This is a genomic window from Streptomyces sp. KL116D (genome assembly GCF_030766975.1).
Lineage (GTDB): Bacteria > Actinomycetota > Actinomycetes > Streptomycetales > Streptomycetaceae > Streptomyces > Streptomyces longispororuber_A.
The window spans coordinates 1-44,128 of record NZ_JASERH010000012.1; the positions used below are offsets into that span (position 1 = coordinate 1).

43 protein-coding genes are annotated in these 44,128 nt (G+C 71.3%); 30 read left to right on the forward strand and 13 right to left on the reverse strand.

What is annotated here, in order from left to right:
- From RBJ77_RS03845 to RBJ77_RS03860, 4 genes are all read left to right on the forward strand, one after another.
- Positions 1-847: S1C family serine protease (locus RBJ77_RS03845; RefSeq protein ID WP_372343693.1), on the forward strand; the 847-nt coding region annotated here is incomplete at its 5' end.
- Between the two features lie 29 nt (positions 848-876).
- Entirely contained in the window at positions 877-1,044 is a 168-nt protein-coding gene (locus tag RBJ77_RS03850; RefSeq protein ID WP_372343694.1) for a hypothetical protein, read from the forward strand.
- 41 nt (positions 1,045-1,085) lie between these two features.
- Positions 1,086-1,823, forward strand: a complete 738-nt coding sequence (locus RBJ77_RS03855) for a response regulator transcription factor (protein ID WP_372343695.1) — start codon at positions 1,086-1,088, stop codon at positions 1,821-1,823.
- Complete coding sequence (locus RBJ77_RS03860; RefSeq protein ID WP_372343696.1) at positions 1,820-3,265, forward strand: ATP-binding protein; 1,446 nt, start codon at positions 1,820-1,822, stop codon at positions 3,263-3,265. Before RBJ77_RS03855 ends, RBJ77_RS03860 begins: the two co-directional genes overlap by 4 nt.
- A 31-nt stretch (positions 3,266-3,296) precedes the next feature.
- Here RBJ77_RS03860 and RBJ77_RS03865 read toward each other — a convergent pair whose 3' ends face one another.
- Both RBJ77_RS03865 and RBJ77_RS03870 read right to left on the reverse strand, forming a co-directional pair.
- Entirely contained in the window at positions 3,297-4,523 is a 1,227-nt protein-coding gene (locus RBJ77_RS03865; RefSeq protein ID WP_372343697.1) for a DUF2993 domain-containing protein, read from the reverse strand.
- A 156-nt stretch (positions 4,524-4,679) separates the two neighbouring features.
- Positions 4,680-6,497 carry a bifunctional UDP-sugar hydrolase/5'-nucleotidase gene (locus RBJ77_RS03870; RefSeq protein ID WP_372343698.1) on the reverse strand — a complete coding sequence of 606 codons (1,818 nt, stop codon included), beginning with the start codon at positions 6,495-6,497 and terminating at the stop codon, positions 4,680-4,682.
- A gap of 135 nt (positions 6,498-6,632) precedes the next feature.
- On the opposite strand from RBJ77_RS03870, the gene mshD reads away from it, so the two are divergent.
- From mshD to RBJ77_RS03900, 6 genes are all read left to right on the forward strand, one after another.
- Positions 6,633-7,568 (forward strand): mycothiol synthase, encoded by a 936-nt coding sequence (gene mshD, locus RBJ77_RS03875; RefSeq protein ID WP_372343699.1) that lies wholly within the window; start codon positions 6,633-6,635, stop codon positions 7,566-7,568.
- Between the two features lie 141 nt (positions 7,569-7,709).
- Complete coding sequence (locus RBJ77_RS03880; protein WP_372343700.1) at positions 7,710-8,192, forward strand: GntR family transcriptional regulator; 483 nt, start codon at positions 7,710-7,712, stop codon at positions 8,190-8,192.
- Entirely contained in the window at positions 8,189-9,085 is an 897-nt protein-coding gene (locus tag RBJ77_RS03885; protein WP_372343701.1) for an ABC transporter ATP-binding protein, read from the forward strand. The genes RBJ77_RS03880 and RBJ77_RS03885 overlap by 4 nt, the downstream gene beginning before the upstream one ends.
- Positions 9,082-10,104, forward strand: coding sequence for a hypothetical protein (locus RBJ77_RS03890; RefSeq protein ID WP_372343702.1), 1,023 nt, complete (start codon positions 9,082-9,084; stop codon positions 10,102-10,104). The genes RBJ77_RS03885 and RBJ77_RS03890 overlap by 4 nt, the downstream gene beginning before the upstream one ends.
- Positions 10,101-11,045: an ABC transporter permease gene (locus RBJ77_RS03895; RefSeq protein WP_372343703.1), complete on the forward strand. Its 945-nt coding sequence runs from the start codon at positions 10,101-10,103 to the stop codon at positions 11,043-11,045. The genes RBJ77_RS03890 and RBJ77_RS03895 overlap by 4 nt, the downstream gene beginning before the upstream one ends.
- Before the next feature lie 178 nt (positions 11,046-11,223).
- Positions 11,224-12,192 (forward strand): hypothetical protein, encoded by a 969-nt coding sequence (locus tag RBJ77_RS03900; protein ID WP_372343704.1) that lies wholly within the window; start codon positions 11,224-11,226, stop codon positions 12,190-12,192.
- Between the two features lies 1 nt (position 12,193).
- On the opposite strand, the gene RBJ77_RS03905 is transcribed toward RBJ77_RS03900, so the two are convergent.
- The 3 genes from RBJ77_RS03905 to RBJ77_RS03915 all read right to left on the reverse strand — a co-directional run bounded on the left by RBJ77_RS03905 (position 12,194) and on the right by RBJ77_RS03915 (position 16,124).
- Positions 12,194-13,150 carry a CHAD domain-containing protein gene (locus RBJ77_RS03905; RefSeq protein ID WP_372343705.1) on the reverse strand — a complete coding sequence of 319 codons (957 nt, stop codon included), beginning with the start codon at positions 13,148-13,150 and terminating at the stop codon, positions 12,194-12,196.
- A complete protein-coding gene (locus RBJ77_RS03910) occupies positions 13,131-15,560 on the reverse strand; it encodes an RNA degradosome polyphosphate kinase (protein WP_372343706.1) in 2,430 nt (809 codons plus the stop codon). The genes RBJ77_RS03905 and RBJ77_RS03910 overlap by 20 nt, the downstream gene beginning before the upstream one ends.
- 126 nt (positions 15,561-15,686) lie before the next feature.
- Positions 15,687-16,124 carry an NUDIX hydrolase gene (locus RBJ77_RS03915; protein WP_372343707.1) on the reverse strand — a complete coding sequence of 146 codons (438 nt, stop codon included), beginning with the start codon at positions 16,122-16,124 and terminating at the stop codon, positions 15,687-15,689.
- A gap of 252 nt (positions 16,125-16,376) precedes the next feature.
- Here RBJ77_RS03915 and pstS point away from each other — a divergent pair, with 252 nt between their 5' ends.
- From pstS to pstB, 4 genes are all read left to right on the forward strand, one after another.
- Positions 16,377-17,510 carry a phosphate ABC transporter substrate-binding protein PstS gene (gene pstS, locus RBJ77_RS03920; protein ID WP_372343708.1) on the forward strand — a complete coding sequence of 378 codons (1,134 nt, stop codon included), beginning with the start codon at positions 16,377-16,379 and terminating at the stop codon, positions 17,508-17,510.
- 123 nt (positions 17,511-17,633) lie between these two features.
- A complete protein-coding gene (pstC, locus tag RBJ77_RS03925) occupies positions 17,634-18,641 on the forward strand; it encodes a phosphate ABC transporter permease subunit PstC (protein ID WP_255976717.1) in 1,008 nt (335 codons plus the stop codon).
- Complete coding sequence (pstA, locus tag RBJ77_RS03930) at positions 18,638-19,702, forward strand: phosphate ABC transporter permease PstA (protein ID WP_372343709.1); 1,065 nt, start codon at positions 18,638-18,640, stop codon at positions 19,700-19,702. The genes pstC and pstA overlap by 4 nt, the downstream gene beginning before the upstream one ends.
- A 67-nt stretch (positions 19,703-19,769) precedes the next feature.
- The gene (pstB, locus tag RBJ77_RS03935) at positions 19,770-20,546 is read left to right on the forward strand and encodes a phosphate ABC transporter ATP-binding protein PstB (protein ID WP_255976720.1); all 777 of its coding nucleotides are present in this window, start codon (positions 19,770-19,772) and stop codon (positions 20,544-20,546) included.
- A gap of 238 nt (positions 20,547-20,784) precedes the next feature.
- Here pstB and RBJ77_RS03940 read toward each other — a convergent pair whose 3' ends face one another.
- Positions 20,785-21,783: an inorganic phosphate transporter gene (locus RBJ77_RS03940; protein WP_255976722.1), complete on the reverse strand. Its 999-nt coding sequence runs from the start codon at positions 21,781-21,783 to the stop codon at positions 20,785-20,787.
- A gap of 9 nt (positions 21,784-21,792) precedes the next feature.
- The gene (locus RBJ77_RS03945) at positions 21,793-22,413 is read right to left on the reverse strand and encodes a DUF47 domain-containing protein (protein WP_111665497.1); all 621 of its coding nucleotides are present in this window, start codon (positions 22,411-22,413) and stop codon (positions 21,793-21,795) included.
- 205 nt (positions 22,414-22,618) lie between these two features.
- On the opposite strand from RBJ77_RS03945, the gene RBJ77_RS03950 reads away from it, so the two are divergent.
- Complete coding sequence (locus RBJ77_RS03950) at positions 22,619-22,957, forward strand: metal-sensitive transcriptional regulator (RefSeq protein WP_372343710.1); 339 nt, start codon at positions 22,619-22,621, stop codon at positions 22,955-22,957.
- Between the two features lie 12 nt (positions 22,958-22,969).
- On the opposite strand, the gene RBJ77_RS03955 is transcribed toward RBJ77_RS03950, so the two are convergent.
- Together RBJ77_RS03955 and RBJ77_RS03960 are read right to left on the reverse strand one after the other, a co-directional pair.
- Positions 22,970-23,152: a hypothetical protein gene (locus tag RBJ77_RS03955; RefSeq protein ID WP_255976729.1), complete on the reverse strand. Its 183-nt coding sequence runs from the start codon at positions 23,150-23,152 to the stop codon at positions 22,970-22,972.
- A 97-nt stretch (positions 23,153-23,249) separates the two neighbouring features.
- The gene (locus RBJ77_RS03960; protein WP_372343711.1) at positions 23,250-24,086 is read right to left on the reverse strand and encodes a hypothetical protein; all 837 of its coding nucleotides are present in this window, start codon (positions 24,084-24,086) and stop codon (positions 23,250-23,252) included.
- 103 nt (positions 24,087-24,189) lie between these two features.
- Here RBJ77_RS03960 and RBJ77_RS03965 point away from each other — a divergent pair, with 103 nt between their 5' ends.
- Positions 24,190-24,339: a hypothetical protein gene (locus RBJ77_RS03965; protein ID WP_255976733.1), complete on the forward strand. Its 150-nt coding sequence runs from the start codon at positions 24,190-24,192 to the stop codon at positions 24,337-24,339.
- A gap of 92 nt (positions 24,340-24,431) precedes the next feature.
- The gene (locus RBJ77_RS03970; protein ID WP_372343712.1) at positions 24,432-26,000 is read left to right on the forward strand and encodes an FAD-binding oxidoreductase; all 1,569 of its coding nucleotides are present in this window, start codon (positions 24,432-24,434) and stop codon (positions 25,998-26,000) included.
- A gap of 287 nt (positions 26,001-26,287) precedes the next feature.
- Here the strand turns inward: RBJ77_RS03970 and RBJ77_RS03975 are convergent, their stop codons facing one another.
- Together RBJ77_RS03975 and RBJ77_RS03980 are read right to left on the reverse strand one after the other, a co-directional pair.
- Complete coding sequence (locus RBJ77_RS03975) at positions 26,288-27,010, reverse strand: phosphatase PAP2 family protein (protein ID WP_372343713.1); 723 nt, start codon at positions 27,008-27,010, stop codon at positions 26,288-26,290.
- 177 nt (positions 27,011-27,187) lie between these two features.
- Complete coding sequence (locus RBJ77_RS03980) at positions 27,188-28,198, reverse strand: NlpC/P60 family protein (protein WP_372343714.1); 1,011 nt, start codon at positions 28,196-28,198, stop codon at positions 27,188-27,190.
- 299 nt (positions 28,199-28,497) lie between these two features.
- Between RBJ77_RS03980 and RBJ77_RS03985 the strand changes: the two genes are divergently transcribed.
- The 7 genes from RBJ77_RS03985 (at position 28,498) to RBJ77_RS04015 (ending at position 36,583) form a co-directional block, all read left to right on the forward strand.
- Positions 28,498-29,115 (forward strand): DUF4232 domain-containing protein, encoded by a 618-nt coding sequence (locus tag RBJ77_RS03985; protein WP_372343715.1) that lies wholly within the window; start codon positions 28,498-28,500, stop codon positions 29,113-29,115.
- A 260-nt stretch (positions 29,116-29,375) separates the two neighbouring features.
- A complete protein-coding gene (locus tag RBJ77_RS03990) occupies positions 29,376-29,684 on the forward strand; it encodes a hypothetical protein (RefSeq protein ID WP_255976741.1) in 309 nt (102 codons plus the stop codon).
- A 245-nt stretch (positions 29,685-29,929) separates the two neighbouring features.
- The gene (locus RBJ77_RS03995) at positions 29,930-30,742 is read left to right on the forward strand and encodes a hypothetical protein (RefSeq protein WP_372343726.1); all 813 of its coding nucleotides are present in this window, start codon (positions 29,930-29,932) and stop codon (positions 30,740-30,742) included.
- On the forward strand, positions 30,732-32,066 hold the full coding sequence (locus RBJ77_RS04000; RefSeq protein WP_372343716.1) for a hypothetical protein: 1,335 nt from the start codon (positions 30,732-30,734) through the stop codon (positions 32,064-32,066). The genes RBJ77_RS03995 and RBJ77_RS04000 overlap by 11 nt, the downstream gene beginning before the upstream one ends.
- Positions 32,063-33,622, forward strand: coding sequence for an SCO6880 family protein (locus RBJ77_RS04005; RefSeq protein ID WP_372343717.1), 1,560 nt, complete (start codon positions 32,063-32,065; stop codon positions 33,620-33,622). The genes RBJ77_RS04000 and RBJ77_RS04005 overlap by 4 nt, the downstream gene beginning before the upstream one ends.
- 16 nt (positions 33,623-33,638) lie before the next feature.
- The gene (locus RBJ77_RS04010; protein WP_255983439.1) at positions 33,639-35,054 is read left to right on the forward strand and encodes an ATP-binding protein; all 1,416 of its coding nucleotides are present in this window, start codon (positions 33,639-33,641) and stop codon (positions 35,052-35,054) included.
- Positions 35,054-36,583, forward strand: coding sequence for a type IV secretory system conjugative DNA transfer family protein (locus RBJ77_RS04015; RefSeq protein ID WP_372343718.1), 1,530 nt, complete (start codon positions 35,054-35,056; stop codon positions 36,581-36,583). The genes RBJ77_RS04010 and RBJ77_RS04015 overlap by 1 nt, the downstream gene beginning before the upstream one ends.
- Here RBJ77_RS04015 and RBJ77_RS04020 read toward each other — a convergent pair.
- Complete coding sequence (locus RBJ77_RS04020) at positions 36,580-37,245, reverse strand: TetR/AcrR family transcriptional regulator (RefSeq protein ID WP_372343719.1); 666 nt, start codon at positions 37,243-37,245, stop codon at positions 36,580-36,582. The genes RBJ77_RS04015 and RBJ77_RS04020 overlap by 4 nt on opposite strands.
- 93 nt (positions 37,246-37,338) lie before the next feature.
- Between RBJ77_RS04020 and RBJ77_RS04025 the strand changes: the two genes are divergently transcribed.
- Together RBJ77_RS04025 and RBJ77_RS04030 are read left to right on the forward strand one after the other, a co-directional pair.
- A complete protein-coding gene (locus tag RBJ77_RS04025; RefSeq protein WP_372343720.1) occupies positions 37,339-38,895 on the forward strand; it encodes an MFS transporter in 1,557 nt (518 codons plus the stop codon).
- A gap of 55 nt (positions 38,896-38,950) precedes the next feature.
- Entirely contained in the window at positions 38,951-39,538 is a 588-nt protein-coding gene (locus RBJ77_RS04030; RefSeq protein ID WP_372343721.1) for an NADPH-dependent FMN reductase, read from the forward strand.
- Positions 39,539-39,575: 37 nt separating this feature from the next.
- On the opposite strand, the gene RBJ77_RS04035 is transcribed toward RBJ77_RS04030, so the two are convergent.
- The gene (locus RBJ77_RS04035) at positions 39,576-40,133 is read right to left on the reverse strand and encodes an N-acetyltransferase family protein (protein ID WP_372343727.1); all 558 of its coding nucleotides are present in this window, start codon (positions 40,131-40,133) and stop codon (positions 39,576-39,578) included.
- 275 nt (positions 40,134-40,408) lie between these two features.
- Between RBJ77_RS04035 and RBJ77_RS04040 the strand changes: the two genes are divergently transcribed.
- The 4 genes from RBJ77_RS04040 to RBJ77_RS04055 are packed head-to-tail and all read left to right on the forward strand — an operon-like array spanning position 40,409 to position 44,052.
- Positions 40,409-41,350: an ATP-binding cassette domain-containing protein gene (locus RBJ77_RS04040; protein ID WP_372343722.1), complete on the forward strand. Its 942-nt coding sequence runs from the start codon at positions 40,409-40,411 to the stop codon at positions 41,348-41,350.
- The gene (locus RBJ77_RS04045; RefSeq protein WP_372343723.1) at positions 41,347-42,123 is read left to right on the forward strand and encodes an ABC transporter permease; all 777 of its coding nucleotides are present in this window, start codon (positions 41,347-41,349) and stop codon (positions 42,121-42,123) included. Before RBJ77_RS04040 ends, RBJ77_RS04045 begins: the two co-directional genes overlap by 4 nt.
- 13 nt (positions 42,124-42,136) lie before the next feature.
- Positions 42,137-43,387 (forward strand): sensor histidine kinase, encoded by a 1,251-nt coding sequence (locus RBJ77_RS04050; protein WP_372343724.1) that lies wholly within the window; start codon positions 42,137-42,139, stop codon positions 43,385-43,387.
- Complete coding sequence (locus tag RBJ77_RS04055; RefSeq protein WP_372343725.1) at positions 43,384-44,052, forward strand: response regulator; 669 nt, start codon at positions 43,384-43,386, stop codon at positions 44,050-44,052. Before RBJ77_RS04050 ends, RBJ77_RS04055 begins: the two co-directional genes overlap by 4 nt.
- Positions 44,053-44,128 lie beyond the last annotated feature (76 nt).

Here is a 44,128-nt window from a genome sequence, read left to right on the forward strand (position 1 = left end):
CGTCGCGGCGGCGGCCGTCGGCGGCGCCACCGCGTACGGCTTCCAGGAGCTGACCGGATCCGACACCGTGTCCGCCTCCTCCACCAGCACCAACGTCGTGCCCAGCAGCAAGAAGGGCACGGTCTCCGGGGTCGCCGAGGCGGTCAGCCCGTCGATCGTCGAGATCAACGCGACGCTCAGCTCGGGCTCCTCGACCGGCTCCGGCGTGATCCTCACCGCCGACGGCGAGATCCTCACCAACAACCACGTGATCTCCGGCGCCTCCTCGGTGAAGGTGCGGACGAGCGACGGCAAGTCCTACACCGCCGAGGTCGTCGGCACCGACGCCAAGAAGGACCTCGCGCTCATCAAGCTGAAGAACGCCTCGGGCCTCAAGGCCGCCACGCTCGGCGACTCCGACGGCGTCAAGGTCGGCGACGAGGTCGTCGCCATCGGCTCCCCCGAGGGCCTGACCGGCACCGTCACCAGCGGCATCGTCTCCGCGCTCGACCGCGACGTCACCGTCTCCACCGACGAGGGCAACCAGCAGGAGCAGCAGCAGGGCGGCGGCAACGGCCAGTGGCCGTTCGAGTTCGGCGGCCAGGAGTTCAACGGCGACACCGGCTCCTCCACCACCACGTACAAGGCGCTGCAGACCGACGCGTCGCTCAACCCCGGCAACTCCGGCGGCGCCCTCATCGACATGAACGGCAACATCATCGGCATCAACTCAGCGATGTACTCCGCCAGTTCGGACTCCTCGACGTCGTCGTCGAGCGCCGGCAGCGTCGGCCTCGGCTTCGCCATCCCGATCAACACCGTCAAGGCGGACCTCGACTCGCTGCGGGCCGGAGGCTCCGACAGCTGACCCGCCGCCCCGCCCCGGGAGGACCCCTCATGATCCGCACCGTGCACCACCCCGACGCCTCGGCGGCCCCCGCCGCCCTCGGCCTCGCCCTCGCCGTGGCCTCGGCGCTGCACGCGCCGGCCACCCGGGCGCCGGAACTCGCGCCCCCGGCACGACGCCGGGCGCCACGCGGCCGCCGCGCGGCCGTGCGAGGCTGAAGACGGCCCCGCCCGTACCCACTCGTAAGGAAGCGCAGCCCATGAGCCCCGCCGAAGGCGACCGCGACGCCCAGCACCGCATCCTGATCGTGGACGACGAGCCCGCGGTGCGCGAGGCCCTCCAGCGTTCCCTCGCCTTCGAGGGGTACGCCACGGAGGTCGCCGTCGACGGCGCCGACGCGCTGGAGAAGGCCGCCGCGTACCGGCCCGACCTCGTCGTCCTCGACATCCAGATGCCGCGCATGGACGGCCTGACCGCCGCGCGCCGGCTCCGCGCCACCGGCTCCACCACGCCGATCCTCATGCTCACCGCCCGCGACACCGTCGGCGACCGGGTCACCGGGCTCGACGCGGGCGCCGACGACTACCTGGTCAAGCCGTTCGAGCTCGACGAACTCTTCGCGCGGGTGCGGGCGTTGCTGCGGCGCAGCTCCTACGCCGCCGCGGCGGGCGGCGACGCCGACGACGCGGACGTCCTCTCCTTCGCCGACCTGCGCATGGACCTGGCCACCCGTGAGGTGACGCGCGGCGAGCGCACGGTCGAGCTGACCCGCACCGAGTTCACGCTCCTGGAGATGTTCCTCGCGCACCCGCGCCAGGTCCTCACCCGCGAGCAGATCCTCAAGGCCGTCTGGGGCTTCGACTTCGAACCGTCGTCCAACTCGCTGGACGTGTACGTGATGTACCTGCGGCGCAAGACCGAGGCCGGGGGCGAGCCGCGGCTCGTGCACACCGTGCGGGGCGTGGGGTACGTGCTGCGATCGGGCGCGGCCGAGTGAGCGGGGTGCTCCGCAGGCTGCGCGGACTCCCGTTGCGGTCGCGGCTGGCCCTGCTCGTGGCGGTGGCCGTGGCGGCGGCGGTGGCGGCGGTGGCGGTGACGTGCTGGTTCATCGTGCGCGGAAAGCTGTACGGCGAGGTCGACGACGACCTCCACTCGCTCGACAAGTCGCTGACCCTGAGCGACGTCCAGTCGGTGCTGAACGAGTGCACCGACTCCCCCGGGCAGCAGAACTCCCCCGGCCCGCGGTCCTCGTACTACTTCCAGCTGGTGAAGTCGGACGGCACGCCCTGCGTCTTCCCCGGCTCCCGCGGCACGGTCGAGGTCGCCGACAGCGACACGGCCGTGGCCGAGCACCCGGACCCGGAGGTGGAGACGTACCGCAACGGCAAGGCGACCGACGGCACGCCCGTCCGCGTCCTGACCGTGCCGGTCATCTCCAAGGGCCCCGGCCGCGTGGTGCTCGCGAACAGCTCCCTCCTCGTCGCCTACCCGCTGGAGGACACCCAGTCCACGCTCAACGAGCTGGCCCTGGTCCTCCTCCTCGTCTCGGGAATCGGGGTGATCGGCGCCGGCGCCGCCGGCCTGTGGATCGCCCGGTCCGGGCTGCGCCCGGTCGACAAGCTCACCGAGACCGTCGAACACGTCGCCCGTACCGAAGACCTCACCGTGCGCATCCCCGTGGAGGGCGACGACGAGATCGCCCGGCTGTCGGCCTCCTTCAACTCGATGACGGCCGCCCTCGCGGCCTCCCGCGAGCTCCAGCAGCAGCTCATCGCCGACGCCGGTCACGAGCTGCGCACGCCCCTCACCTCGATGCGCACCAACATCGAACTGCTCACCCGCAGCGAGGAGACCGGCCGCGCCATCCCGCCGGACGACCGCAAGGCGCTGATGGCGTCGGTCAAGGCGCAGATGACGGAGCTGGCGGCGCTCATCGGCGACCTCCAGGAACTGTCCCGCACCGGACTGAGCGGCAGCGACGGCCCGCTGAAGGTCGTGTCGCTGCACGAGACGGTCCGCGCGGCGCTGGATCGTGCCCGGCTGCGCGGTCCCGAGCTCAAGATCGTGTCGGAGCTGGCCCCCTGGTACGTCAGGGCGGAACCGGCGGCGCTGGAGCGCGCCATCGTCAACCTGCTCGACAACGCCGTGAAGTTCAGCCCGCAGCACGGCACCGTCGAGGTCCGGCTGATGCGCGGGACGCTGACCGTACGGGACCACGGTCCGGGCATCCCGGCCGACGAACTCCCGTACGTCTTCGACCGGTTCTGGCGCTCCCCGTCCGCCCGCGCCCTGCCGGGCTCGGGCCTCGGCCTGTCGATCGTGGCCCGCACCGTGGAGAGCTACGGCGGCGAGGTCGGGCTGGCCGCGGCGGACGGCGGCGGCACCGTGGCGACGATGCGGCTGCCGGGAGCGCCGACGCCGCCGCCGGAACTCCCCTGACGCCCCGGCTCCCAGCGGCTCACCGCGGGTCTCAGTGGCCGACGGCGAGTCCCGCGCCGGACAGGTCGACCCGGATCCCGTCCTGCTCCACGGTCACGTCGCGCAGCCGTACGTAGCCGTGGTCGCCAGGCAGCTTCGGCAGCCGGAAGGCGAGGGAGAGGCGGTCGGCCAGTTCGGGGCGGGTCAGCCGGGTGAGGCCGTCGAGCAGCGCCGGGTCGAGGCCGATCTTCTCCAGGAGCCAGGGGTGGTCGATCGCGATGTCGATCAGGTTCATCCCCATCAGCTGCTTCACGAAGCGGGGCGACCCGGTCAGCTCGCTGAGCTTCGCGTCGCTGTGCAGCGCCTCGCGGACCGCTCCGTCGGGGACGCCGGCGCGCCGCACGATCGCCGGGACGGACAGCAGCCGCCTGGCCTTGTCGGTCTCCTCGGTGATCCGGTCGACGGACTTGGCGGTCAGGTGCAGGCCCTCCGTGGCCCCGGTGCCCGGCCGGTAGCTCGCCAGGTCGCCGATGTCGAGGCGCATCCCGTCGATGTCGGTGGCGATGCCGGTACCGCCCAGGCGCCGGATCGTGGCGTCGGCGCGCACCTTCACCTGGTGCCCGGCGACCGGCAGCGTGCCGCGCGCCAGGACCCGGTCGCGGCCGTGCCCGGTGAACGTGACCTGGGACGCGCCCAGTTCACGGTTCATGTCGGCGAAGCTGAGCAGCACCTCGCCGTGCATGGCGTCGACGTGGGCCCCGCTGATGTCGGTGAGTCCCGAGCCCTCGATGCGGACGTCGCGGGCGGTCGCCTGGACCTTGGCGAGGGTGACGCGGTCGGCGGCGACGTCGGGGACGGTGACCTTCATCTCGTCGATCCGGCGGTCCGCGAGCTGGGTGAGGAACGGGAAGCCCTGGATCTCGACCTCGGGGGCCGCGGTCAGCTTCAGTTCCTTCTTGAGCTGCTGGGCCGCGCGGTGCTCGGCGTACAGGACGGCCCAGCGGTCGGCGAGGGCGAGGAACGAGACGAGGACGACCACCGCGACGACGCCCTTCGTGACGGTCGACAGTCCGGCGAAGCGGTTGCGCCGGCGGCTGCCGCGCCGGTGGTTGGGCGGGGCCCACTCCTCGCCGCCGGGATCGTCGGGGTCGTCGGGATCCTCGTGCAGGAAGTCGTCGAGCGGGTTGCCGGCGAGGGCGGCCAGCTCGTCGTAGGGACTGCTCGCTGCCCGCAGGGGCTCCGATGGAACCGATTCCTCCGGCCAACCATCAGAAGGCATGCGGGCGTTGGATATGCGGTGGGGGGTACGCATCGGGTGATTCCACCACACACCCCCACCCTTTAGGCAAACAACCTTCACAACAGGCGGCACGTACGACGGGTGGCCCACGGTCGGTTCAACCGTAGGCCACCCGGAATCAAGAACGCGTTACGGCTACTTGATGATCGTGATGCGGTCCGCCTTCGGGGGCGCGATCGGGTTCGCGGCCGAGGAGTTGGCAGTCAGGTAGTCGTTGAGCGCCTTCAGGTCGTCGGCGCCGACCAGCGGGTTCTTGCCCGCGCCGAGCGCCGCGAAGCCGTCGCCGCCGCCCGCGAGGAAGGAGTTCATCGCGACGCGGTAGGTGGCGGCCGGGTCGATGGCCGCCCCGTTCAGCCTGATCGAGTCGACGACCACGCGGGCCGCGCCCGACTTCGTCATGTCGAGCGTGTACGTGAGCCCCGCCGACGGCTGGAGGATCTTCGGCGACGCCTCGTTCCCGCCGCTGACCTGCTGCTGGAGCGCCTCGATGACCTGCGCGCCGGTGAGGTCGGCCAGATTGACCGTGTTGCTGAACGGCTGGACCGTGAACGCCTCGCCGTACGTCACCACGCCGTCGCCCTCACTGCCGGTCGCCTTGTAGACCAGGTCGGCGCGGACGCCGCCCGGGTTCATCAGGGCCAGGCTCGTCTTCGGGTCGAGGGACTTGGCGTGGGCGAGCTGCGCGTCCGCGATGAGGTCGCCGAGCGGCTCCTCGGGCGTGCCGGCGCCGCGGCCCAGGATGTCCGCGGAGATGTGGCCCACGGACTGGTTCGCGACGGGCGCGGCCAGCTTGTTCCACCGGCCGATCAGCGCCGTCATGTCGGCGGCCTTGTCCTGGGTCCGCGTCACCACGTGGTTGGCCGACTTCACCGAGGTACGGACGATGTCCTCGGTGCGGCGGTCGTAGGTGAGCGTCGTGTCCGTGTACAGCCTCCCGAACGAGGACGCGGACGTGACCATGCGCGGCCGGCCCGCCGGGTCGGGGATGGTGCACGCGTACGCGTTGTGCGTGTGGCCCGTGACGAGCGCGTCGACCTTCGGCGTGATGCCCTTGGCGATGTCGACGATCGGTCCGGAGACGCCGGAGCCCGCGCCCGGCGCGTCGCAGTCGTAGTTGTAGGACTGCGAGGCGGGCACGCCGCCCTCGTGGATCAGCGTGACGATGGACTTCACGCCCTGCTTGTCGAGGATCTTCGCGTACTTGTTGACGGTCTCGATCTCGTCGTGGAACTTCAGGCCCTTGACGCCGTCGGCGGAGACGATGTTCGGCGTGCCTTCGAGCGTGACGCCGATGAAGCCGATCTTCACGCCGTTGTGCTTCCACACCCAGTAGGGCTTCAGGATCGGCTTGCCGGTCTTCTCGTCGGTCACGTTCGCGGCGAGGTAGGGGTAGTCGGCGCCCTCGAAGGTGCGGCCGTCCTCGAAGCAGCCGTCCTTCGCGTGACAGCCGCCGTTCTGCATGCGCGCCAGCTCGGCCGCGCCCTCGTCGAACTCGTGGTTGCCGACGGACGTGACGTCCAGGTCGAGCTTGTTCATGGCCTCGACGGTGGGCTCGTCGTGGAAGAGGCCGGAGAGCAGCGGGCTGGCCCCGATGAGGTCGCCGGCGGCCGCCGTGACGCTGTACGGGTGGCCCTTGCGGGCGGTGCGCAGGGAGGTCGCCAGGTACTCGACGCCGCCCGCGTCGATCTTCTTCGTCGTGCCGTCCGCCTGGTCCTCGGTGACCTGCCCGGACGATCCGGCCGGCGGCTCCAGGTTGCCGTGGAAGTCGTTGAACGACAGCAGCTGCACGTCCTGGTAGCGGCCCTTGCCCGCGGGGTGGCCGCTGCCTGCGTGGTGGCCGTCGGCCGCGCCCGCGGGCAGCGCGGCGATCAGCGCCCCCGCGGTGGTGAGGGTGGCGGCCGCGGCGAGCACGGCTCTCAGCCGGCGCCCGGGCCGGTTCGTCTGTACGGGCATCTGTCCCCCTGGGGATCACTGCGACTGCGGGATTGCGGGGGCAGCCTAGGGTCAACGCGCGTAGCGCAACAGGGGGTTGCGGGTTACGAGCTGGTTGCCGCCGCCTTGCGCGGACCGCGCCGTACCCTCGTAGCCATGACCACGGACCCCGCAACCACCGCCGATCCCGCTCTCCCGGGCCGCCGGATCGACACCCTGTCCGCCCTGACCGCCGAGCAGTCCACCGCCGTGCTCGCGCTGCTCACCGACGCCGCCCGGGCCGACGGTCAGCAGGCCGTCTCGGAGCAGGGGCGGCTGCAGCTGCGGGGCGGGGAGCGGGAGGGGGTGCGCCATCTGCTGCTTTCCGTCGACGAGAACCTGGTCGGGTACGCGCAGCTGGAGGACACCGACCCCATCGAGGCCCCGGCCGCCGAGCTCGTCGTGCATCCGGCACACCGCGGGCACGGGCACGGGCGGGCGCTCGGCACGGCGCTGCTCGCGGCGTCCGGCAAGCGGCTGCGGGTGTGGGCGCACGGCGGGCACAGCGCGGCCCGGCACCTCGCGCAGGTGCTCGGTCTGACCCTGTTCCGCGAACTGCGGCAGATGCGGCGGTCGTTGACCGATCTGGAGCTGCCCGACCCCGAGCTGCCCGCGGGCGTGCGCATCCGTACGTTCGTGCCGGGGCAGGACGACGCGGCCTGGCTCGCGGTGAACGCGGCGGCGTTCGCCCACCACCCCGAGCAGGGCTCGCTCACCCAGCGCGACCTGGACGACCGCAAGGCCGAGCCGTGGTTCGACCCGGCGGGCTTCTTCCTGGCGTTCGAGAAGGACGAGCTGGTCGGCTTCCACTGGACGAAGGTGCACGCGCAGGAGCGGCTCGGCGAGGTGTACGTCGTCGGCGTCGCGCCCGGGAACCAGGGCGGCGGCCTCGGCAAGGCGCTCACCACGACGGGGCTGCGCCACCTCGCGGCGGCGGGTCTGCCGACGGCGATGCTGTACGTCGACGCCGACAACAAGGCGGCGGTGCGGGTCTACGAGCGGCTCGGGTTCGCCACGTACGAGACGGATCTGATGTATCGCACAGAGTCCTGACTCACTCCTCCCGCGGTCCTGACCTGCGGTTTTTCACGAGGGGGCGGCGCCTTGGGGCGCCGCCCCCTCTTTCGTGGCTTGACGCGGCGGGCACCCTTGCATCACCCTTTCACTACTTGATTAGTGAAAGGGGGTACGCCAGTGGGGGAGCAAGAGCGCGTCATCGAGTTCCGCATCGACCGCCACAGCGGCGTCTCCACCTACCTGCAGATCGTCCACCAGACCGAGCAGGCTCTGCGGCTCGGCATGCTGGAGCCGGGCGACAAGCTGCCCACGGCCCGCGAGGTCGTGGAGGCCACGGCCATCAATCCGAACACGGTGCTCAAGGCCTACCGCGAGCTGGAGCGCTCCGGCCTCGTCGAGGCCCGTCGTGGCCTGGGCACGTTCGTCCGCAGATCGCTCGGGTCCGCGCCCGCCGACTCCCCGCTGAAGGCGGAGCTCGACGACTGGGCGCGCCGGGCGAGGGAGGCGGGCCTGGACCGCGGCGACGTGGCGGCCCTGTTCGGCAACGCGCTGGAGGAACACTTCGGCACCGCCTCCGGTACCGCCTCCCGTACCGGCTCCGGCACGACCACCGGCAAGACCACCAGCACGACCACCAGCACGACCAAGGGGAACGCATGAACACGGCCCTCGAGGCGACGGGCCTCGTGAAGCGGTACGGACGGCACGCCACCGCGGCCCTCGACGACTGCTCCTTCCGGCTGCCCGAAGGCCGGATCAGCGCGCTCGTCGGCCCGAACGGCGCGGGGAAGTCCACGCTGCTCGCGATAGCTGCCGGGCTGCTGCGCCAGACCTCCGGGCAGCTGCGCGTGCTCGGCGCCGGGCCCGGCGAGGCCCGCGCCAGGGTCGGTTACCTGTCCCAGGACAAGCCGCTGCACCCCCAGCTGTCCATCGCGGACACGCTGCGGATGGGCGCCGAGCTGAACCCGGACCGCTGGGACGCGGCCTACGCGGCGGGGATCGTCGAGCAGGGCTCCCTCGACCCGAGGACGAAGGTCCGCGCGCTCAGCGGCGGCCAGCGCACCCGCGTCGCGCTCGCCATCACCCTGGGCAAGCGGCCCGAGCTGATGCTCCTGGACGAGCCGATGGCCGACCTGGACCCGCTGGCCCGGCACGAGCTGATGGGCACGCTGATGGCGGACGCGGCCGAGCACGGCACGACCGTCCTGATGTCCTCGCACATCGTCGCCGAGCTGGCCGACGCCTGCGACCACCTGCTGCTCCTGGGCGGCGGCCGGATCCGGCTCGGTGGCGGCATCGACGATCTGATCGGCGCGCACAGCCTGGTCACCGGCCGCGGTGACCTCTCGAAGCACACGGTCGTCGAGTCCCGCGCCTCCGGCCGCGGTGTCACGGCCCTGATCCGCAGGGACGGTCCGGTCGGCGAGGGCTGGCAGGTCCAGGAGCCCTCCCTGGAGGAGCTGCTCCTGGCGCACCTGCGCTCGCCGCAGGCCCCGGCCCTGATCACCCCGAGCACGGCCTCGACGGCGGACCGCACGGCGGTGACCGCATGAGCGCCCCGTCCTTGGAAAAGCCGGAAGGGCCGGCGAAGCCGACGGTGCGGCGCACGCTCCCCGGCCCGGACGGCCTGGTGTGGACGATGCTGCGGCTGCACCGCACCGCCCTGTGGGTGTGGACCGGGTACGCCGTGATCAGCCTCGGCCTGCTGCTGTGGCTGTGGGGCCCGGGCGCGTCGGCGGCACAGAAGGCGTTCGACACCTTCGGATACTCGGGAGCGCAGGAGAACGGCTGGGAGGGCAAGTCCTTCCCCTTCTCCGCCTGGCTGCCCGAGTTCCTGTCGCCCCTCGGCTCGTTCGACACCATCTTCTACGAGCCGGCGTCCCTCACCCGGCTCCTGGCGATCGGCATCGCCGTGTTCGCGGCGGGCCCGCTGATCGCCCGCGAGCTGGAGCTGGGCACGGCCCGATGGGCGTGGACCCAGTCGGTGACCCCGACCCGCTGGCTCGTCGCCAAGCTGACCGTGCCGGCGCTCCTCATCACGGTCTGCACGAGCCTGCTGGTGATCGTGTACCGGCTGGTGTGGAACGCCCACGGGCATCTCCTCATCGCCGGCATCGGCCCACGCTCCTTCTACTTCAACATCGGCCCGGCGACCGTCGCGAACGCCCTGTTCGCCCTGGCCTTCGGCGTGCTCGCCGCGCTGGTCCTGCGCCGCGCCCTGCCCGCGCTCGCCGTCTCCGGCGTCGTCACGTACCTGGTGGGTGCGCTGCGCGGCAACTCCTGGCCGTTCCAGGGCCGTTACCAGCAGCCCGAGATCCCCGTGCACAGCAAGGCGATCACGTCGGGCGGCGCCGAGATCCGCGACCCCGGCTGCTATCTGGACAAGGCGTGCCTCGCCCGCCACGACGTCACCGGCTTCACCCGCCAGTACCTCCCCTCGTCCGACTACTGGCCGCGCCAGCTCACCGAGACGGGCATCCTGCTCGGCCTCACCGTGCTCTGCGTCGTCGCCGCGTTCCTGGTGCTGCGCCGGTACCAGCCCAAGAAGACCCGGCAGGGGGCCCGCGGATGAGTGCCACGACCTTCTCGCCGCGCTCGGGTCTGACCTGGACGGTGCTGCGGCTGCACCGCGGCAGCATCTGGCTGTGGGCGCTGTACGTCGCGGTGACCGCGGGCCTGCTGCTGTGGGCGTGGGGGCCCGGCACGAGCGGGCTCGGCATCATCGGCGTCTGCTCGCCGAAGGTGGCGACCGGGTGCGTCGCCGAGGGCGACACCGCGGGCGCGTACCACTACGTCCTCCAGTTCACCGACGTCCTGGTGTCCTTCCTGCCGGCGGCCGCCGCGGTGTACGCGGGCGGCACCCTGATCGGTCAGGAACTGGAGCGGGGCACCGCCCAGTTGATGTGGACGCAGTCCGTGTCGCCGGTCCGTTGGCTCACCACGAAGCTGGTGCTGCCGGCGCTGCTGCTCGTCGCGGGGACGGGCGTGCTGGTCCTGCTGCGCAGGGCGGTCGCGGCGCAGACCCCCCATCTCACCGACAACCAGTGGTTCACGGGTTCCCCCGGGGCACTGAGCCCGGTCGTCATGGCGATGCCCCTGCTGGGTCTGGCCTGCGGCGCGCTGGCCGCCCTGCTCAAGCGGCGCGCGCTGACCTCGGCCGTCATCGGCCTGGTGCTCACGGTCGCGCTGGGGACGCTCGTCGGTCTGGTGCGGTCGCGGCTGTGGCCCACCGAGACGGTGTTCGGATCGGTCGAGCACGGCTACCCCGGCTTCGTCGGTGAAGTGGTCTCCGAAGGGGCCGTCACCGGGTCCGGCGCCCACGTCGCCGACCCGATGTGCGGCGGCGACCGCGCCTGCCTCGTCGATCACAACGTCACGGGCTTCTACACCGAGGGCCACCCGCCCTCGCACTTCTGGCCGCTCCAGCTGGTCGAGACCGGCCTGGTGCTGGCGCTGACCGCCGCCGTCGTGGCCCTCACGTACCGCACTCTGAGGAAGCGAGTCGCCGTATGAACCGCTCACCGGCCCCGGCCCTCTCGGCCCGGCCGCTCGCCCGGCCGGCCCTGTGGCTGACATCGGCGGCCCGCTCGGCCGCCACGGCACTCCAGTTCTGGAACACGGGGTCGGCCGAGCCCACCCCGGCGCCCCGCCCGAAGGGCGTCCGACGGGCCCGAGAGGAGAGATCCGGCTCATGACCCAGGTGCTCCCGGTCTCCCGGCGGCTGCGGCCGACCGGGGCGGTGTGGACGGTCCTGCGTCTGCACCGCCTTGCCCTCTGGATATGGACGACGGCGGTCCTGGCCGCTGTGGTGGTCCTCCTGTGGCTGTACGGGCCGGGCGCGGACGCCGCGGCGCGGCAGCTGGCCGGTTGCACGGCTCAGGGGTGCGAGCCGGCCGGTGGCCCGTACGCCCGGTACCGGTTCCTGTTCGAGCTGACCGGCGCTCTGGTCACGGTGGCGCCGTACGTCGCGGCGGTCTTCATGGGCAGCATCTGCGTCGGGCGCGAACTGGAGCGCGGTACGGCCCCGTTGCTCTGGGCACAGTCGCTCACCCCGGCCCGCTGGCTGGCCACGACGCTCGCCGTCCCGGCGGCCTGGTTCGTGGCCGGCACGATCCCCGTGGTGCTGCTGCGGACCGTCGTCCTGGATTCAGGACCGCTGCCCCGGCACGGCCTGCCCTGGCACGACGAGGACGTCTTCACCACGACGGGCACCCTCCCGGTCGCCCTGGTCGTCCTGGGCCTGGCGGTGGGCGCGCTCGCCGGGGTACTCCTGCGCACGACGGTGACCAGCGGGATCGTCGGCACCGTCGTGCTCCTGGCGACCGGCCTGCTGAGCGCGCGCTACCGCGCGAGCCTGTGGCCGACCGTCACCGACACCGGCCTCAAGGCGCTGCGCCCGCCGTCCGACGCCCAGGTCCTGGAGCACGGCGCCGTCGTGCGCGGCTCCGGCGAGCGGATCGGGAACGACTGGGCGTGCGTCGACGCCGACAGCGCGGCCGATCTGCGCCACTGCACGGCACACTTCAAGGACTTCTGGGTGACGTACCACCCGTCCAGCCACTACTGGCCGAGCCAACTGACGGAATCCGCCCTGACGTTGGCCTTGGCCGCGGCGGCGGCCGTGGTGGCCTTCCGCGTCCTGCGGCGGCAGGTGCCCTGAGTCAGGGCGTCCCCACCGCCTGCCGCTGCCACGCCGCTCTGAACGCGTCGCGCGCGGCCTCCACCTGGTGCCGCTGGTCGGCGTGGAGCACGCCCAGGGCGTACGCCGTCGCGGGGGCGATGCGCGGGGTGCGGGCCGCGTGGGCCGCCGCCGCGGCGGCCTCGGCGGCGTCCCGGTGCGTGTTCAGGGCGTGCGCCGCCTCGGTGAGTCTGACGTCGGTCGGCGGCCGCTCGGGGGCGACCTCCTGGGCGTACCGGTGCAGACGCAGCAGCAGCCGGACGTGGTGCCAGGGCGTGTCCGCGTCCGCGTTGTACGGGTGGCCGGTGTGGTGCAGGGAGGAGACCGCCTCCCCGAGCCGGGACTCGGCCTCCGCCGCCAGCTTCTTCAGCTCGGTGTCCGCGCCGGACAGCGGCACCTCGCTGGCCAGCACGGCGACGTTGTCCGCGACCGCGTGGAACCGGGACGAGCCGAGTGCCTGCAGCGCCGTGCTGTGCGCGCGGGTGCGGGCCAGCGTGAGCTGCCGGTCGAGCAGCGCGGCGGCCTTGGCCGCGCCGACCGTCAACGCGTTGGCCGCGGGCGCCTGTTGGGGCAGTCGCGCGCCGGTCTGCGGTCCGGTCGTCGTCAGCCGCTGGAGCGCCTCGCTCAGCCGCGCGAGCCGGTCCCCGTACGCGTGCTCCTGCGCCAGCGTGCCCGACAGCCAGGCCAGTTCGGGCCGCAGCGCGTCCGACCACTCCGCGTCGAGCAGCGGGCGGAAGGTGTGCAGGGTGCCGCTGACCCGGCGGGCGGCGCGGCGCAGGGCGCGCGCCGCGTCGGCCGTGCCGTCGGCCGCGCCGCTCTCGCGGTGCTGCCGCAGTGAGCGCAGGAATTCGGTCGCCTGGGCCCGCAGGTAGGACCCGAGGACGTCGTTACCGTCGTTCCCTTCCAACGGCCCACTGGACTCAAGGTGTTGCTGTGCCACGCCGGCGCCTCCGGGCGTCTATGAGCATCTCCTGTACGTTCCGCAGGGGTCGCCCGTCTGCATCGGTGGCATGCCGGGTCCAGTTGCCGTCCGGACCCAGGTGCCAGGAGGCGGTGGTGTCGGACATCCCCGTTTCGAGCAGCCGGTTGAGGGCCGCCCGGTGGGCCGGGTCCTCGACGCGGACCAGGGCCTCGATGCGGCGGTCGAGGTTGCGGTGCATCATGTCGGCGCTGCCGATCCACACCTCCGGCTCGCCGCCGTTGCCGAAGGCGAAGACGCGGGAGTGCTCCAGGAACCGGCCGAGCACCGACCTGACCCGGATGTTCTCGGACAGCCCCGCGACCCCGGGCCGTACCGCGCAGATCCCGCGGACCCACACGTCGACCGGCACGCCGGCCTGCGACGCCCGGTAGAGGGCGTCGATGACGGCCTCGTCGACCATCGAGTTGACCTTGATGCGGACGTAGGCGGGACGGCCCGCACGGTGGTGCTGGACCTCCTTCTCGATCCGCGTGACCAGGCCCGTGCGCAGCGACTTGGGCGCGACGAGCAGCCGGCGGTAGGTCTCCCGGCGCGAGTAGCCGGACAGCCGGTTGAAGAGGTCGGAGAGGTCGGCCCCCACCTCCTGGTTGGCCGTCAGCAGTCCCAGGTCCTCGTACAGCCGGGCGGTCTTGGGGTGGTAGTTGCCCGTGCCGACGTGGCTGTAGCGGACGAGGGCGTCGCCTTCCTGCCGGACGACGAGGGACAGCTTGCAGTGCGTCTTCAGGCCGACGAGCCCGTAGACGACGTGGCAGCCGGCCTCCTCCAGCTTGCGGGCCCACTTGATGTTGGCCTGCTCGTCGAAGCGCGCCTTGATCTCCACCAGGACGAGGACCTGCTTGCCGGACTCCGCCGCGTCTATCAGCGCGTCCACGATCGGCGAGTCGCCCGACGTCCGGTACAGCGTCTGCTTGATGGCGAGCACGTCCGGGTCGTTGGCCGCCTGCTCCAGGAAGGCCTGCACGGACGTGGAGAAGCTGTCGTACGGGTGGTGGAGCAGCACGTCGTGCTGGCGCAGCGCGGCGAAGACGTCCGGCGCGGAGGCGGACTCCACCTCGGCGAGGTCGCGGTGGGTGCCCGCCACGAACTTCGGGTACTTGAGCTCGGGCCGGTCCAGGCCCGCTATGGAGAACAGGCCGGTGAGGTCGAGCGGACCCGGCAGCGGGTACACCTCCGCCTCACTGATCTTCAGCTCCCGCACCAGCAGGCTCAGTACCTCGGAGTCGATGGTCTCCTCGACCTCCAGGCGCACCGGCGGCCCGAAGCGGCGCCGCATGAGCTCCTTCTCCAGGGCCTTGAGGAGGTTCTCGGCGTCGTCCTCCTCGACCTCCAGGTCCTCGTTCCGCGTGACGCGGAACATGTGGTGCTCCTCGATCGACATGCCGGGGAACAGCTCGCCCAGGTGCCGGGGCGCGGAGATGACGTCCTCGATCGGCACGTAGCGCTGCGGCGACGCCTCCAGGAAGCGGGAGAGCAGCGGCGGCACCTTGACGCGGGCGAAGTGCCGGTGGCCCGAGACCGGGTTCGAGACGACGACCGCGAGGTTGAGCGAGAGCCCCGAGATGTACGGGAAGGGGTGGGCGGGGTCGACCGCGAGCGGGGTGAGGACCGGGAAGATCTGCTGCATGAACAGCGTGTAGAGCCGGGACTGCTCCTTGTCGGTGAGCTCGTTCCAGCGCACGACGTGGATGCCCTCGTCGGCCAGGGACGGGGCGACCTCGTCCTGGTAGCAGGCGGCGTGCCGGGCCATGAGCTCGCGGGAGCGGTTCCAGATCAGCTCCAGGACCTCACGGGGCTGGAGCCCTGAGGCCGAACGGGTGGCGACGCCGGTCGCGATGCGCCGCTTGAGGCCCGCCACCCGGACCATGAAGAACTCGTCCAGGTTCGAGGCGAAGATCGCCAGGAAGTTCGCGCGCTCCAGGAGCGGCGTGTTCGGGTCCTCGGCCAGCTCCAGGACGCGCTCGTTGAACGCCAGCCAGCTGCGCTCGCGATCAAGGAAACGTCCCTGCGGCAGCTCGGCCCCGTCCTGGCCCGCGTAATCGTCCTCGTAGTCGTCCGGATCCGCGTCGATGTCCGCCACGATCCCGGTGAGCTTCCCGTCGAAGTCGCCACCGGCCACCGTGTGCGGGCGGTGCGCGGCGAGGGAACCCACGGAGGGCTGCGGCTGCGGCGTCGCGGCGTCCTGAGCGGCTGACGAAGGGGATTCAGTCTGGTCCTGTGCGGCGTTCGGCTGGCTCATGGCCCCATTCTTCCGCGCGGAGCCGCTCCCGGGCGCGTCGAAGCGGTCGGAGAGCGCGGGCGCGAGACGGAGCCTGCCCGGCGCGGAGGACTCCGGCGGGTGCTGCGACGGTTCGGACGCGGGGGGCTGCATTCCGTGAGCGTCGCAAGCCCGTCTGAATGGTTGGTTACGGAGACATGACGTGCGGGACATGGTGGGGCGTCCCCCGTACGTCTGCGCCAGCGGCGATTCTTCCCAGGGGGACGCCAAGTCCGCCCGTCACACGCCCTGTTGGGCCCGGCCGAGCGCGTCGAGGAAGGCGGGGAGCAGCCCTCTGTCCCGCTCGTGGGTGAGCCGGTCCGCCGCCTCGCGCGGGGCGAGCCAGACCACCTCGGTGACCTCGTCATTGGGCACGAACGCGCCACCCGTCGCCCGCGCCGCCCAGTAGCGGACGGTCTTGGGCCGCCCCTGCGCGTCCACGTACTGCAGGGAGGGGAGCTCCTCGCCGAGCCGGCACTCCATGCCGGTCTCCTCCCGCACCTCGCGCAGGGCGGCCTCCCTACTGCTCTCGCCCCGCTTCAGCTTGCCCTTGGGCCAGGACCAGTCCGCCCACTTGGGCCGGTACACCAGTGCCAGCTCGACACCACCACGGGCCGCGGCCCGCCACAGCACACACCCGGCCGCCCGGACGACGGGCGGCCCTTCCACGGATCCCATGGCACCCCATGTTCCCGTGCCCGGGGGCCACCTAACGTGACCCCTCCGTGACCTAACCGCACCGCCCGCTTAGGTTCACCCTCCGTTCACTCATGCCCATCGGCCGCTTCACCTGATCTGCCTAATTTCGGCCTTACGCGGTGAGCCCCGGACCTCCGGGAGCACCCCGCCGTTCGACTGAAAATCCGCAGACTTTCGCACGCCGCCACACACATACAAGAGGCCGGCGGCTCCTGGAAGGAACATCCGAAGGTGAAGCTTCAGCGCAAGAACCGGCTCCGCGCCCTCTCCCTCGGCGCTATCGCCGTCTCCGGCGCCCTGGCCCTCACGGCGTGCGGCTCCGACGACACCGGCGACACCACGGGCGGCGGCGGCGCCAGCTCCTCCGCCAAGGCCGGCAACATCAAGTGCGACGACGCCAAGGGCCAGCTCCTCGGCAGCGGCTCGTCGGCCCAGGCCAACGCGATCGAGGCGTGGCGCAAGACCTTCTCGCAGGCCTGTTCCGGCGTGCAGGTCAACTACAAGCCCGACGGATCGGGCGCCGGCATCGAGGCCTTCAACCAGGGCCAGGTCGCCTTCGCCGGTTCCGACTCGGCGCTGAAGCCCGAAGAGGTCACCGCCTCGAAGAAGGTCTGCAAGACCGGCCAGGGCATCGACCTGCCGATGGTCGGCGGCCCGATCGCCGTCGCGTACAACCTGGACGGCGTCGACAACCTCGTCCTGGACGCGCCGACCCTCGCCAAGATCTTCGACTCGAAGATCACGAAGTGGGACGACAAGGCGATCAAGGCGCTCAACCCCGACGCCAAGCTGCCGTCCACCAAGATCCAGGCGTTCCACCGCTCGGACGAGTCCGGCACCACGGACAACTTCACCAAGTACCTCGGTGAGGCCGCCAAGAGCGACTGGAAGTACGAGCACGAGAAGGCCTGGAAGGCCTCCGGCGGCCAGTCCGCGCAGGGTTCCTCCGGTGTCGCGCAGCAGGTCAAGCAGACCGCCGGCGCCATCGGCTACATGGAGCTCTCGTACGCCAAGGACGGCGTGAAGACCGTGGACATCGACACGGGCGCCTCGGCCCCGGTCAAGGCCACCACGGAGAACGCCTCCAAGGCCATCGCCGACGCCAAGATCATCGGCTCCGGCAAGGACCTCGCCCTGGAGCTCAACTACACGACCAAGGCCGACGGCGCCTACCCGATCGTCCTGGTCACGTACGAGATCGCCTGCGACAAGGGCAACAAGGCGGAGACCCTGCCCGCCACCAAGGCCTTCCTGACCTACATGGCCAGTGACGAGGGCCAGGCCTCCCTCGCGGACCTGGGCTACGCCCCGATCCCGACCGAGATCAACGCCAAGGTCCGCGAGACCATCGCGTCCCTCAGCTGACCCAGCGTGCGGGCCGGCCGGACCCCCGGGTCCGGCCGGCCCGCACCGTCCGGTGCACCGCCGCCAGAAGCCCGTACGACTCCCCGCAGGGACCGGACGGACTTCGCAGACCGGAGAATCCCCATGGACATAGCAACGCAACCACCCGCGCCACCGGCGCCCGCCGATCGCCCGACCCCAGCAGAGCAGAAGCGCGCCGCCCGCGGCGCCACCCGCCCCGGTGACCGTGTCTTCCTCGGTCTCTCGCGCGGCTCGGGCATCCTGCTGCTGGCGATCATGGCCGCGATCGCGATCTTCCTGACCTACCGCGCCTCGCTGGTCCTCTCGAAGAACGAGGGCAACTTCCTCACCACCTTCGAGTGGAACGCGACCGCGACCCCGCCCGTCTTCGGCATCGCCGTCCTCGCCTTCGGCACCATCGTCACCTCGATCATCGCCATGCTGATCGCGGTCCCGGTCTCCGTCGGCATCGCGCTGTTCATCACGCACTACGCGCCGAAGAAGCTGGGCGGCCCCATCGCCTACGTCATCGACCTGCTGGCCGCCGTGCCGTCCATCGTGTACGGCCTGTGGGGCGCCCTGTTCCTGGTGCCGCACCTGGAGGGCCTGTTCGGCTGGCTCGACGACTACTTCGGCTGGACCGGCATCTTCGCCTGGCAGGGCGGCGCCCCGCGCACCCTGCTCACCGTCGGCATCCTGCTCGCGATCATGATCCTGCCGATCATCACGAACGTCTCCCGCGAGGTGTTCCGGCAGGCCCCGCAGATGCACCAGGAAGCGGCCCTCGCGCTCGGCGCGACCCGCTGGGAGGTCATCCGCATGTCGGTGATCCCCTTCGGCCGCTCCGGTGTGATCTCCGCGTCGATGCTCGGCCTCGGCCGCGCGCTCGGCGAGACGATGGCCGTCGCCACGGTCCTCTCCCCCGACTTCCTGATCCACGCCAGCCTGCTCGACCCGGGCGGCGGCACGTTCGCGCAGAACATCGCCGCGAAGTTCTCCGAGGCCAACGACCAGGGCCGCGACGCCCTGATCGCCTCGGGTCTGGTCCTCTTCGTCATCACCCTGCTGGTCAACGGCGCAGCCCGGCTGATCATCGCCCGCCGCAAGGAGTACTCGGGGGCCAACGCATGAGCCACGCGACCGTACCTGTGAAGCGCCCCGACTCCCTGAGCGCCGCGCGCCTGCCCCGCTGGTCCCCCTGGGCCATCGCGGTCGGCTCGGTCGCCGCGGGCTGCGCGATCGGCCTCGGCGCCGGACTCGACAGCCGCATCCAGTGGGGCCTGATCGCCGCGCTGCTCTTCGTCGGCGTCACCTACGCCCTCGGCGCCAAGGTCGAGGGCCGGCGCCAGGCCAAGGACCGGGTCGCGACCAGCCTCGTCTGGGTCGCGTTCATCCTGGCCGTGATCCCGCTCGCCTCCCTGGTCTACGAGACCGTCGCCCGCGGCATCAAGGTGCTCGACGTCTACTTCCTGACCCACTCGATGGGCTTCGTCACCAGCTACGAGCCGGGCGGCGGCATCTACCACGCCATCCTCGGCACCCTGGAGCAGGTCGGCCTCGCCACCCTCATCTCGGTCCCGATCGGCCTGCTGACGGCGATCTACCTGGTGGAGTACGGCCGCGGCAAGCTCGCGAAGGCAGTGACCTTCTTCGTCGACGTCATGACGGGCATCCCGTCGATCGTCGCGGGCCTGTTCATCCTGTCCTTCTGGATCCTGATCCTCGGCTTCGGCTACTCCGGCTTCGCCGGCTCGATGGCCCTGTCGATCCTGATGATCCCGGTCGTCGTCCGCTCCACCGAGGAGATGCTCAAGCTCGTCCCGAACGAGCTGCGCGAGGCATCGCTCGCCCTCGGCGTACCGAAGTGGCGCACCATCCTCAAGGTGGTCCTGCCGACGTCGATCGGCGGCATCACCACCGGCGTGATGCTGGCGGTCGCCCGTATCGCGGGCGAGACGGCCCCGGTCCTGCTGCTGGTCTTCGGCAACCCGCTGATCAACGGCAACCCGTTCTCGGGCCCGCAGGCCTCGCTCCCGCTCTACATCTACGACCAGTACGCGAAGAGCGGCGGCAGCCAGGCGGCGTACGACCGCGCATGGGCCGCGGCCCTCGTGCTGATCGCCTTCATCATGATCCTCAATCTCGTGGCCCGCGGCATCGCCCGTTGGAAGGCCCCGAAGTCCGGTCGCTGAGGCGCCCGATATCCGGCTCCGCCGGGCGGGGCCATACGTAGCGACGCAATCGGAAGTGAACTGACTCATGGCCAAGCGAATCGATGTAAGCGGCCTGACCGCCTACTACAGCTCCCACAAGGCGATCGAAGACATCTCGATGACGGTCGAGCCCCGCTCGGTGACCGCCTTCATCGGCCCCTCCGGGTGCGGCAAGTCGACGTTCCTGCGCACCCTCAACCGGATGCACGAGGTCACCCCCGGTGGCCGCGTCGAGGGCAAGGTGCTCCTCGACGACGAGGACCTGTACGGCAGCCACGTCGACCCGGTCGCCGTGCGCCGCACGGTCGGCATGGTCTTCCAGCGCCCCAACCCCTTCCCCACCATGTCGATCTTCGACAACGTGGCGGCGGGTCTGCGTCTGAACGGCAGCTACAAGAAGTCCGAGCTGAACGACGTCGTCGAGAAGTCCCTCAAGGGCGCCAACCTCTGGAACGAGGTCAAGGACCGGCTGAACAAGCCCGGCTCGGGCCTGTCCGGCGGCCAGCAGCAGCGCCTGTGCATCGCCCGCGCCATCGCGGTCGAGCCGCAGGTCCTCCTGATGGACGAGCCGTGCTCGGCGCTCGACCCGATCTCGACCCTCGCCATCGAGGACCTGATCGGCGAGCTCAAGGAGCGCTTCACGATCGTCATCGTGACGCACAACATGCAGCAGGCGGCCCGGGTCTCGGACCGCACCGCGTTCTTCAACCTCGCGGCCGTCGGCCAGCCCGGCAAGCTCATCGAGATCGACGAGACGGAGCGCATCTTCTCCAACCCGTCGGTCCAGGCCACGGAGGACTACATCTCGGGCCGCTTCGGCTAGACCCGACTCCCCCCGACCCCTCGTGGTGCTGCATGGCGGTGCCACCACGAGGACACAGAGGGCCCGCCCCGGCCGGGGCGGGCCCTCTCCATGTACGGGTGGGCGCCCCGTGAGGGGCGCGGGGAACTGCGCGACCAGCCACAGAAAAGCCGCAGACGCCTCTGCTCGGTACATGAGCGGACGCGTCTGCGGCTCGTCGAGGGTTGCTCGCGCACCCGCGCCCCTTACGGGGCGAACCTCAGCCGAACGCCAGCCAGACGATCCCGTACGACGCGGCAGCGACCAGCGCCGCGGCCGGCATCGTGATGAACCACCCGATGACGATGTTCTTGGCGACACCCCAGCGGACCGCGTTCACCCGCTTCGTGGCGCCCACACCCATGATCGCCGAGGTGATGACGTGCGTCGTCGAGATCGGCGCGTGGAACAGGAACGCCGAACCGAACATGATCGACGCACCGGTCGTCTCGGCCGCGAAGCCCTGCGGCGGGTCCAGCTCGATGATCTTGCGGCCCAGCGTGCGCATGATCCGCCAGCCACCCGCGTACGTACCGAGCGACAGCATCACGGCACAGACGATCTTGACCCAGACCGGGATGGGGTCGCTGTAGGTCTCGTGACCGCCGATGACCAGCGCCATGACCACGATGCCCATGGTCTTCTGCGCGTCCTGGAGACCGTGGCCGAGGGCCATGCCGGCCGCCGAGACGGTCTGCGCGATACGGAAACCGCGCTTGGCCTTGTGCGGGTTGGACCGCCGGAAGAGCCACATGATGAGCGTCATCACCAGGTAACCGACGACGAGGCCGATCACCGGCGACGTGAACATCGGGATGACGATCTTCTCCCACACGCCGGACCAGTACACGGTGGTCCCGCCCGCGAGGGCAGCACCCACCATGCCGCCGAACAGGGCGTGCGAGGAGGACGACGGAAGTCCGAAGTACCAGGTGATGAGGTTCCACACGATGGCGCCGGCGAGGGCGGCGAACAGAATGCCCATGCCCTTGTCGCCCTCGGGCGTCGCGATGATGCCCTCACTCACCGTCTTGGCGACGCCGCTGCCGAGGAAGGCACCGGCGAGGTTCATCACCGCGGCCATGGCGAGCGCCGCGCGAGGCGTCAGCGCACGGGTGGAGACGGATGTGGCGATGGCGTTCGCAGAGTCGTGAAAGCCGTTCGTATACGTAAATCCGAGCGCGACGCCGATCGTCACGATCAGGGAGAAGGTGTCCATGAGCCGGCCTCAGGACTCCTTCACGGCGATGGTCTCCACCGTGTTGGCCACGTGCTCGAAGGCGTCCGCCGCCTCTTCCAGCACATCGACGATCTGCTTCAGCTTCAGCACCTCGATGGCGTCGTACTTGCCGTTGAAGAGCGTCGCGAGCAGCTTGCGGTGGATCTGGTCGGCCTGGTTCTCCAGCCGGTTGACCTCGATCCAGTACTCGGTGAGGTTGTCCATGGTGCGCAGATTGGGCATGGCCTCGGCGGTCAGCTCGGCCGCCCGGGCCAGGACCTCGATCTGCTGCTCCACACCCTTGGGCAGCTCCTCGACCTGGTAGAGGACGACCAGGTCGACGGCCTCCTCCATGAAGTCCATGATGTCGTCGAGGGACGACGCGAGGTTGTAGATGTCCTCGCGGTCGAACGGCGTGATGAACGAGGAGTTCAGCTGGTGGAAGATCGCGTGGGTGGCGTCGTCACCGGCGTGTTCGGCTGCCCGCATCCGCTCCGCGATCTCGGCCCGGGCGGAGGAATCCGCCCCGAGCAGTTCCATCAGGAGCTTCGAGCCCGTGACGATGTTGTCCGCGGATGCGGCGAACATGTCGTAGAAGCTCGTCTCCCTGGGGGTCAGACGAAAGCGCACGTGGGGTCCTCGGGGTGCTTTGGATTCGGTCAGGGTGATGCTAGGCGCATCATCCGGCCACGGCTAACCGGCGTTCCCCCAGTGTCGCCCATCAGGCACAGTGATCAGCACTGGGTCCCGCGAACCGGCCATCGCCGGGGAAAATCCGGTACCATATACCCACCGGGGGTATACGAATGACAACGGGAGGTCGGACACGATGACCATGGACGCGACACAAGCAGAACCCACGGCCGAGATCGTGACCGACCACGACCGCGGCATCCACGGGTACCACCACCAGAAGGAAGAGCACCTCAAGCGGCTGCGCCGGATCGAGGGCCAGATCCGCGGTCTGCAGCGGATGGTCGACGAGGACGTCTACTGCATCGACATACTCACGCAGGTGTCGGCCTCCACCAAGGCCCTGCAGTCCTTCGCGCTCCAGCTCCTGGAGGAGCACCTGCGGCACTGCGTCGCCGACGCCGCGGTCAAGGGCGGCGACGAGATCGACGCCAAGGTCGAAGAGGCCACGAAGGCCATCGCCCGCCTGCTGCGCACCTGACGCCGGCCGGCGTCAGCAGTCCTCGGGGTCGCCGGGCAGTTCCTCGGCGACCCTCAGCACCTCGTCGATCCGGTCCGCACTGAGCCGTCCCTCGGAGACGGCGGACGCCGCGATGATCAACTCGCCGCAGAGTTCGATCTCGGCGAGGGCGACGTGGTCCTGCACCGCCGTGCCACCCACCGGAGCCACGCTCATCACCTCTTCCGCGGTCGGCCGACTTCGTTCAGTCGACTTCCCAGAGTAGGGAGCGCCCTACGCACCGCGCATGGCACGGAAGAACCATTTCCGGCCCCTACTTCTCGGCGACCTTCCCCGCGAAAATGTCCTTCTTGTCCGGCAGTTCGACGTTCGCGGGCTTCCCGAACCCGTACAGCAGGGTCGTGGACGAGACCGCCGTCGTGCCGTTCTTCCGCTGCCCCGCGGTGAAGCTGAACCGGTGCCGGACCTTGCGGATCAGCCCCTCGTCGTCGAGGTACACGTCGAACGGCACGCCCGACCTGGCGAACCCTTTCGCCGCCGCGGCGAGCGCGCCCCGGTTCCCCGCGGACGCGGCCCTCGCGGCGGCGCCGAGGTCGATGTCCCCCTTGTAGTGCCGCGTCGGTACGCCCGCGACGTCGCTCTCCCCCACGTAGGTCACCTGGCGCGCGCCGCGCAGCAGTTCGGCCGCCGCGAGCGGATCGGTGGCACCGCCGGTGACCAGGTTCCCGTCCGTCAACGACGCGGTGTCGACCCGCACCCACTTGTCGGCGGGCACCCCGGCGCCCCGGTTCTTCATGTAAAGGGCGCCGGGCGCGAGGAGTTCGGTGATCGGCCGGTGCTCCTCGGCGCCGGCCGCGTCCTGCGGCAGCTGCACCTTCAGCTCGCCGAGTCCCTTGCGGTAGTCGTAGAGACCGACGCCGCGGATCGTCACCCGGGTCCCGCCGCTGGCCATCTCCATCGACGTACGCGCCTGGGAACTGCCCTCGCGCACCAGCCGATCGGCCGCCAGGCGCACCGTCCGGGCCGGATCCGCGCTCCGGTCGCCCGCTTCCGCGCCGCCACCGCACCCGGTGGCACCGGCCACGATTCCCGCCACGGCGACGGCCGCCGCCGCTCTCCTCGCCGGGTGTCCGTGCTGCTGCACCACCATCGCTTGTCTACCCCCAAGCAGTCCGTGCGTCGTCCGGTTAACGACCGGTAGGGACACCCGTCACGCGAACGGGGGGTTTACATCGGGCCGCTACCGTGGCCGGGTGGCACAACAGCAGCACGAGCATGCGACGACGGTCGTGGAACAGGGCCGGTTCTGCCTGGCCCGCTGCACCTGCGGCTGGCGCGGCCCGGCCAGGAGGGCGCGGAGCAAGGCCCGTTCGGACGCGGAGGAGCACCACCGCTCCGGTTGAGGCACACTCCGGGAACCCCCGGCCCCCGGATCCCGTCTCGTACCCCGGGACACCCGGACACCACGGGGTCGAGGGATCCGAGGGAGACACCCATGCGGCGGCGTACGTTCATAGCGGCTTCGGCGGCACTCACGGCGGGCGCGACGGCGGCCTGCAGCTCCGGCGGACCAGGCGGCTCCGACGGCGGGACCGCCGGCCGCACACCGGTCGGCTCCACCGCCGCGAGCGCGTCGACGACGACGCGCGGCGCGGCGAACCTGGACGCGCTCGCCAAGGACCTCGACGGTTCGCTGGTCCGCCCCGGCCAGTCGGCGTGGGCGGCGGCCCGCCAGCTGTACAACACCCGCTACGACTCCCTGAAGCCGACGGCGGTCGCGTACGTCGCGGGCCCCGACGACATCCGTACGACCCTGGCCTACGCCCGCGCCCACAAGGTGCCGGTCGCGATCCGCAACGGCGGCCACTCGTACGCGGGCTGGTCGTCGGGCGACGGCCGGCTGATCGTCGACGTCTCCCGCATGAAGACGGTCCGCGCCTCCGGGAACGAGGCGGTGGTCGGCGCGGGCGCCAAACTCATCGACGTCTACCGGGCGTTGGCGGCCAAGGGCGTGACGATCCCGGCCGGCTCCTGCCCCACGGTCGGCGTCTCCGGACTCACCCTCGGCGGCGGCCACGGAGTGGTCTCGCGCGCCTACGGCCTGACCTGCGACAGCCTCACCGGGGCCACCCTGATCACGGCGGACGGCAAGCAGCTGACCGCCGACGCGAGCACGAACAAGGACCTGTTCTGGGCGCTGCGCGGTGCGGGCAACGGCCAGTTCGGCGTGGTCACCGAGCTCCGCTTCAAGACGCACCCGGCGCCGCAGGGCGTGTCCGCGTACATGACGTGGCCGTGGTCGAAGGCGGCCACGGTCCTCAAGGCGTGGCAGAAGTGGGGCCCCGACCAGCCCGACGAGATCTGGTCCTCCCTACACGTCGCGAACGCCGTGGGCGGCCGCCCCACGATCTCCGTCGCCGCCTTCTCGCTGGGCACGTACACCGAGCTGCAGAACGCGGTGGACCGGCTCGCCGACGGCCCCGGCGGCCCCGGCCCGGCCACCTCGGTCTCCCTCAAGCGCCGCTCGTACGAGGAGTCGATGGAGGTGTACGCGGGCTGCTCGGCCTTCTCCACCGACGCCCAGTGCCATCTGCCGGGCGCCACGCCAGGCCGCTCCCCGCAGGGCGCGCTGCAGCGCGAGACGTACGCGGCGCACTCGGACTTCTTCGACCGCTCCCTGTCGGACGCGGGGGTGCGCGCGCTGCTCAGGCAGCTGGAGACGGTGTCGGCGGGCGCGGGTTCGGTGGCGCTGACGGCGCTGGGCGGCGCGGTCAACCGGGTCGACCCGACGGCCACGGCCTTCGTGCACCGCCGCTCGCGGATGCTCGCCCAGTACATCGTGTCGTGGCAGCCCGGCACGTCCGGCACGGCGGCCCGCGCCTGGCTGAAAAAGGCGCACGACGCGATGGGCCCGTACGCGTCGGGGGCGGCCTACCAGAACTACACGGACGCGACCCTGACGGACTGGAAGCAGGCGTACTACGGCGCCGCGGCGGCCCGGCTGACCAAGGTGAAGAAGACGTACGACCCGTCGGGGTTCTTCGCGTTCCCGCAGTCGCTGTAGGAGTCCTGCGCGGGGCCGGTCCGGCGAACCCCCGCCCCGTATGGCCCACGCGACACGCCCTCGGGTGGCCCGGACTCCCGGCCGGGGTTGCCCTGAACCTATGAACACGCCCCGAATAGTCGCCGCCACGGCCGCGACCGCCGCCGTCCTGACGCTGGGCGCGGGCACCGCGGCCGCTCTTGACGACGGATCAGCCCATCCGGCGGCGGGCCTGCTGGCCACCGCGTCCGCCGCGGTCGCCGTCGCGGCCGGCGCCACGGGAACGGCGCTGGCCCGCAGCGGAGCGGCTAGGCGGCCAGATCCCGCTCCTCCGCGGGCTCCGCGGACTCCCGGGCCCCAGGAAGCCCCACCGCTCCGGACGCCGACGCCGCAGCCGTAGGCGACCAGACGAGCCGGGACAGCTTCCCCGTCCGGCCGATCGCCCTCGCCACCGGCGTGAGCAGGGCGGACGCGAGCGGCGAGAGCAGCAGCGCGACGGCGGTGCCGAGCGCGAACCCGCCGATGACATCGGTCGGGTAGTGCACGCCCATGAAGACCCGGCAGAACCCTTCGAGGACGGCGAGGCCGAGCCCGACGAAGCCGAGCTTCCGGTTCGCCACGAAGACGGCCGCGCCCAGGGCCATCGCCATGGTCGCGTGGTCGCTCACAAAGGAGAAGTCGTTCTTCCCGGTCACCAGGACGGTCAGTCCGTCGTGGTCCTTGAAGGGCCGCGGGCGCTCCACGAACGACCGGATCGGCACGTTCACGAGCACGGCGACGGCGGCGGCGAGCGGCGCCCACACGACGGCGGCCACGGACGACGCGGCGTCGTCGAGGGTCTCCCGCTTGCGGGCCCCCCACCAGCACCACAGGACGACGAGGACGAGGCCGAGCAGGATCCCGTACTCGCCGACGAACTCCATGACCCGGTCGAACCAGCCCGGGGTGTCGTCCGTCAGCCCGTTGATGTCGTAGAGCAGCGAGACGTCAGGGTTCGACCCGGAACTCATCTGTGCCTCGAGTCCAGCCATGATTCAGCGGCCCCTTCGTCTTCAGCCACCCCCGTGGTCGTTTTCCGGTTCAGCAAGAGGAACGCACGGTCCCACTCCCTACGTTCCACGCTCCACCGAATGATCACGCAGACGTTATCGAAGAGAGACACAAACCCGCAGCTCAGGGCCCGGGGTTAACAGAGAGTTCAAGCCACGTCACACTTCGGGTGAGGGCGTCGGCAGCGCTTTCGCGCCATCCTCCGTCACCCTCGTCGCCCCGAAGTAGTCCGGGGTGTCGATGGGGTCGAACCGGATGACGGCACCCGGTCTCGGCGCGTCGATCATGTAGCCGCCGCCCACGTAGAGCCCCACGTGCCGGATCGCCCGGCTGTTGGTGAGGTCGTCCGAGAAGAACACGAGGTCGCCCGGCAGCAGCTCGTCCCGCTTCGGGTGCGGTCCCGCGTTGTACTGGTCGTTGGCGACGCGCGGCAGCTCGACGCCGACCGTCTCGTACGCGGCCTTGGTCAGCCCGGAGCAGTCGAACCGGCCGCCCTGGTCGGCGGTCCCGTTCCCGCCCCACAGGTACTCGGTGCCGAGCTTCTTCTGTGCGTAGTAGATGGCGGCCGCGGCCTGCTGCGAGGGCTGCACCCGCCCGACGGGTCTGGCGAAGCTCTTCTCCAGCGTCGTGATGGTCTTCACGTAGTTCTGGGTCTCGCGGTAGGGCGGCACGCCCTTGTACTTGATGACGGCGTACGCGCCCGCGTTGTAGGCGGCCAGCATGTTCTTCGTCGGATCGCCGGGCGCGTCCTTCACGTACTTGGCGAGCTTGCAGTCGTACGAGGCCGCCGAGGGGATCGCGTCGTTCGGGTCCCAGATGTCCCGGTCCCCGTCGCCGTCCCCGTCCACGCCGTGCGCGGCCCAGGTCCCGGCGATGAACTGGGCGATCCCGTACGCCTTCGCGGGCGACTTCGCGTTCGGGTTGAACCCGCTCTCCTGGTAGAGCTGGGCGGCGAGCAGCGCCGGGTTGATGGCGGGGCACATGTTCCCGTACTTCTGCACCAGCGACTGGTAGGCGGCGGGCACCGCGCCCTTGGCGAGCCCCACGGCTCCTTGCCCGACCCCGTTGGTCAGGCTGCCGGCCGCCATGTACGTCCCGACGACGAGCAGGGTCACGAAACCGGTCCCGCCCGCGACGGCCGATCCCGCGACGATCCACGCCTTACGCACCGTCAACCGCCTCTCGCCACCCGCGCATCGGGAAGGAACCCGGGCGGCAGTTTACGGGCGGACCCCGCCCGTCAGGGAGCGTTCCGACCACCCCGGCCGGTCCACCCCGTCCCATCCGGCCATTCCAGGCACGCCCTGTTCACACAGGTCAGAGCCGTTCGGCCGTCCCACCGTCCCGCATCTCCCGGCAGCTCTTCCGCTGCCCGCGCGGCGCCGGTTCTTCTGGTGTCACCGCAGGCCGCACCGGCCGCGGCGACACCCATCACGATGACGCTCCACACGACCCACGGGGGACCACCATGTTCCGCAAGCGCACCCGCTCCACCGTCCTCGCCGCCGTCGGCCTCGCCGCGGCCCTGTCCCTGACGGCCTGCGACAACGGGGACGACGCCACCCCACCGAGCCCGGCGGACTCCCCGACGGCGTCGGCCCCGGCGTCGCCGGCCGACAGCACCGGCGGGCCGACCGGCTCGGCCACCGGAGGCACCGGCACCACAACCGGCGCGAAGTCGGCCCTCTGCACCACCGCGAACCTCACCGTCACCGCGGTCGACAACACCGTCGAGGGCGACACCCAGGGCGTCGTGACGGTCCAGCTCGCGAACAAGGGCCCCAAGTGCCGCATCCACGGCTTCCCCGGCGCCGACCTGAAGACCTCCGCGGGCACGGTCTCCCTCCCGCGCTCCGGCGAGCGGGCCTACCCGGCGGACCTGGCCACCGGCGCGTCCGCCGCCTTCAACATCTCGTTCCCGGTGAACGACAGCGGCGGCTCCGGCGTCCGCCCGACGCAGATCGTCGTCACGCCCCCGGACGAGACGCACTCGGCCACCGTCGCCTGGCCCGCGGGCACCCTGCCGGTCACCGACGGCGGCGACTCGGGCAAGCTGACGGTCGGCCCGGCGAACCGCGTCGGCTGACCTCCCGTTTCACCCGCCGCTCCCCTTCCCGCCGCCGCTCATTGCTCCGGGTAACCCCACGTGATACACAGAGTGACCGTACGTTCCTTCGTATACGGAACCGTCTCACCAGGCGACCCGACAGCCACGGCAGCGTAGGAACTCGGCCAACGAATGGCGCCAATGCGGCAGGCAACAGCGCCAATCTGGGCAAGAATGAGCCTGACCTCTGCGCTGCGGCGGGGGCGACAGAACTACCCACATGGGGCGGTGAGTTACACATGCTGCTGGCAGCCGAAAAGGGCGACATCACGACCATCATCGGCGGGATCGCCCCCGACTGGGGGCCGTTCGGGACACTGGGCAACGAGGCACGCGTGATGATCGAGGTCATCATGGCGGTCGCGATCCTGCTCTGTCTCGGCATCGCGATCTGGGGTGCGGCCAAACAACGCATCGGGGCGACGGCGCTGCGCGACACCTTCAGCGCCGAGCAGGGCAAGGGCCTGATCATCGCGGGCCTGACCGGGGTGTTCCTGATCGGATCCCTCGGCACCCTGTTCACCATCGTGTACGGCATGGCCGTCTAGCCCGCCGGCCCCACCGGTCCCGCACGCCGTACGTCCTGCGGCCGAGGGACCGTCAGTTTCCGGCCGGTCCCACCCGGTTATCCCTTCCTCGCCCTCTATCCCACCTGTCCCGTCGTGCCCAACGGCTGAGGTTGCGTCTCCCTGATGTCGAGTCACCACACCGCGCCCGCGCGGGAACCAGCACGGCTACCGTCGTATCTGGCGTATGCGGCGGTTCAGCAAGAGGTTGAGGGGGCGTGCGCGCAATGAGTCTCGACGACCGGCATGACGACGACCTCTACGGCGGTACGGGGCAGACCCGGACGCGGCTCCCCGAGGGTTCGGGGGGCGACGTGTACGGCGGGGCACGCAGACCGGGACGTTCGTCGTCCCGGTCCCTCGTCACCGTGGTCGGGGTCGTGGTGCTGCTCATCGCGGCCATCGCGTTCGCGAACCGGGGCGACGAGGGGGCCTCCGGCGGTGAGGGCGGGAGTTCCGGTTCCGCCGCGAAGTCGTCGCCCACGGCGCCGACCGGCACGAAGCCGGTCGACTCCGGCTTCGCCCACGACGAGCAGGGGGCGCAGTCCGCTGCCGCGAACTATGCGGTTCGGCTCGGCGGGGACGGGATGTTCAACGCCGCCGAGCGTCGCCGGATCATCCAGGACCTGGCTGACGCCAGTTCGCGTGACCGCTTGCAGTCCGGCTTCGATGCCGACTACTCGGAGTCGTTCCTCAAGTCGGTCGGGCTCGACGCCGACGGGCGGGCTCCCGCGGGCACCACGTTCGTGAACCGTACGTTGCCCGCAGGCACGAAGACGACCAGCTATTCCAGCAGCGGCGCCACCATCGAGGTCTGGTGCAACGGACTGTTCGGGCTCACCGGCGAAACCTCCAAGAACCCGGTGACCACGAGCTGGTTCACCGTGACCATGAAGTTGAACTGGAACGACGGCTGGAAGGTCCTCGAAACCCGCCAGAAGACCGGCCCCACTCCCGTCAACGGCGACAACCCCGTTTCCGGCTCCGACGAGATCGGCGACGCGGTCAAGGACTTCGGAGGGTTCACCTATGCCCGGTAGCCCACGCCGCGTACTCAAGGTCACCGCTGTCGTCGCCGCCGCGCAGACCGCGGTGGTCCTCCTCTCGGCACGCGCCTTCGCCGCCCCTGAGGACGATCCTTGCAGCCTCATCGCGGGGCCGGCCAAGAAGTACTGCGAACGGGACGACAAGAGCGGCGGAGGCGGCGGCGGGCCCGCCACGCCCGACGTCACCAACCCGCTCGACCCCCTCTCCAGCCTCGCCAAGGGCTGTGCCGACGCCGCGTCCTGGACCGTCGACCAGCTCAGTGAGGCCGTGAAGAAGACCGCCGAGGTCGACTTCACCAACCCCAAGTTCCTCCAGCAGTACGCCGTCGTGTTCGCCGCGTCGACCGTGCTGACGCTGCTGCTGTGGCTGATGGCCGTGGCCAAGCGGGCGGTGCGCGGCGTGCCGCTGAGCACCGCCCTGTCCGAGGCCGTCGGCTTCCTCTGGCTGACCGTGCTGGCCTCCGCGTTCACCCCGCTCATCCTGTACACCGTCGTCTCGGCCACGGACGGCGTCACCGACGTCCTGGCGAAGGCCACCGGGAACCAGACGGACACGTTCTTCGGGACGTTCTCGGAGGCGCTGAAGAAGGGCGACGACATCGGCGGCGGCCCGATCATGCTGATCGTGGTGTCGCTCGTGTCGATCGTCGCCGCCGGAGTGCTCTATCTGGAGCTGTACCTGCGCGCCGTCCTGCTCTACGTCGGCGCGCTGCTCGGCGTCGTCGTGTACTCGGGGCTCGTCGACAAGAACCTGTGGGGCCACGTCCGCCGCTGGGTCGGGATCATGGTCGCCGTCATCCTGGTGAAACCGGTCATCGTGATCGTGCTGGGCCTCGCCGGGGCGCTGTCCAGCAGCGACGACGGTCCCGACTCGCTGGCCGCCGTCGTCTCCGGGCTCGCCATCGTGCTGCTCGCCATCTTCGCGAGCGGCATGATCTACCGCTTCGTACCGGGCTTCGGCGACGAGATGGCCAACGTGCGCAAGAACCGGATCATGCAGGGCGCCGAGGGCAAGGCGGCCGCCGCGTTCACCTCGCCCGCCGCCCTCGTCTCGCAGGGCATCAAGACCCACAGCTCCCGCGCGGACAGCGGAGGTTCCGGCAACGGCGGCGCCAGCCAGGCCCGCCCGGCCAACCCCGCGTCCGGCGGCGTGGCCGCGCACAGCACGCGCCCGGCCGCTTCAGGGGGCGGCGGCGGAACTGTCCCCTCCGCCGCACCCCCGCCCCGTACGAGCCCCACGAACACCCCGCACGCGAGCAGGAACCGCGGTAGTGGCAACAACAGCAACGGCAACAGGCAAGGAGGTGCAGGGCGTTGACGACCCAGTCCCACGTGTCCCCTCCGGTCACGCCCCGCCGCACATATCTGATCGGCCGCGCCCGGCCGAACGCGATCGTCGGCAGGAACCGCGAGTCGGGTGAACTCGCGCTGATCATCGCGGGTGCCTTCATCGGCATGATGTGCGGGCTCCTCGTGCCCGTCCTGTCCCTGCGGATCGTCATGCTCATGGGCTTCCCGCTGCTCGCGCTCGCCGCGGTCTACGTCCCGTACCGCGGCCGCACGTTCTACAAGTGGTTCGAGATCAACCGGAGTTACAAGCGCCGGCTGAAGCGCGGCACCGCCTACCGCGCCCGCACCATGGAGGCCGGCACCCGGCTCGACGGGCGCGAGGTCGAGGTCGGACCGCCGCCCGGCATCGGACGGCTGACGTGGCTCGCGGCGCCGTTCGGGCCCGACGAGATCGCCGTCCTGCTGCACGCCGACCGGCGCACGGTGACCGCGGCCATCGAGATCGAGGGCCCCGGCGTCGGCCTGCGCGACTCCGAGGACCAGGAGGCCCTGGTCGACCGGTTCGGGACGCTCCTGAAGCACGTGGCCAACGGGGACGGGTTCGTCACCCGCCTCCAGATGCTCGCCCGGACGCTGCCCGCCGACCCCGACGCGCACGCCAAGGACGTCGCCGTCCGCGGCGACGACCGGGCGCTGGGCTGGCTGCAGGAGTCGTACGACCAACTGCAGTCCATGGTGTCCACCAGCAGCGAGCAGCACCGTGCCTACCTCGTCGCCTGCATGCACTACACGCGCGAGCTGGCCGCCGAGGCGAACGCCATGGCGCGCGCCAGCCGCCCCACGGCGGGCCGGAAGGTCGACCGGGACGCCGGTCTCGCCGTCGTCATGGCCCGTGAACTGACCGACATCTGCTCGCGGTTGCAGGAGGCGGACATCCGCGTGCGCCAGCCGCTGGGGCAGGGCAGGCTCGCGTCGCTCATCCACTCCATGTACGACCCGGACCACCCCATCGACCACATCCAGGCGATGACGAAACGCAATGCCTGGCCCGCCGAGCTGGACGCCATGGAGCCGACGTACTTGCAGGCGAAGACCCGCGAGTCGTCGACCCGCGCGCCCTGGTGCCACGCGACGGCCTGGGTGAAGGAGTGGCCGATGACGCCGGTGGGCGTGAACTTCCTGGCGCCGCTCCTCGTCCACACCCCGGACGTCATCCGCACCGTCGCCGTCACGATGGACCTCGAACCCACCGAGGTCGCCATCGAGCGGATGCTGACCGAGAAGACGAACGACGAGGCGGAGGCGTCCCGCGCCGCGAAGATGAACCGGACCGTCGACCCCCGCGACATCGCCGCCCACGGCCGCCTCGACCAGCGCGGCGAGGACCTGGCGAGCGGCGCGGCCGGGGTCAACATCGTCGGCTACATCACCGTCTCGTCCCGCAACCCGGACGCGCTCGCCCGCGACAAGCGCACCATCCGCGCCTCCGCGGGCAAGTCGTACCTGAAGCTGGAGTGGTGCGACCGCGAGCACCACCGGGCGTTCGTGAACACCTTGCCGTTCGCCACCGGCATCCGACGGTAGTAAGGAAGGCGCACACATGCGGGACCCGCTGTCGATGCTCACGGACGCCTTCACCTCCTTCCTGTTCGGCAAGGTGGAGACGACCCGGCTGCCGGTGCGCACGTCCACCGGCCAGGCACAGGCCGTCTACCTCCCGACCGCCGCGCCGGGCCTCGGCGACTCGGGCGTGATCATCGGACGCGAGGTGTACTCCGGCAAGGGCTACATCTACGACCCCTTCCAGCTGTACGGGCAGCAGCTCCCCGCCCCGCACTGGCTGGTGCTCGGCGAGTCCGGGAACGGCAAGTCCGCGCTGGAGAAGACGTACGTGCTGCGCCAGTTGAGGTTCCGCGACCGGCAGGTCGTCGTCCTCGACGCGCAGGGCGAGGACGGCGTCGGCGAATGGAACCTCATCGCCCAGGAGCTGGGGATAACTCCCATCCGGCTCGACCCGACGGCCGCCCTGGACATGGGGATCCGCCTCAACCCGCTCGACCCCGCGATCACGACGACGGGCCAGCTGGCGCTGCTCCGCACGATCATCGAGGTCGCGATGGGCCACGGCCTCGACGAGCGCTCCGGCTTCGCGCTCAAGGTCGCGCACGCCTACGTCAACGAGACGATCGTGGAGCGCCAGCCCGTCCTGACCGACATCGTCGAGCAGCTGCGCCACCCCGAGCCCGAGTCGGCCGAGGCCATGAACGTGGCCATAGAGGACGTACGGGCCTGGGGCCTGGACGTCGCGCTCGTCATCGACCGGCTGGTCGACGGTGACCTGCGCGGCATGTTCGACGGTCCGACGACGGTCGGCATCGACCTCGACGCCCCCCTGATCGTCTTCGACCTGTCCCACATCGACCGCAACTCCATCGCGATGCCGATCCTGATGGCGATCGTCGGCGTCTGGCTGGAGCACACCTGGATCCGCCCCGACCGGAAGAAGCGCATCTTCCTCGTCGAGGAGGCCTGGCACATCATCAACTCGCCCTTCGTGGCGCAGCTGTTCCAGCGGCTGCTGAAGTTCGGCCGGCGCCTCGGCCTGTCCTTCGTGGCGGTCGTCCACCACCTGTCCGACGTGGTGGACGGGGCGGCGGCCAAGGAGGCGGCGGCGATCCTGAAGATGGCCTCGACCAGAACCATCTACGCCCAGAAGGCCGATGAGGCGAGAGCGACCGGCCGGGTCCTCGGCCTGCCCCGCTGGGCGGTCGAGATCATCCCGACGCTCACCCCCGGCATCGCGGTCTGGGACGTCAACGGCAACGTCCAGGTGGTCAAACACCTGGTCACGGAGACCGAGCGCCCACTCGTCTTCACCGACCGCGCCATGACGGAGTCCTCCAGCGACCCGGTCGGCGACGACGCCCTGTACGCGGCCGAACTGGAGGCGGAGGAGCGCGCCGCGGCCTTCGTCGAGCAACGCCTCAGCGATTCCTCCGAGTCCACGGTGGCCTGATGATGCGGGACGAACGCGGGTACCGGGACGGCGGCGAGCGCGCCCGGGGCGTCCCGGACGGGCTGCTGATCGGCGTCGTGGCGTTCCTGCTGGGCATGACGATCCTGGTGTGGACGGCGACGGGCCTGTCGGGCCTCTTCGCCAAGGGCTCCTGGCCCGCGGACGTGACGTTCGGCCACACCCCGCTGGCCATGCGCTCACTGATCGCCCGCCCCCACGACATCCCGGGCGCCTGGCCCAACACCCCCGCCGCCCAGCTCTCCGGCTACGGCCTCTTCTGGGGCCTCCTCATCGGCCAGCTGATGATCCTGGTGGTCCTGACGGTCTTCGTGGCCGGAACGACGGCCCGCTGGCGTGCGGTACGAGCAACCCGCCGCACCACCATGCCTCCGGCTACCACCGCTGATACGGCTGAGGCTGCGGTCGACCGGGAGACGGCGCCCCGTCAGGGGCGCGGGGCTGTGCCTGATAACGGCTCCGCCGCGGGGCGCGACCAGCCCCCGACAACGGTCGGACAAAAAGAAACCCCAGCCGGGCACACGCTGGAAAAGCCCCCGTCCGACCCCACCCCACCCCTGACGCCCACCCCGGTACCCGCCCCGAGAGGCCCCCTCCACCTGGGCCCCCCGGACACCCGCCACCCCCTCGCCGTACAGGCCATCCACGACGCAGAGGGCCCGGCCCTGGTCATCACCTCGTCCCCGGACGTGTGGGCCGAGACCAAGGACGCCAGGTCCAAGCTCGGCCCCGTCCTCCTCTACGACCCCTCGCACCTGTGCGACACCCCGGCCCGCCTGCACTGGAACCCCGCCGCGGGCTGCGCCGACAAGCAGACGGCGGCCACCCGCGCGGCAGCGCTCCTCGCCCCCATAAGGCCCACCGCCCGCCTTGACTCGGCCCTCGCCGAGACGGCGGAAACGCTCCTCCGCTGCTACCTGCACGCCGCGGCGGTCGACGGCAAACCGTTCCGCCACGTCCACCGCTGGGCCCAGGGCACCCAGGTCCAGGACGCCGTACGCATCCTCCGTACGCATCCGAAAGCCTCGGCCGGCGCCGCGGGCGAGCTCGAAGCGGCGCTCACCGCGCACCCCGAACGTCGCGACATCGCGCAGGAGTTGACGGCCCGCGCGCTGTCCTCGCTCTTCTCGGTCCACATCCGTGAGGCGTGCACCCCCAACCGAACTGATGCGCTCACCTTGGATTCCTTCGTGGACGAGGGGGGCACGCTTTATATGGTCGGGGAAGCCATCGAGGATCCCAAGGCGAACCCGGGCGCGATGCCGCTCCTGACGGCCCTCGCCTCGAGCGTGGTCGAGCACGGCCGGCGCATGGCCGAACGGTCACCTGCCGGTCGGCTCGACCCACCAATGACGTTCGTCCTGGACGACGTCGCGGCAGTGGCTCCGCTTCCCCAGCTGCCGGAGCTGCTGGCCACCGGAGCGGACCGGGGCATGGTGACCCTGGCCCTGCTCCGGTCCAGGGAACAGGGCCGCACCCGCTGGCCGGACGCCGAACTCCCGGTCGTCTAGCGTTCGTTCGCGTAGAGCCGGAGGAACGTCCGCACGCCGCTGTCGACCCGCGCGTCCACCTCGGACTCGGCCATCGGCACCACTCCGAAGAACGTGTCCACGGTGACGGACCCGGCGATGAGCAGGGTGAAGTACCGTGCCGCCTCCGCAGCGTTGGCGTCGTCGACGGCCAACAGGCCCTGTGCGCCCAGCTCGGCGAGCCGCAGCCGCACCGCCTCGGTCACCGCACGCGGCCCGATCCGCTGCCACTCCTCGATGACGTCGGCGGGCAGGTGTGGGCCCTCCGAGATGATCTGCCGGACGAGCAGCATGTGCGGGCCGTGCTCGCCGCGCCGTCCCATCCACTCCCGGGCGAACGCGGTGACGTCCTTGTCGAGGTCGGTCACCTTGCCCAAGTGCCGTTCGATGATGGCGACATGGGCCGCCGTGACCGCGGCGGCGCTGTCCATGAGGACCTCGCGGAACAGGTTCTCCTTGCCGCCGAAGTGGTTGTAGAGGGTGCGGGTGGAGACGCCGGCCTCGGCCGCGATCTCGTCGATCCCGGCCCGGGTGTAGCCCTCGCGCCCGAAGACCGTGCGCGCCCCGCGCAGCAGCGCCTGCCGCTTCTCCAGCGTGCCCTTGCGCTGCTGCCCGCCCTGTTCGCGCTTCGCCCGCTCCGCCATGCCCACGCTCCTCCGCTCCCGTCCAGCCTAGGCACAGAGACCTAGGTACAACGACCGTTGCACTTATTACAACCACCGTTGTAGCTTACGGCCATGGCAACCGAATCCCAGGGTTCGGCGGCCCGCGAAGTCGGCGGCGGCCGCCCCACCCCCACCCTGATCGTCGTCCTCCTCGGCATGCTCACGCTGCCGATGGCCATGTCCGGCACCACCGTGGCCCTGCCCCGGATCGGCGCCGACCTCGACGCCTCCGGCGCGGCCCTGCAGTGGGTGGTCGTCGGCTACTTCCTCGCCGCCTCCTCGTTCATGCTGGTCGCGGGCTCGCTCGGCGACCTCTACGGGCGCCGCCGGATCCTCACGGCGGGCGCCACGGTGTACACGGCCGGCACCCTCGCCTCGGCCCTCGCCCAGAACGTCCTGCTGCTCGACGCGGCCCGCCTGCTGTCCGGTGTCGGCGCCGCGGGCGTCATGGCGAGCGGCGGCTCCCTGCTCGCCGCGACCTTCACCGGCCGGGCCCGCACCCGCGTCTTCGCCTCGCTCGGCACCACGGCCGGCCTCGGCCTCGCCTTCGGCCCGACCTTCTCCGGCTGGACGGTCGACGCCCTCGGCTGGCGGGCCACCTTCCTGTCCTACGTCGCCGTGGGCGTCGTCATCGTCGCCGGTACGCGCCTGATGGCCGAGTCACGGGCGGACGTCAGGCCCCGCGTGGACAAGGCGGGCGCGGCGGCGTTCATCGCGGGCCTGGCCCTCGCCCTGTTCGCCGTCACCCAGGGCTCCAAGTCCGGCTGGGGCTCGGCGCAGACGCTGGTCCCCGCGGCGTCGGCCGCCGCCCTGCTCGTGACGTTCCTGCGGATCGAGCGGCGCCTCGTCCGGGCCGGCTCCGGGCGGCGCCCGATCCTCGACGTCCGGCTCGCCCGCAACCCCGCCTTCCTCGGCTGGGCCGTCGGCTCGTTCGGGCTCGGCGCGGGCACCACCGGCGTCCTCGCCTTCCTGCCCACCTACCTCCAGGGCGCGAACGGCACGTCGGCCCGCGCGGCCGGCCTGACCCTGCTCCTGATGACCGTCCCGGTCCTCGCCCTGCCGCCGCTCGGCGCCCGGCTCGTCAACCGCGGCGTCCCGGCCCGCCACCTCCTGGTCCTGTCCCTGCTGCTGATCGCGGCGGGCAACGCCTGGCTCACCACGCTCCACCCCGGCATCTCCACCGCCGCACTGGCCGGGCCGCTCCTGACGATCGGCGCGGGCCAGGGCCTGTCCATCGGCATCATCGACGCCCAGGCCATGTCGATGGTCGCCCCGTCCGAGGTCGGCATGGCCTCCGGCTTCCTCAACACGGTGCGCGGCGGCACCGGCGCGGTGATGCTCACCGTGTTCGGCGCCCTCCTGCTCGCCTCCCTCGAATCCCGCCTCGGATCGGGCGGCCTGGCCGACCGGGTGACCGCGGGCGCCGGCGGTCACGCACCGGAGTTCACGGCGGCGTGGCAACTGACGCTGTGGGCCGTGACCGGCCTGATGACAGTGCTCGCCCTCGTCGTCCACCGGCTGCTGAGCCCGGCCGCCGGCCGGCGTTCCGCACGGCGGAGCGACCGGGCCCGGCCCACGGCCGAGCGCACCGGGACACCCCCGTACACGAAGACGACCCGAACGGCCTGAACAACCCGAACGACGTGAACGACCCGAGATCCCCCACCCGAAGGAGAACCCCCAGATGTCCAGCACCCAGCCCCTGCGCGTGGCGATCGTCATCGGCTCCACCCGCGACGGCCGCCTCGCCCCCACCGTCGGCACCTGGTTCACCGGACAGGCCGCGGCCCACGCCCCCGACACCCACTTCGACGTCATCGACCTGGCCGACCTCGACCTGCCCGACGCCCACCCCGCCTGGGGCCACGAACACACGGCGCCGCAGGCCGAGTTGGCGGCCCGTGTCGAAGCCGCCGACGCATACGTGATCGTCACGCCCGAGTACAACCACAGCTTCCCCGGCCATCTGAAGCACTTCATCGACCTGCACCACACCGAGTGGAGGGCCAAGCCGGTCGGCTTCGTCTCGTACGGGGGCGTGGCGGGAGGCCTGCGCGCCGTCGAGCAACTGCGTCTCGTCTTCGCCGAGTTGCACTGCGCCACGGTCCGCGACGGCGTCAGCTTCCACAAGGCGCACGACGGCCTCTTCACCGAGGGCGGCCCGGCCCACGACGAGCAGGGCGCGGCCGGCGCGGCCAAGGTCATGCTCGACCAGCTGGACTGGTGGGCCCGCGCCCTGCGCACGGCGCGGGCCGAAACCCCGTACGGCTAACTCTCCTTTGAACTCCCTCAACTCTTCTTGAGCTCGCTCAACTCTTCCTGAGCTCCATCTCGCGCTCCAGCTTCGAGGGGTCGCCCGCCATCGGGACGGCCCCTCCGGTGCGTACGAAACCGTATCGGCGGTAGAACGCCTCGGCCCGCGCGTTGTCCTCGTGCACGTAGAGCCGCACCCGGTCGATCCCGTCGATCGTCCAGGCCCACTCCACGGCGGCGTCGAAGAGCCCCCGGACCACGCCGCCGCCGCGTGCCTCCGGCCGCACGTACACCCCGACGACCGCGCCCTGCCGCCGCTCCACCGGGTCCCCGAAGTAGTCCTTCGCCCCGGCCTCCTCGACGAGCAGCACCACGGACCCGACGAGCCGCCCGCCGGACGCCTCCGCCACGAACTGCCGGGCCCACGTCCCGTGCGAGTTGCCCGCGGCCCGGTCCCGCCAGAAGTCGTCCGGCCGCGCGACCGCTTCCTCGTACGTCTCCAGGAACGCGATCGACGCCGCCTCGTCGCGCAGCGCGGCCAGCCGCAGCTCCTTGACCGCCCGCCACTCGTCGGCCCGGACCGGGCGTACGTCCACGTCGCTCATGCGCCCGATCCTCGGGGCCCGTACGCCCGGCCGCAAGCGAATTCCGTTCCGTTGCCACCCACCCCACCCGCGCCCACCCCGACCAGCCGCCCCACGCGCCCATGGCGGCCAGCCGCACCGGCACCTGCCCCACCCTGAGCTCCCTGACCCTCCGCTGAACGCCCCGGCCACCGCGGCCCGCACACGCGCTTGGGGGGCAGGTCGTACCCCGGTACTACGCCGCCCTCCGAACGGGAGCCCCTGGTCCGACGCCCACGCACCCGCCCGATCCCTACCTTCGACGCATGACGATCCAAGCCCACGGACTCACCAAACGCTACGGCGACAAGACCGTCGTCGACGACCTCACCTTCACGGTCGAGCCCGGCACGGTCACCGGATTCCTCGGCCCGAACGGCGCCGGCAAGTCCACCACGCTGCGCATGCTGCTCGGCCTGGACGCCCCGACCGCCGGCCGCGCCACCATCGGCGGCCGCCCGTACGCCGACCACCCGGCCCCCCTCACCGAGGTCGGCGCGCTCCTGGAGGCGAAGGCCGTCCACCCGGGCCGCACCGCCTTCCACCACCTCATGGCGCTCGCCCACACGCACGGCATCCCGCGCTCCCGCGTCGAGCAGGTCCTCGACCTGGCCGGCCTGACGGACGTGGCGGGCAAGCGGGTCAAGGGCTTCTCCCTCGGCATGGGGCAGCGGCTCGGCATCGCCGCGGCGCTCCTCGCCGACCCGGCAGCCATCGTCCTCGACGAACCGGTCAACGGGCTCGACCCCGAGGGCGTCCTGTGGATCCGCAACCTCCTCAAGTCCCTCGCCCAGCAGGGCCGTACGGTCCTGGTCTCCTCCCACCTGATGTCCGAGATGGCGTTGACCGCCGACCACCTGGTCGTCATCGGCCGCGGCCGCCTCCTCGCCGACACCACGGTCGCCGACCTCGTCCGCACCTCGGGAGCGGCCTACGTCAAGGTCGTCACGCCCGAGGCCGCCCGCCTGCGCGACCTCCTGACCGCCACCGGCGTCACGGACACCGAGGTCACGGCCGGCGAGGCGCCGGGAACGCTCCACGTGCACGGTCCCGACGCCCCCGAGATCGGCACCCTGGCCGCCGCCCACGGCGTACCCCTCTTCGAACTCACCCCGCAGGCCGCCTCGTTGGAGCAGGCCTTCATGAACCTCACCCACGACGCCGTCGAGTACCAGGCGGCCGCGCCCACGGCAGGAGCCGCAGCATGAGCGCCCCCACGACCGCCTACGCGGTGACCACCCCGCGCGTCCTGCACGCCGAATGGCACAAGCTCCGCACCCTGCGCAGCACGTGGTGGACCCTGGGCCTCTCGGTCGCGCTCGTGGTCGGCGTCGGCCTGATGATGGGCTCCACCTACGACGGCGACGACGCGAACATCGACACCATCGTCTTCACCCTCTTCGGCACCCAGCTCTCCCAGATCTGCATCGCCGTCCTCGGCATCCTGATCACGGCGAGCGAGTACGCGAACGGCCTGGTCCGCGCCACCATGGCGGCCGTGCCGCGGCGCCTGCCCGTGCTCTGGTCGAAGGCCGCCGTCTTCACCGCCGTGGCCTTCGCCGTCACGTTCGCCACGAACGTCGGCACGTTCCTGCTCGCCCAGATCTGGCTCTCCGACACCGACAAGGCCCTGTCCCTCACGGACTCCGGCGTCCTCGGCGCCCTCGCGGGCAGCGCGGCGGGCATCACCCTCCTCAGCCTCATCGCGCTCGGCCTCGGCGCGCTGTGCCGCTCGGTCCCGGCGGCCATCGGCGCCTTCATCGGAGGCGTGATGATCCTCCCCGAGGTCCTCCAGATGATCAGCTTCGACCCCGTGCAGAGCGCCGTGAAGTACTTCCCGACCAAGTCCGCGGAAGCCCTCGGCTCGATCGCCCCGGTCGCCGACCACAACGGCGCGGGCGCCGGCCTCGTCGCCCTGGTCCTGTGGGCGGCCGCCACCCTCGCCGCGGCGGCCCTCCTTCTCAAGCGCCGCGACGTGTGACCAGGATGTCCCGGTGACGTCATCGCCCTCCCAGCCCGACTCCGAGGAGCAGGAGCCGCTCTCGCGGCTCCTGCAACGCACCGCCCAGCGGGTGCGCGCCTACGACCGGCGCCACCCGCTGCCGTGGGACCTGTCCGTGGCGGGCTTCTTCGTCATCGCCGCCCTCATCGACTACTCGGGCGGCGGCTGGCAGAACATAGCCCACAACACCCACGTCCCCGGCCGGCTCGTCCTCTTCCTGAGCCTCGCCCTGTCGGTCCCGCTGCTGTGGCGCCGCACCCACCCCATGGCCGCCCTCACGGTCATGGTGACGGCGGGCATCGTGAACAGCGCCACCGGCGCCGTCCTCCAGGCCGCGCTCCTCCAGCTGTTCGTCGTCTTCAACGTGGCCCTGCGCTCCCGCATCCGCACCCTCGTGCTGTGCTGCGCGATGACGATGGTCCCGGTCCTGGTCGGCGTGGCCCGCTATCCGAAGGGAAGCTGGGACCAGCAGGTCGTCCCCCAGATCTGGGCCCTGGCCCTGGTCGCCGTCCTCGGCCTCGCCATCCGCAGCCGCCAGGACTACACCAACTCCCTGGTCGAGCGCGCCCGCCAGCTCGAAGTGGAACGCGACCAGCAGGCCCGGCTCGCGACCGCCGCCGAACGCTCCCGGATCGCCCGCGAGATGCACGACATCATCGGCCACAACCTCTCCGTCATCACGGGCCTCGCCGACGGCGGCTCCTACGCGGCCGCCCGCAACCCCGAGCGGGCGGGCCAGGCCCTCACCGCGATCGCCACCACCAGCCGCCAGGCCCTCACCGAACTCCGCCGCCTGCTGGACGTCCTGGGCGCGGAAACTCCCGCGCAGACCGCCGAGTTGACCCCGCAGCCCATGCTCACGGACCTCGACGCGCTGATCGACGGCGTCCGCACGGCGGGCCTCCCCGTCGAGGTGACCCACCACGGCACCGAGCCCGCCGACCTGCCGCCCGGCACCCAACTGGCGTTGTACCGCATCGCCCAGGAGGCCCTCACCAACACCCTGAAGCACGCGGGCCCGCAGGCCACCGCCACGGTCGACCTCGCCCACGCCCCGGACGCCGTCACCCTCACGGTCTCGGACACCGGCCACGGCGGCACCCCCGCGCCCGGCGGCCGGGGTCTCACGGGAATGCGTGAGCGAACTTCCCTCTACGACGGCACACTTGAGGCAGGTCCCCGGCCCACCGGCGGCTGGCGGGTCACCGCCCGGCTCCCTCTCCCTAAGGACACCTCAAGGTGACTTCGGTCCTCATCGTCGACGACCAGCCCATGCAGCGCTTCGGCTTCCGCATGCTCCTGGAGAGCCAGGACGACCTGAAGGTGGCCGGCGAGGCGGGCACGGGGACGGACGCGGTCCGCCTCGCGGCCGAACTCCGCCCCGACGTCGTCCTGATGGACATCCGCATGCCCGGCATGGACGGCATCGAGGCCACCCGCCGCGTCGTCTCCACCGGCGACGACGGCCCGCGCGTCCTGATCCTCACCACGTTCGACATGGACGAGTACGCGTACGCGGGCCTGCGCGCCGGCGCCTCCGGATTCCTCATCAAGGACGCGCTCCCGGAGGAACTCCTCGCCGGCATCCGCGCCGTGGCGGCCGGCGACGCGATCGTCGCCCCCAGCCTGACCCGCCGCCTCCTGGACGCGTACGTCGACCATCTCCCGGCAGCCCCCGGTACGGCCCCTGGCCCGGACCCCCGCATCGCCTCCCTCACCGACCGCGAACGCGAGATCCTCACCGTCATCGCGCAGGGCTGGACGAACTCGGAGATCGCCCAGCGGCTTCACCTGGCGGAATCGACGGTGAAGACCCACGTCTCCCGCATTCTGGCGAAGACCGGAGCACGGGACCGGGTGCAGGCGGTGATCGTGGCGTACGACGCGAAATTGGTGGAGCCGGCATAACGCGCCGGTATAACCGGTCGCTATAACGCAGAAAAGCCCCGGACCGTGTCCCGGTCCGGGGCTTCTCTCAAAATTT

What these genes read in the sequence shown, in the direction of transcription:
- RBJ77_RS03990 (WP_255976741.1), top strand. Translation starts at nt 29,376, where the DNA reads ATGCTGCTGGCAGCCGAAAAGGGCGACATCACGACCATCATCGGCGGG.
- RBJ77_RS03850 (WP_372343694.1), top strand. Translation starts at nt 877, where the DNA reads ATGATCCGCACCGTGCACCACCCCGACGCCTCGGCGGCCCCCGCCGCC.
- RBJ77_RS03855 (WP_372343695.1), top strand. Translation starts at nt 1,086, where the DNA reads ATGAGCCCCGCCGAAGGCGACCGCGACGCCCAGCACCGCATCCTGATC.
- RBJ77_RS03895 (WP_372343703.1), top strand. Translation starts at nt 10,101, where the DNA reads ATGAGTGCCACGACCTTCTCGCCGCGCTCGGGTCTGACCTGGACGGTG.
- RBJ77_RS03950 (WP_372343710.1), top strand. Translation starts at nt 22,619, where the DNA reads ATGGACGCGACACAAGCAGAACCCACGGCCGAGATCGTGACCGACCAC.
- RBJ77_RS03955 (WP_255976729.1), bottom strand. Translation starts at nt 23,152, where the DNA reads ATGAGCGTGGCTCCGGTGGGTGGCACGGCGGTGCAGGACCACGTCGCC.
- RBJ77_RS03865 (WP_372343697.1), bottom strand. Translation starts at nt 4,523, where the DNA reads ATGCCTTCTGATGGTTGGCCGGAGGAATCGGTTCCATCGGAGCCCCTG.
- RBJ77_RS04040 (WP_372343722.1), top strand. Translation starts at nt 40,409, where the DNA reads ATGACGATCCAAGCCCACGGACTCACCAAACGCTACGGCGACAAGACC.
- RBJ77_RS03975 (WP_372343713.1), bottom strand. Translation starts at nt 27,010, where the DNA reads ATGGCTGGACTCGAGGCACAGATGAGTTCCGGGTCGAACCCTGACGTC.
- RBJ77_RS03985 (WP_372343715.1), top strand. Translation starts at nt 28,498, where the DNA reads ATGTTCCGCAAGCGCACCCGCTCCACCGTCCTCGCCGCCGTCGGCCTC.
- RBJ77_RS03885 (WP_372343701.1), top strand. Translation starts at nt 8,189, where the DNA reads ATGAACACGGCCCTCGAGGCGACGGGCCTCGTGAAGCGGTACGGACGG.
- RBJ77_RS03970 (WP_372343712.1), top strand. Translation starts at nt 24,432, where the DNA reads ATGCGGCGGCGTACGTTCATAGCGGCTTCGGCGGCACTCACGGCGGGC.
- pstA (WP_372343709.1), top strand. Translation starts at nt 18,638, where the DNA reads ATGAGCCACGCGACCGTACCTGTGAAGCGCCCCGACTCCCTGAGCGCC.
- RBJ77_RS03940 (WP_255976722.1), bottom strand. Translation starts at nt 21,783, where the DNA reads ATGGACACCTTCTCCCTGATCGTGACGATCGGCGTCGCGCTCGGATTT.
- RBJ77_RS03995 (WP_372343726.1), top strand. Translation starts at nt 29,930, where the DNA reads ATGAGTCTCGACGACCGGCATGACGACGACCTCTACGGCGGTACGGGG.
- RBJ77_RS04030 (WP_372343721.1), top strand. Translation starts at nt 38,951, where the DNA reads ATGTCCAGCACCCAGCCCCTGCGCGTGGCGATCGTCATCGGCTCCACC.
- RBJ77_RS03910 (WP_372343706.1), bottom strand. Translation starts at nt 15,560, where the DNA reads ATGCAGCCCCCCGCGTCCGAACCGTCGCAGCACCCGCCGGAGTCCTCC.
- RBJ77_RS03915 (WP_372343707.1), bottom strand. Translation starts at nt 16,124, where the DNA reads ATGGGATCCGTGGAAGGGCCGCCCGTCGTCCGGGCGGCCGGGTGTGTG.
- RBJ77_RS03900 (WP_372343704.1), top strand. Translation starts at nt 11,224, where the DNA reads ATGACCCAGGTGCTCCCGGTCTCCCGGCGGCTGCGGCCGACCGGGGCG.
- RBJ77_RS04015 (WP_372343718.1), top strand. Translation starts at nt 35,054, where the DNA reads ATGATGCGGGACGAACGCGGGTACCGGGACGGCGGCGAGCGCGCCCGG.
- mshD (WP_372343699.1), top strand. Translation starts at nt 6,633, where the DNA reads ATGACCACGGACCCCGCAACCACCGCCGATCCCGCTCTCCCGGGCCGC.
- pstB (WP_255976720.1), top strand. Translation starts at nt 19,770, where the DNA reads ATGGCCAAGCGAATCGATGTAAGCGGCCTGACCGCCTACTACAGCTCC.
- RBJ77_RS03870 (WP_372343698.1), bottom strand. Translation starts at nt 6,497, where the DNA reads ATGCCCGTACAGACGAACCGGCCCGGGCGCCGGCTGAGAGCCGTGCTC.
- RBJ77_RS03960 (WP_372343711.1), bottom strand. Translation starts at nt 24,086, where the DNA reads ATGGTGGTGCAGCAGCACGGACACCCGGCGAGGAGAGCGGCGGCGGCC.
- RBJ77_RS04000 (WP_372343716.1), top strand. Translation starts at nt 30,732, where the DNA reads ATGCCCGGTAGCCCACGCCGCGTACTCAAGGTCACCGCTGTCGTCGCC.
- RBJ77_RS04025 (WP_372343720.1), top strand. Translation starts at nt 37,339, where the DNA reads ATGGCAACCGAATCCCAGGGTTCGGCGGCCCGCGAAGTCGGCGGCGGC.
- RBJ77_RS04045 (WP_372343723.1), top strand. Translation starts at nt 41,347, where the DNA reads ATGAGCGCCCCCACGACCGCCTACGCGGTGACCACCCCGCGCGTCCTG.
- RBJ77_RS04020 (WP_372343719.1), bottom strand. Translation starts at nt 37,245, where the DNA reads ATGGCGGAGCGGGCGAAGCGCGAACAGGGCGGGCAGCAGCGCAAGGGC.
- pstC (WP_255976717.1), top strand. Translation starts at nt 17,634, where the DNA reads ATGGACATAGCAACGCAACCACCCGCGCCACCGGCGCCCGCCGATCGC.
- RBJ77_RS04010 (WP_255983439.1), top strand. Translation starts at nt 33,639, where the DNA reads ATGCGGGACCCGCTGTCGATGCTCACGGACGCCTTCACCTCCTTCCTG.
- RBJ77_RS03890 (WP_372343702.1), top strand. Translation starts at nt 9,082, where the DNA reads ATGAGCGCCCCGTCCTTGGAAAAGCCGGAAGGGCCGGCGAAGCCGACG.